Annotated in this window: 41 protein-coding genes and 1 tRNA gene; 27 read left to right on the forward strand and 15 right to left on the reverse strand. The window is 53.6% G+C overall.

Going from position 1 to position 42,922, the window contains the following annotated elements:
* Positions 1 to 666, forward strand: a 666-nt coding sequence (locus BP727_RS05680) for an amino acid--tRNA ligase-related protein (RefSeq protein WP_286857812.1), incomplete at its 5' end; no start/stop codon positions are given.
* A gap of 190 nt (positions 667 to 856) precedes the next feature.
* Here BP727_RS05680 and BP727_RS05685 read toward each other — a convergent pair.
* A complete protein-coding gene (locus BP727_RS05685; RefSeq protein ID WP_013719334.1) occupies positions 857 to 1,123 on the reverse strand; it encodes a non-histone chromosomal MC1 family protein in 267 nt (88 codons plus the stop codon).
* A gap of 218 nt (positions 1,124 to 1,341) precedes the next feature.
* Complete coding sequence (locus tag BP727_RS05690) at positions 1,342 to 2,754, reverse strand: sodium:solute symporter family protein (RefSeq protein ID WP_273271807.1); 1,413 nt, start codon at positions 2,752 to 2,754, stop codon at positions 1,342 to 1,344.
* Positions 2,755 to 3,063: 309 nt separating this feature from the next.
* Between BP727_RS05690 and BP727_RS05695 the strand changes: the two genes are divergently transcribed.
* From BP727_RS05695 to BP727_RS05715, 5 genes are all read left to right on the forward strand, one after another.
* On the forward strand, positions 3,064 to 3,297 hold the full coding sequence (locus BP727_RS05695; protein ID WP_048132087.1) for a hypothetical protein: 234 nt from the start codon (positions 3,064 to 3,066) through the stop codon (positions 3,295 to 3,297).
* A gap of 378 nt (positions 3,298 to 3,675) precedes the next feature.
* Positions 3,676 to 4,446 carry an MFS transporter gene (locus BP727_RS05700; RefSeq protein WP_273271809.1) on the forward strand — a complete coding sequence of 257 codons (771 nt, stop codon included), beginning with the start codon at positions 3,676 to 3,678 and terminating at the stop codon, positions 4,444 to 4,446.
* A gap of 2 nt (positions 4,447 to 4,448) precedes the next feature.
* Entirely contained in the window at positions 4,449 to 6,119 is a 1,671-nt protein-coding gene (locus tag BP727_RS05705; RefSeq protein WP_286857816.1) for a hydantoinase/oxoprolinase family protein, read from the forward strand.
* On the forward strand, positions 6,120 to 7,484 hold the full coding sequence (locus BP727_RS05710; protein ID WP_273271811.1) for a histone deacetylase family protein: 1,365 nt from the start codon (positions 6,120 to 6,122) through the stop codon (positions 7,482 to 7,484).
* Between the two features lie 105 nt (positions 7,485 to 7,589).
* Positions 7,590 to 8,201: a hypothetical protein gene (locus tag BP727_RS05715; protein ID WP_286857818.1), complete on the forward strand. Its 612-nt coding sequence runs from the start codon at positions 7,590 to 7,592 to the stop codon at positions 8,199 to 8,201.
* Between the two features lie 34 nt (positions 8,202 to 8,235).
* Here BP727_RS05715 and BP727_RS05720 read toward each other — a convergent pair whose 3' ends face one another.
* Positions 8,236 to 9,330, reverse strand: coding sequence for a glycosyltransferase (locus BP727_RS05720; RefSeq protein ID WP_286857819.1), 1,095 nt, complete (start codon positions 9,328 to 9,330; stop codon positions 8,236 to 8,238).
* 77 nt (positions 9,331 to 9,407) lie between these two features.
* On the opposite strand from BP727_RS05720, the gene BP727_RS05725 reads away from it, so the two are divergent.
* Positions 9,408 to 9,662, forward strand: coding sequence for a hypothetical protein (locus tag BP727_RS05725; protein ID WP_013719327.1), 255 nt, complete (start codon positions 9,408 to 9,410; stop codon positions 9,660 to 9,662).
* Between the two features lie 53 nt (positions 9,663 to 9,715).
* Positions 9,716 to 10,384, forward strand: a complete 669-nt coding sequence (locus BP727_RS05730; RefSeq protein WP_286857822.1) for a site-2 protease family protein — start codon at positions 9,716 to 9,718, stop codon at positions 10,382 to 10,384.
* Positions 10,385 to 10,484: 100 nt separating this feature from the next.
* Here the strand turns inward: BP727_RS05730 and BP727_RS05735 are convergent, their stop codons facing one another.
* Entirely contained in the window at positions 10,485 to 10,658 is a 174-nt protein-coding gene (locus BP727_RS05735) for a hypothetical protein (protein ID WP_276838272.1), read from the reverse strand.
* Positions 10,659 to 10,971: 313 nt separating this feature from the next.
* On the opposite strand from BP727_RS05735, the gene BP727_RS05740 reads away from it, so the two are divergent.
* The 6 genes from BP727_RS05740 to BP727_RS05765 all read left to right on the forward strand — a co-directional run bounded on the left by BP727_RS05740 (position 10,972) and on the right by BP727_RS05765 (position 14,315).
* Positions 10,972 to 11,199: an AbrB/MazE/SpoVT family DNA-binding domain-containing protein gene (locus BP727_RS05740; protein ID WP_273271816.1), complete on the forward strand. Its 228-nt coding sequence runs from the start codon at positions 10,972 to 10,974 to the stop codon at positions 11,197 to 11,199.
* Positions 11,196 to 11,933, forward strand: coding sequence for an ABC transporter ATP-binding protein (locus BP727_RS05745; protein ID WP_273313347.1), 738 nt, complete (start codon positions 11,196 to 11,198; stop codon positions 11,931 to 11,933). The genes BP727_RS05740 and BP727_RS05745 overlap by 4 nt, the downstream gene beginning before the upstream one ends.
* Positions 11,930 to 12,667, forward strand: a complete 738-nt coding sequence (locus BP727_RS05750; protein WP_273271818.1) for an ABC transporter permease — start codon at positions 11,930 to 11,932, stop codon at positions 12,665 to 12,667. Before BP727_RS05745 ends, BP727_RS05750 begins: the two co-directional genes overlap by 4 nt.
* A 28-nt stretch (positions 12,668 to 12,695) precedes the next feature.
* Positions 12,696 to 13,067 carry a hypothetical protein gene (locus BP727_RS05755; RefSeq protein WP_286857826.1) on the forward strand — a complete coding sequence of 124 codons (372 nt, stop codon included), beginning with the start codon at positions 12,696 to 12,698 and terminating at the stop codon, positions 13,065 to 13,067.
* Positions 13,068 to 13,157: 90 nt separating this feature from the next.
* A complete protein-coding gene (locus BP727_RS05760) occupies positions 13,158 to 13,388 on the forward strand; it encodes a hypothetical protein (RefSeq protein ID WP_273278097.1) in 231 nt (76 codons plus the stop codon).
* 216 nt (positions 13,389 to 13,604) lie between these two features.
* The gene (locus BP727_RS05765; protein WP_286857829.1) at positions 13,605 to 14,315 is read left to right on the forward strand and encodes a DNA alkylation repair protein; all 711 of its coding nucleotides are present in this window, start codon (positions 13,605 to 13,607) and stop codon (positions 14,313 to 14,315) included.
* 12 nt (positions 14,316 to 14,327) lie between these two features.
* Here the strand turns inward: BP727_RS05765 and BP727_RS05770 are convergent, their stop codons facing one another.
* Complete coding sequence (locus BP727_RS05770) at positions 14,328 to 16,358, reverse strand: adenosylcobalamin-dependent ribonucleoside-diphosphate reductase (protein WP_286857831.1); 2,031 nt, start codon at positions 16,356 to 16,358, stop codon at positions 14,328 to 14,330.
* Between the two features lie 168 nt (positions 16,359 to 16,526).
* Here BP727_RS05770 and BP727_RS05775 point away from each other — a divergent pair, with 168 nt between their 5' ends.
* On the forward strand, positions 16,527 to 17,303 hold the full coding sequence (locus BP727_RS05775; protein ID WP_013719322.1) for an AAA family ATPase: 777 nt from the start codon (positions 16,527 to 16,529) through the stop codon (positions 17,301 to 17,303).
* 27 nt (positions 17,304 to 17,330) lie between these two features.
* On the opposite strand, the gene purM is transcribed toward BP727_RS05775, so the two are convergent.
* A complete protein-coding gene (gene purM, locus BP727_RS05780) occupies positions 17,331 to 18,326 on the reverse strand; it encodes a phosphoribosylformylglycinamidine cyclo-ligase (RefSeq protein WP_276619193.1) in 996 nt (331 codons plus the stop codon).
* Complete coding sequence (locus tag BP727_RS05785; protein ID WP_048132081.1) at positions 18,323 to 19,717, reverse strand: aspartate kinase; 1,395 nt, start codon at positions 19,715 to 19,717, stop codon at positions 18,323 to 18,325. Before BP727_RS05785 ends, purM begins: the two co-directional genes overlap by 4 nt.
* A gap of 207 nt (positions 19,718 to 19,924) precedes the next feature.
* Here BP727_RS05785 and BP727_RS05790 point away from each other — a divergent pair, with 207 nt between their 5' ends.
* The 4 genes from BP727_RS05790 (at position 19,925) to BP727_RS05805 (ending at position 24,003) form a co-directional block, all read left to right on the forward strand.
* Entirely contained in the window at positions 19,925 to 22,120 is a 2,196-nt protein-coding gene (locus BP727_RS05790) for an elongation factor EF-2 (protein WP_273270969.1), read from the forward strand.
* A 72-nt stretch (positions 22,121 to 22,192) separates the two neighbouring features.
* Entirely contained in the window at positions 22,193 to 23,467 is a 1,275-nt protein-coding gene (gene tuf, locus BP727_RS05795; RefSeq protein ID WP_013719318.1) for a translation elongation factor EF-1 subunit alpha, read from the forward strand.
* Positions 23,468 to 23,489: 22 nt separating this feature from the next.
* Positions 23,490 to 23,798, forward strand: coding sequence for a 30S ribosomal protein S10 (gene rpsJ, locus BP727_RS05800; protein ID WP_013719317.1), 309 nt, complete (start codon positions 23,490 to 23,492; stop codon positions 23,796 to 23,798).
* Between the two features lie 131 nt (positions 23,799 to 23,929).
* A tRNA-Arg gene (locus BP727_RS05805) sits at positions 23,930 to 24,003 on the forward strand.
* A 165-nt stretch (positions 24,004 to 24,168) separates the two neighbouring features.
* Here BP727_RS05805 and BP727_RS05810 read toward each other — a convergent pair.
* Both BP727_RS05810 and BP727_RS05815 read right to left on the reverse strand, forming a co-directional pair.
* On the reverse strand, positions 24,169 to 24,378 hold the full coding sequence (locus tag BP727_RS05810) for an AbrB/MazE/SpoVT family DNA-binding domain-containing protein (protein WP_013719316.1): 210 nt from the start codon (positions 24,376 to 24,378) through the stop codon (positions 24,169 to 24,171).
* A 214-nt stretch (positions 24,379 to 24,592) separates the two neighbouring features.
* Positions 24,593 to 25,288 carry a hypothetical protein gene (locus BP727_RS05815; protein ID WP_232844359.1) on the reverse strand — a complete coding sequence of 232 codons (696 nt, stop codon included), beginning with the start codon at positions 25,286 to 25,288 and terminating at the stop codon, positions 24,593 to 24,595.
* A gap of 133 nt (positions 25,289 to 25,421) precedes the next feature.
* On the opposite strand from BP727_RS05815, the gene BP727_RS05820 reads away from it, so the two are divergent.
* Both BP727_RS05820 and BP727_RS05825 read left to right on the forward strand, forming a co-directional pair.
* Positions 25,422 to 26,285, forward strand: coding sequence for an HAD family hydrolase (locus BP727_RS05820; protein ID WP_013719314.1), 864 nt, complete (start codon positions 25,422 to 25,424; stop codon positions 26,283 to 26,285).
* Between the two features lie 79 nt (positions 26,286 to 26,364).
* Positions 26,365 to 26,919: a hypothetical protein gene (locus BP727_RS05825; protein ID WP_273270973.1), complete on the forward strand. Its 555-nt coding sequence runs from the start codon at positions 26,365 to 26,367 to the stop codon at positions 26,917 to 26,919.
* Positions 26,920 to 27,219: 300 nt separating this feature from the next.
* Here BP727_RS05825 and BP727_RS05830 read toward each other — a convergent pair whose 3' ends face one another.
* A complete protein-coding gene (locus BP727_RS05830; protein ID WP_273278093.1) occupies positions 27,220 to 29,598 on the reverse strand; it encodes an efflux RND transporter permease subunit in 2,379 nt (792 codons plus the stop codon).
* 100 nt (positions 29,599 to 29,698) lie between these two features.
* On the opposite strand from BP727_RS05830, the gene BP727_RS05835 reads away from it, so the two are divergent.
* Positions 29,699 to 30,205 carry a GbsR/MarR family transcriptional regulator gene (locus BP727_RS05835; RefSeq protein WP_048132077.1) on the forward strand — a complete coding sequence of 169 codons (507 nt, stop codon included), beginning with the start codon at positions 29,699 to 29,701 and terminating at the stop codon, positions 30,203 to 30,205.
* Positions 30,206 to 30,425: 220 nt separating this feature from the next.
* Complete coding sequence (locus BP727_RS05840) at positions 30,426 to 33,986, forward strand: ATP-binding protein (protein WP_273279052.1); 3,561 nt, start codon at positions 30,426 to 30,428, stop codon at positions 33,984 to 33,986.
* A 16-nt stretch (positions 33,987 to 34,002) separates the two neighbouring features.
* Here BP727_RS05840 and BP727_RS05845 read toward each other — a convergent pair whose 3' ends face one another.
* Genes BP727_RS05845 through BP727_RS05855 form a run of 3 tightly spaced genes read right to left on the reverse strand, consistent with a single transcriptional unit; the run spans position 34,003 to position 36,025 of the window.
* Positions 34,003 to 35,016 (reverse strand): pentapeptide repeat-containing protein, encoded by a 1,014-nt coding sequence (locus tag BP727_RS05845; RefSeq protein WP_013719309.1) that lies wholly within the window; start codon positions 35,014 to 35,016, stop codon positions 34,003 to 34,005.
* 50 nt (positions 35,017 to 35,066) lie between these two features.
* Entirely contained in the window at positions 35,067 to 35,804 is a 738-nt protein-coding gene (locus BP727_RS05850) for a thymidylate synthase (protein ID WP_013719308.1), read from the reverse strand.
* Positions 35,798 to 36,025 (reverse strand): hypothetical protein, encoded by a 228-nt coding sequence (locus BP727_RS05855; RefSeq protein ID WP_048132075.1) that lies wholly within the window; start codon positions 36,023 to 36,025, stop codon positions 35,798 to 35,800. The genes BP727_RS05850 and BP727_RS05855 overlap by 7 nt, the downstream gene beginning before the upstream one ends.
* A gap of 129 nt (positions 36,026 to 36,154) precedes the next feature.
* On the opposite strand from BP727_RS05855, the gene BP727_RS05860 reads away from it, so the two are divergent.
* From BP727_RS05860 to BP727_RS05875, 4 genes are all read left to right on the forward strand, one after another.
* Complete coding sequence (locus BP727_RS05860; RefSeq protein WP_273278092.1) at positions 36,155 to 36,709, forward strand: hypothetical protein; 555 nt, start codon at positions 36,155 to 36,157, stop codon at positions 36,707 to 36,709.
* 129 nt (positions 36,710 to 36,838) lie between these two features.
* Positions 36,839 to 37,336 carry a rubrerythrin family protein gene (locus tag BP727_RS05865; RefSeq protein ID WP_013719306.1) on the forward strand — a complete coding sequence of 166 codons (498 nt, stop codon included), beginning with the start codon at positions 36,839 to 36,841 and terminating at the stop codon, positions 37,334 to 37,336.
* Between the two features lie 39 nt (positions 37,337 to 37,375).
* Positions 37,376 to 38,395 carry a DUF6612 family protein gene (locus BP727_RS05870; RefSeq protein ID WP_273278090.1) on the forward strand — a complete coding sequence of 340 codons (1,020 nt, stop codon included), beginning with the start codon at positions 37,376 to 37,378 and terminating at the stop codon, positions 38,393 to 38,395.
* Between the two features lie 206 nt (positions 38,396 to 38,601).
* The gene (locus BP727_RS05875) at positions 38,602 to 40,572 is read left to right on the forward strand and encodes a PAS domain-containing hybrid sensor histidine kinase/response regulator (RefSeq protein ID WP_286857839.1); all 1,971 of its coding nucleotides are present in this window, start codon (positions 38,602 to 38,604) and stop codon (positions 40,570 to 40,572) included.
* Between the two features lie 250 nt (positions 40,573 to 40,822).
* Here the strand turns inward: BP727_RS05875 and ribC are convergent, their stop codons facing one another.
* Positions 40,823 to 41,311 (reverse strand): riboflavin synthase, encoded by a 489-nt coding sequence (ribC, locus tag BP727_RS05880; protein WP_013719303.1) that lies wholly within the window; start codon positions 41,309 to 41,311, stop codon positions 40,823 to 40,825.
* 606 nt (positions 41,312 to 41,917) lie between these two features.
* On the reverse strand, positions 41,918 to 42,922 hold a 1,005-nt coding region (locus tag BP727_RS05885; RefSeq protein WP_286857840.1), incomplete at its 5' end, for an ABC transporter substrate-binding protein.

The following is a 42,922-nucleotide window of genomic DNA, read 5'->3' on the forward strand; positions in this document are numbered from 1 at the left end:
TTCCGGGCGGAGGAGCATGATACCAGGCGCCATCTGAATGAGGCCATCTCTATAGATCTGGAGGTGAGCTTTGCCGATGACAAGGATGTAATGGAGATCCTGGAGGAGGCGGTGGCCGGGGCATATAGCTATGTGGCTGATAACTGCCGCCGCCAGCTGGAGGTCTTGAATATGGAGCTGGAGGTGCCCCGGCTCCCCTTCAAGAGGATCACCTACACCCGTGCTCTGGAGCTGGCGGAAGAGAAGGCTGGGGCCAGGATGCAATGGGGCGACGACCTGGATACAGAGACGGAGAGATTCTTAGGAGAGAGCATTGGAGAGCATTACTTCCTGATCGATTGGCCATCATCCATCAAACCCTATTATACTCTGCCTTATGAGGACAAGCCTGAGATCTGCCGGGGATTCGATCTCATGCACCCGAGGATGGAGCTGGCCAGCGGGGCGCAGAGGGTGCACGACTACAGCCTGCTGGTGGAGAGGATAAAGGAGAAGGGGCTGGATCCAGATGGCTTTGAATTCTATCTTCGCGCTTTTCGCTATGGAATGCCCCCTCATGCCGGTTGGGGTCTGGGGCTGTCCCGTCTGGTGATGACCATGCTCAATTTAGAGAACATTCGCGATGCGGTGATCTTTCCCAGAGATCGAAGGCGCCTTGTGCCCTAGGATATGCCAGGAATGGAGAGGAAATATAGTAGCGTAAGCACAAATCATCTCCATTCTTATAAAATAATATTTAACATTAAATAGGCATATATTTGCATTTATGCCATTTTGGTTTTAGAGGCAAGGATGCGGCGCAGACCCGATAAGAGGGCTGCGCTCCTTTGCCTGAGGCTTCAGATATGGTTTAGACCTAATCCAGCTTCTCGATGCCCTCTTTCTTCACCTTTGGCTTCCATATTTTGTCTGGCATCCAGGCAGGCGCTCCAGCAGGCTTGTCTACCTGTACCCTCTCTCCTGAGAAGATGTGCACCTTCTTGGTGCCACGCTCACGCAGCTTAATCTCTGTGTAGCCGCGGTTGGCGGCTTTCAGTGCCGCTTGCCTGGGCGATTTTCCTGTGAAGACTCCAATCTCATTTCCCTGGGCGTCCCTCAGGGCAAAGTTTCTCATTTCAGCCAAATTTTTCCCTCCTGATGGTTATGATATGCCTCTCTGATTCGGTATATTAATTTAATCCAAAAGTATCTCCCCCTGTCTCCCAAATGAGGAGTGAGCAGCTGCCCGATCACTGCCAATTGATCCACCATTCTGTCCATAATTCAATGGTATTCGGCAAAAAATTTGGCAAAATAGGCGGAAGAACCGGGCTGTTCATCCTCCTATTAGCTGTTTTATCTCTAACCTATGGCATTCACCCCTTCCGGCCGGCTCGTCGCCAGGCTGCCGATGATATATGCTGCTGTACCGCAGGTCAACCCTACAAATACGGGGTGGATGAGGGGGTAGCCGTAGAAGTACCAGACCACCACCGAGAGGAAGGAGGCAAGCAGGCTGGCAATGAAGCCGGTCTCATTGCCTCTCTGCCAGAAGATGCCCAGGAACAGTGGCACCAGGACGCAGCAGGCGATGATACCCATGCTGACCGCCACCAGGGGCACGATCTGTTGTGGCACATTGATTGCCGAGACGGCGGCGATGATCAGTATTGCCACCCCAATCATGCGGGTGAGTAGGAGAACCTTCCGGTCGGCAATTCCTGGATTCAGATAGCGCAGGATGTCCGAGGTGAGGGAGGTTGCAGTGACCAGCACAATGGCGCTCATGGTGGACATGGCGGCAGATATGGCTGCCAGCAGGATGATCCCGTCAAAGCCCTTGGGCAGGATCAGTGTGGCGACGAATGGCACCAGGCCGTCGGGATTCTTGAGGAATGGAGCTATCTGCTCGGCGCTCAATGCTCCATAGGCCAGGATTCCCAGGGAGAAGATGCATACTGAATAGATGGCGATGGAGATGGGTCCGTAAATGCCCGCGAAGCGAACGACCCTCTTGTCCCGGGCGGAGAATATCATAATCAGCAGATCGGGAAGGGCGAGCAGTCCCAGGCTGATGGAGAAGGCCTGTCCAAATGTCTGCTGCCAGGGGATATTAAGGCCATTCATGCTGAGCACATCAAGGGGAATTCTCTCCCAGATATCCAGTCCGCCGCCAGCGGAGATCAGGCCGCCGTAGAGGAAGACGGCCCCTATCAGCATCAATACGCCCTGGATGAATCCCACCCAGATTATCGCCGGCAGCCCGCCGATGGCGTAGTAAATGGCCACTATGGCTACGGTGATCAATAGACCCTCCAGGTAGGATACGCCAATCATTCCCTGAAATAGGGTAGCGCATCCTTTGAAGATGGGGACCAGGTATACGGTATAGAGGATGAGCATGATGATAGCAAGTATGACCTTTCCCAGGGGAGAGTTGTATCTTCTCTCCAGCAGCTGGGGAACCGTCTTGGCATCGTACTGCTTTGCCATGGTCCAGATCCTCCCCGCCATGATCCAGGCGATGCAGGCGAATCCGACATGAAATAGGGAGCAGAAGATCACCCAGGGCATGCCGGCGGCAAGTCCGTAACCGCCTCCTCCCAGGAAGGAGGCTGCGCTGAAGTAGGCAGCAGTATAGGCAATGCCGATGACGGCAGGATAGGCGATGTTGCGGTTGGAGAGGACAAAGCCTGAGAATGTCCCCTGTCGCAGCTTAAGTGAGAGCAGGATTATCGCCAGGACGTAGGCCAACAGCAGCAATTGATTAATCATGGTATTTCCTCATTAATATAAATATAGTTGTGGATATCATAACTATAAGAGCGATCAGTAGCGCAATGTAGGGGGTGGGCATGCTCATTTTTTCTCACCCTGAAGTAGTCGATCACAGAGCAGGAGAAATGGCTGATCTGTGTCCCTCCATATCGAATTCATGTCTATGTCATTCTCCAATTTTGTACCTTAATGCACATTTTTGGACAGCGTATTGCTGCCTGGTTTAAAAAGCTTGTCTTCAGCCTCCGATCGGAAGATAGAAGTAGTAGCAAGATACAAATATAACAATAAATGAGGTGAAACTCTATGGAGCCTCGAATTCTTAAGGTCGGCGAGAAGGTCACAGGCAGATATAGCGGCATGGAGCTGGGCGAGAGCAGGAAGTTCTTCCGGGTGAAGCTCGGGGAAGAGGAGTTTTATCTGCCAAAGGACGTGGGGAACTCCCTTCTTAAGAGCCATCAGATGGGCAATCAGCTGTTTACCATTCAAAGGCAGCTGGATGTCTATGAGATAAAGCCGCTCATTGGTGCGCTGGATTAGATGGGACTGAAGCCTTTTGGACTATCCCTCGCTCCCGGCAAAATGGCCATATATGAATCGCATGACTCTGATGGCATGATGAAATAGATCGGCATATTCCACTTAGCTATGCTTAGCAATATTTATATAAGATTTCATGCTCAAAAACATTGATGATTCAGAATATGGATATCTATCGTCTGAATTTTAAGTCCATATTGATATAACATCCTTCTATTCTAGCTCTGCCAAGAGCTTCCTTGGTCTGATTATCGCGTAGGATGTCGATAGGAGGGCGGAGAATATTTCGTTAGTGCAATGGCCGGATGATGCTATTGTATTTTTATCTTGTTTAATAATTAATAAATGATTGAAATTACGGATCGGAGGTGATTCGTTATGATGAACCGCACCATGAAACTGCTTATGCTGTCGGATATATTCGTCCTCACCGGATTTGGACTGATTCAGCCCATAATTGCCATTTATATTAATGGTGGCGGTGTAGCTGGAGGCAGCATGCTTTCCGCGGGACTTGCCAGTGCTCTCTTCCTATTCACCAAGTCCCTGGTGCAACTCCCCTTTGGCCATTATGTGGACAGGCAGTCTGATAAGACGAAGTGGCTGTTCGTGGGGACGATTCTCATGGCTGGTGTCCCCCTCATCTATGTCTCTGCCAGCAGCATATATCATATTTATATCGCAGAGGTTATTTATGGATTGGGAAGCGGACTCGCCTATCCAACCTGGCTTGGTTTGTGGTCTGCAAATCTCGATAAGGGACAGGAGAGCTTTCAGTGGTCAGTATACTCAACTGCTACCGGCCTGGGCACGGCAGCAACCGGGGCGTTGGGTGCAGCCGTGGCCAGCTTTGTTGGCTTTTCTGCTACTTTCATCCTGGCGGGAGTTCTATGCCTGTTGGGTTGCATAGCCCTGTTTTACCTGGATTATAAGAATGGCTGGAGGAGGATAATGGCAATGCTCGTGCCCTCTATTTGCTGGGGCGGCGGCAACTCCCTCCGAAAGCTTTCAGACCTCCTCCACGGGAAGGGTCGGCACAATTTCGGCCTATGCCTCTATGGTTTAGCAAAGCCCTCTTTCATATATCCTCCAAAAGACCACAAAGCCGATATATATCCTGATCCAGAGCGCCTATCGAAAGGCGAATGAAAATGCTTATTGGAATAGATGTCGGCGGAACCACCACTGATGCTGTTTTGGTGGATGGCAGCCGGGTGGAGAAGACGGCCTATGTGCCTACGGATCATAATGATCTGCTGGGATGCTTGCTGGGGGCTCTGGATGAGCTGGTCAGAGGAGTGGACGTCAGCAAGATCGAGAGGGTGGTTTTAAGCACCACTCTGATCACAAATATGATTGCCGAGAAGAAGACGGATCCTGTAGCCTTGGTCTTGATCCCGGGTCCGGGGACCAATCCTCGGGACTACAACCTGGGCCCGTCCATCATTCTTGATGGGGCCATAGACTTCCGGGGCAAGGAGATCGACTGGTTGAACGAATCCCAGATAAAAGAGGCAGCCGCCAGGATAAAGGAGAGTGGAGTCTCGAGGGTGGCAGTGGTGGGAAAGTTCAGCCAGAGAAATCCGGCTCACGAGGAGAAGGTATCCCAGATCATGTCCCAAATCCTGCCCGGATCCAAGATCGAGCTGGGCCATCGGGTATCTGGTCACCTCAACTTCCCCCGGAGGGCGGCCACCACAAAGCTCACCCTGGCCACCAAAGAGAGCTATGCGAGGTTCGCTCTTGCCATATCCAGGGCTCTGGAGGAGAGGCGGATCACCGCTCCCGTTTATATCCTGAAGGCAGACGGCGGAACCCTGCCTTTGGAGGGATCGCTCCAGATGCCAGTGGAGACCATCTTCTCCGGGCCTGCGGCCAGCATCATGGGGGTCATGGCCCTGACTCCTCCCGGCCAGACCTCCGTAGTGGTGGACATCGGCGGCACGACGACAGACCTGGCTCTCATCCTCTCCGGCAGTCCGCTGCTCTCCTCTAAAGGGGCGCGAGTGGATTCTATGCTGACTCATGTGCGCGCTTTTGCCGTAAGGTCCGTGGCCATTGGCGGGGACAGTGCAGTGGACGTCGCCGAGGACTGCCTGACAGTGGGCCCGCAGAGAAACGGCTCGCCCTTCTGTTTGGGGGGTACGGGCCCCACTCCCACCGATGCTCTGCGCGTCTTGGGTCGGTCGAGCGTCGGCGACCTGGAGCGAGCAAAAGAGGCGATGGCAGGGGTGGCAAGCAGGATGAACTGCACTGCAGAAAAGGCAGCAGAGATGGTGTTAGATTCTGTGGTGGAGAAGATCGCCTCACAGGTCAATGAGATGTTTCGGGAGTGGGAGCAAGAGCCTGCTTATCGCATCTGGGAGATCATGAAAAAGGAGAAGCTCGAGGCGCAGAATGTGGTTGGGGTGGGGGGAGCTGCCCCCGCTCTGGTGCCCCTCATCGCCTCCCGGCTGAAGGTGGCCTCGATTGTGCCTGAGCATGCTGCGGTTGCCAATGCCATTGGTGCTGCCGTTGCCCGGCCTACCATCACCCTTAACCTTCATATCGATACCGAGAGGGGTGAGTATGTGACTGCAGAGGATGGGATCATGGGCAAAGTGAATGAGAAGCAGATGTCTCTGGCTCAGGCTGAGCAGCTGGCCCGGAGGCTTCTCGTGGAGAGAGCAGGCCGCCTGGGGATTGAGGAGTATGCCGCTGAAGCTCTGGTCACTTCAAGCGAGATCTTCAATATGATTCGGGGATGGTCGACGGTAGGAAAGCTCCTGGACGTCCGAATGGAGATTCCTGCTGGCCTGCTATCCTCATGGAGGTGCACGTAAATGGCTTCTAATGCAGGAGCGGGAAAGACCGGCCTGATATTCTTCCCCGCCTTCGACTGGGCCATCTCGCCCACCCATCCAGAGAGAGAGGAGAGGCTGCTTTATACCCGGGACCAGATCTTTGAGGAGGGGCTGATGGACCTCCCTCAGATCGAGGAGTACAAGCCCCGATTGGCAGAGAACAAGGACATCGCTCGCACCCATTTCTGCGTTCCAGATGTGGAGAGCCAGGTGACCGAGGCCCATCTCATTGCCGCCGGAAGCACCCTCACCCTGGCCGATGCCCTGGAGAAAGGGGAGATCAGAAATGGCTTTGCCCTGGTGCGCCCGCCAGGCCACCACAGCATGCGGGTGGTGCACGGCAACCGGGGATTTTGCAATATCAATAACATGGCCATACTGGTGGAGTACCTGAGGACCAAATACGGCCATAAGAGGCTCGCGGTGATCGATACGGATGTGCATCACGGCGACGGCACCCAGGAGATCTTCTGGCATGATCCCGAAGTCCTGTGCATATCCTTCCACCAGGACGGGCATACCCTCTATCCTGGATCCGGTTTCGTCAATGAGATCGGCGGGCCGCAGGCACTGGCGCGCACCCTGAACGTTCCCCTGCCTCCGGGCACCACTGACGAGGGGATCCATTATGTCTTGGACAACCTCATCCTGCCCATACTGGAGGAGTTCAAACCCGATCTGGTCCTGAACTCCGCCGGCCAGGACAACCACTACACCGATCCTCTAGCCAATATGCGCTTCTCTGCCAATGGCTATGCCCGGCTCAATGAGAAGCTTGCTCCAGATATCTGCGTCCTGGAGGGAGGCTATGCAGTGGAAACCGCGCTTCCCTATGTGAACACCGGCATCATCCAGGCCATGGCCGGCCTTGACTACTCCCATGTACGCGAGCCGGATTATGTTCCGGGAGCCTTTGTGCAGACCGATGCCATGTGGCGGGAGATCAAAAAGACGGTGGACCAGGTGAATGAGGCCTGGGCGAAGAGGGAGGAGATGGTCCAGATGGCCCTGGAGAGTCTGGGCGACTTCTACCGCCGGAAGAAGAGGGTCTTTTACGATACGGACATGATCAATGAGAGCCAAGAGGAGTCGGTCAGGCTCTGTCCGGACTGCCCGGGATACATGACCATCACCAGCTCTGCCCAGAGGGGATATGGCACTTTGAACAATGCCTTCTGCGTCTCCATCCCTCGTGGCGCCTGCTCGTCCTGCCGGGAGGATGCAAAAGAGGAGTATGAGGAGCATCTGGAGGACCGGAGGATTGGGTATGTCTATCTGCAGGACAAGGACCGGGACAAGTTCAAGTTCTGCAACAATATGACCCATACCCAGAAGGGGTACTGAGGGCCAGGCATATTGAAAGTTGGGCCATACTGGCCTATACTTGCCTTTTTATCCTTTCTTTTATTCTCTATTTTCCGGTTGTTTCTCCTGGAGTCTGCGAGCTGTATGAGCGATAGAGCAAAGGAACTGGAGGAGGCGGCGGCATCGATCGACGCAGCCTCCCTTGATACGGCCAGGAAGGGGATCGTCACCGGCTGCCAGGAGCTGATCTACTGGCTGGAACTCTTATCCCGCCGCCTGGAAAAGGTCCCGCCCGAAAAGGAGCATAAGTTCGCCCGCGCTTTCTCTCTTATAATGCTCGGCCACTTGCCCACCCGGCCCGGGACCTGCCCTTTTTGCGTCCAGTATGGCCAGAGCCGAAGCTGCCGGGGTTGCGGCTATGCTGCCACTCACGGGCGCTGCGATTCAGATCAGTCGTCTTTCAGCCTGTTCATCGAGGCCTTCAGTGAGTTGGGAAGGGTGATTTATCAGGATACAGGAGGCCTGAACTGCCATCCGGATGATGCCCGACTGAGGCTTGAGCATTGCATTCGCTCCTCTCGCCTACTGGCAGCGGATATGATGGAGGATATTGATTCCTCCTCCGCCGAGCGGCTGATGGAGAGGAAGGCCAGGTACCTTGGGCAGATGATCGATCTTTTGCCGAAAGAGCTCTTCGGCCCGGAGATAATGGAGAGTTGGCGTCGGGTGCGTGAGATGCTTCGCAATTACTGGTAGTACTCAGTCTGCTGTAAAATAGTCAAATCACATCTCAGCTCAGATGCTGCACGAAGAGCTCCTCATAGAGCCTCTTGACGTTTTCTGCAGTCTTAGTCATCTCCGGGAAGCCCTGGTAGTTCATCGCCTCCTGCACGTCCTGGGGAAGGCGGAGCTTGTACTGGCTGCGGGAGAGGAACCAGCCTTGCTGGGCATAGTAGCGGGAGAGATACTCCTGCTCCGTCTGGCCGGGGGTGGGGATGAACAGCCCATGCTTTTTGTCCAGCTCCACCATCTCCATCATGGTGGTATAGCCGGACCTGGTGATCAGAAAGCGGGCCCGGTTCATCAGCTCCACTTTATCCTCCGTTGATAGGTAAGAGTGAACTGTGGTATGCTCATCCAGCTTCTCGTGCCTCTCCTTCTGAGGGCTTCCCAGGAGCACCACCTTCTCCCCGGGGAGCTTTTGCACCTGCTTCATGATGATCTCCTCCAGCTTCGTCCTCTGGGGCTCGGGTCCTGAGACGATGATCAGATAATCCAGGTCTTCATCCAGATTCATCTTCCTGGTGCTGGTGAAGATTCCGGCGAAATAGGCTCTTTTGTTGGTGGCATCCAGGCGTGATCGGCTGAGCTTGCCGCTCAGGTTCGGCTGGCCCGCCCAGGGATAAATATCCGGCACAATGACTCCGTCGAACTTGACATGAACGAAGCTGTTCACGGGAATGGTGAGCATCTCAAAGGGGTAGAGGTACTGGGGCAGGCTGAAGCGGAGCTGATGGGAGATGAAGTAGCTGGGAATGTCGTGGCTGTAGACCCCCATGCGGTTGTCGCTTATTATCAGATCAAACTTATTCACAGAGAGGATCTCGTCCAGCTTCTTTCTCTCCCTGGCCAGAGCGCGGAGGAGGATGGGAATGCTGGCAGCGAACTTGGGCAGGAAGAACCGGGTGGAGCTGTAGGGGGCAGGATAGTCCTTGAATGTTATGAAATCGCATTCCGGGAATTCCCTCTTCAGAAGGGTCAGGGCATTGCCGCTGGTGCCAATGGTGACCTCGTGGCCCCTTCGTATTAGCTCCTCAATGATGGGAATGTCCCTGGTGGAGTGGCCCAAACCCCAGTTCAGAGGGCTCACGAATACTTTTCCCATGAGGCGGGAGATCAAGCTCTAGGTATAAATCGTTTTCTTGATAAGAGCTAAATATCAACCTGTTCCACCAATAGCCCGTGTACGAGCAGATAGTTCAAGCCGTCGACAAGATGAAGAAGGGAAGCCCTGGCTATGAAGGGATCAGCGCCATCCTGAATAGATATGCCAGGGGCGAGATCGATCTGGATGAGGCCTACTACGACCTCTTGGAGGCGGAGCTGATTGCTATGCCCAAGAGGTGCGGCATGTCCGCAAAGCGCCCGGTGACTGCAGAGGACGAACTGCGCCTGAAAGAGAAGATCCATGAGAAGATCAAAGAAGATCTCCATTAGACGGCCAACAGAGATGCAAAGCAAAAGCGGCAAGGGTAACAGGTCAAGAGCATATGTTGGGAATAAGCGTTACTGAATTGAGGGACCTGGTCGTATCATTGATCGCCCTGGTAATAGCCTTCTCGGTGCTTTTTGGAGGGGCGATGCTTGATATGAATATGATCATCGTCTCCACTCTGGGTGTTGCCAGCGGATTTCTCCTCCATGAACTGGCTCATAAGTTCACTGCCCAGCATTTTGGATATCTGGCCGAATACAGGGCCAATCTCTGGGGCCTTGGTCTGGCGGTGGCTTCAGCCTTCGCCGGCCTTCTCATTGCCGCTCCGGGAGCGGTGATGATCAGCCGGTCCCGGCCCCCTGTCCAGACATATATTCAAGACAGCATGTATGGCTCTACCGTCTCTGATCCGTTTCATCGGGAGGAGCTGGCCAGCCAGCTGAAAAGAGAGATGCTCTTAATATCTCTGGCCGGGCCGATGACCAACATCGTGCTGGCGGCTTTCTTCTTCATTCTGGGGATGAGCGGTCTGGCAGATGGCGAAGTCTGGGCGCAGGCGATTACATTTGCCCTCTTCATCAACCTGATCCTGGCGGCCTTCAATATGCTGCCCTTCGGACCCCTGGATGGAAAGAAGATCTTCGACGGCGACCGGCGGGTCTGGGCTTTGATCGGCCTGCCTGTGATACTGATCGCTCTGCCGATCTATCTTGGAATTATATAAAAATCGGCTCCTCGCTATTTTGCATGGGTGAACTCGAATCGCAAATTCTCTGTGTCTCTGTGTCTCTTTCCATGAAAACACGCCTAAAATCCGGGGGATATCAGCCACCACTCCTCGGTTTACCTTCTCCAATGCGAACCACATTATTGGCCACCAGATCCAGCCAGGTAAGCTGTGAGGTAGAGGATTTTCTATCGAAATCGAAGTCCAATCTCTTCTTCTTGAATCCTTCTTCTTCCCACATCTCGCGATTGACAAGAAGATGGTGTATCATGCTGAGAATTTTCCTGGAGAGGGCAGTAATGGCCTTCGGCTTACCTTTCCTGCGCAACAATCGGAGATATACCTTTTTGAGTCGCGATTTATTTGTCTTTGATGCTCCATGAGCCACCTGATTTAAGATCCATCTAAGGCCTTTTGGACCATGTTTTGTAATCTTTCAAATAATATTATTCTCATTCTACTCCCGTGCAAGCAAAATCAATCCAAGTATAAAAACTTTAAATTTTAAGATCACGTGTATTACTTCTCTAAGAAAACTATTTATCCATTCAAGTTATACATTTCCTACTTGTGGGAGAAATGACATGGCAGGGCTGAAAGGAAAACACATCTTTGGCTTAGTAACGGTTGGGGAGAAAGGTCAGATCGTCATCCCAAGCGAAGCCCGGAAGATCTTCGATATCAAGCCGGGTGACCGCCTGTTGATGCTCGGAGATGAGGAGCAGGGAATCGCGATTGTAAAGAGCGAACTGTTCATGCAGTTCGCGAAGGAAATTTTCAATGCAAAGGAATGCAGGGAGGAAGACAATTGACCGAAATCCGGATAGCCGGCCTGACAAAAAGGTACGGGGAAAGGACCGCGGTCAATAATCTTAACCTTACTATACGAAAGGGCGAACTGTTCGCGCTGCTCGGAATGAACGGCGCCGGCAAGACCACAACCATCAAGATGCTCTCGTGCCTCACTGTGCCCACTGCCGGGGATGCCATCCTGCTGGGTGACAGTATCGTAACCGGTCGCTCTGCAGTAAAGAAGAAGGTCAATGTCTCGCCGCAGGAGACTGCAGTCGCCCCGAACCTGACTGTTATGGAGAACCTCGAGCTGATAGCCGGGATATATGGCAGCGACAGGAAGACCGCAGGGACGAAAGCAGCCAGGATGCTGTCGGTATTCGGTCTCGATGAAGTTGCCGGCAGTAAGGCAAAGACACTGTCGGGCGGGATGCAGCGACGGCTCAGTATCGCAATGGGGCTGATCTCGGAACCGGAGATCCTGTTTCTGGACGAGCCGACACTCGGGCTCGACGTACTTGCACGGCGTGAACTTTGGGACACGATCAGGAAACTGAAAGGTGAGGTCACCATCATCCTCACGACACACTACATGGAGGAGGCGGAGGGGCTCTCGGACAGGCTGGGGATAATGGCAAAGGGCGAGCTGAAAGCGGTAGGGACAGTATCCGAGCTCGTATCCCTCGCAGGAGGAGCCCGGACGTTCGAGGACGCCTTCGTGGCGCTCGCAACGAGGCAGGGAGCGGGGGCATGAGGTTCCTTGTCTTCGCCTCGCGCAACTGCAAGGAGATCGTCAGGGATCCACTAAACCTTGCATTCGGCTTCGGCTTTCCGATTGTCCTGCTCCTCATGCTCACCGCCATACAGGCAAACATACCGGTAAGCCTGTTTAGGATCGAAGAACTTGCCCCGGGAATGGCTGTATTCGGCCTTGCGTCCATCTCCCTCTTCTGCGGGATGCTGATTGCAAAGGATAGAAGCACGTCGTTCTTGATGCGGCTGTTCACATCGCCGCTTTCCGCATCTGATTTCATTCTCGGCTACACTTCCCCGATGCTGCCGATTGCAGTCATGCAGTGCGCCATCTGTTTTGCCGTCTCCATCTTCCTCGGGCTGGCAATGAATGTCAACGTGCTGGTCGCGATTGCAGTCCTCATCCCGGCAGTCGTCCTCTTCATCGGCATCGGGCTGATGGCAGGGACGGTCTTAACCGACAGGCAGGTGGGCGTCATGGTCGGGGCAGGGCTCACGAACGCCTGTGCATGGCTGAGCGGGATATGGTTCGCCCCCGGCCTTGTAGGGGGCTGGTTCGAATCGGTTGCCTATGTGCTCCCGTTTGTCTATGCTGTAAATACAGCACGTGCTGCCATAGTTGGCGACTATGCTGCAATCTTCCCGCAATTATGGTGGGTGATCGGGTATGCAGTCGTGATCATGACCACCGCGATCTTTATATTCCGGAAAAAGATGGACAACGACGACATGTGACTGGCTCACAAGTTCACCGCCCAGCATTTTGGATATCTGGCCGAATACAGGGCCAATCTCTGGGGCCTCGGTCTGGCGGTGGCTTCAGCCTTTCGCCGGTCTTCTCATTGCCGCTCCGGGAGCAGTGATGATCAGCCGGTCCCGCCCCCCTGTCCAGACATATATTCAAGACAGCATGTATGGCTCTACCGTCCCTGATCCGTTTCATCAGCAGGAGCTGGCCAGCCAGCTGAAAAGAGAGATGCTCCTCATATCTCTGGCCGGGCTGATGACCAACATCGTGCTGGCAGCGACCTTCTTCATTCTGGGGATGAGCGGCCTGGCAGATGGCGGGGTCTGGGCGCGGGCGATTACATTTGGGATCCTGATCGCTCTGCCGGTTTATTTGGGGATTATATAAACGAAGGCTGGTTTAACTCTGCAATTGTGCTGCTATCGAGGGTCAGTTATTTTAATACTCCATGCAGGACGGGAAGTAGGTGTTGAATGAATGACTCAAATTGAGGTTCTGCAGGAGATCTCCGATACCCTCATTTCAATCAATGATTGCCTGGAAGGGATTGGTGAAGAGCTTGAGGAAATCAGCATGGCCAGCAAGATGATGATATTCTTCAAGCTGATCGAATTGAAGCCGGAGATGAAGGACAAGCTCGGGCCTTTGATCAATGAACTGGCAGAATCTATGGACTTCGAGATGGATGAGGCAGCAGGTGAGGAATAGCGAAAAAGCTCTCACTGAAAGGGCCGCCTGAGAGATTCAGGGAGGAGGTGGGCCCCGAATCTCTCGCGCATCTCTTGATTTGGTTTACTTAACAAAAACATCACAGATGTTTATTATATTTAGCCCTTTCCATTTAAGAATGCCGGCCCTCCCATTTTTCTTGAGCCCTCCTTTCAGCGAAGATCTTTTGATCTAAGCGATTCTGCAGTTGAGGATATGGATGAGCATGTCCTGACCAGGTTACGTCAAGAGCTGATTGAGGGAATCGACGAGAAGACCAGAGACGGAGCATCGCGTTTTTTCAAGGAGGAGGTCAAGTTTTACGGTGTCAAATCCAGCCTGGTCAGGAAGATCGCGACCAAATACTTCCGGGAGATAAAAGGGAGGGACAAAGGGAAGATCTTCACCCTGTGCGAAGAGCTCCTCCGCTCGGACTATGGGGAGGAGGCGTTCATCGCATTTGAATGGGCCTATTCCCAGCGCAGCCAATATGAGCCCTCCGACTTCACAATCTTCGAGGGCTGGCTTGAGCGGTATGTGAACAACTGGGCCAAGTGCGATACCCTATGCAACCATACACTGGGAAGCTTCATTGAATTGTATCCTCAATACATGGAGAAGCTCTTTGGCTGGGCCCGGTCAGACAACCGATGGGTGCGGCGGGCCTCAGCTGTGACCCTCATCCTACCAGCTCGCAGGGGCGACTTTCTGCCGGAGGCATTCATGATCGCTGACATCCTCCTTCTGGATAAGGACGACATGGTGCAGAAGGGATATGGCTGGCTTTTAAAAGAGGCGAGCCGGGCTCATCAGGACCAGGTCTTCGACTATGTGATGAAAAACAAGGTCGTCATGCCCAGAACGTCTCTGCGCTATGCCATAGAGAAGATGCCCGCGGAATTGAGAAGAAAAGCGATGGAGAGATGATATCCTCTGGAACTATCCGCAGTACTTGCACCCAGGAACTGTCTCCCCATTTCCTAGATAGAGCACCTGGCTTCGGCTGCCATATCTGAAGACTGTCACCCCCTTGCATCCCATTTCGTAGGCCAGGTGATAAACATCTAGCACGTCGCTTGTCGTCGTCTCTGCGGGCAGGTTTACCGTCTTGGAGACGGCATTGTCCGTATATTTTTGGAAGGCGGCCTGAATGCGCACATGCTGCTGGGGGGAGATGTCAAGGGCGGTGCGGAACAGCTCCTTCAAATCCTGGGGCAGGCCAGCGATATCCTGTACGCTGCCCCTCCGGGCCAGCTCCGCTTTGAGATCAGGGGTATAAATCCCCCTTTCCATCGCCATCTTCTCAAAGAGCGGTGAGACCTCCAGCAGCCGCGCCCCCTCCAGCACCCGGCGCACGAATGCCAATGCAAAGAGCGGCTCAATGCCGCTGCTCGTGCCGGCGATGATGCTGATGGTACCGGTGGGGGCAATGGTGGTCACAGTGGCGTTTCTCATGCTGCTATAGCCCCTTAGGCGTGACTTTTCGAAGAGTGGAAAGGAGCCCCGGACCTCCCCGAGGCGGGCCGACTCGGCCCGAGCATGCTCGGTGATGAATTTCATCAACTTCTCCGCCAGGGCCACAGCCTGGGGCGAGGCGTAGGAGATGTTCATCATAATGAGCATATCGGCAAAGCCCATCACACCCAGGCCGATCTTGCGGCGGCTCAGTGTGGCCTCTTCTATTTGCGGCAGGGGGAAGCGGTTCATCTCGATTACATCGTCCAGAAACCTCACCCCCAATCTGACCAGATCGGCCAGGTGATCCCAGTCCAGCTCTCCTTTTCTCACCAGCCGGGAGAGGTTGATCGAGCCCAGGTTGCAGGACTCATACGGCAGCAAGGGCTGCTCCCCGCAGGGGTTTGTGGCTTCGATCTCCCCAGGGAGTGGGTGGGCGGCATTGATGCGATCGATGAAGATGATCCCCGGGTCGCCACCCCTCCAGGCGGAGGTGGCGATAAGGCCCAAAAGATCCGCCGCCTTCAGCTGGCCCGCCGCCAGGCCCGTGCGCGGATTGATCAGGTCGATTTTCCCCTCACCCCGCGATTTTTCCATAAATTCGTTCGTCGCCGCCACAGAGAGGTTGAAGTTCTCCAGGAATCCCGGCTGCTCCTTGGCCTCGATGAACTCCATGATATCGGGATGGTCGACCCTCAATATCCCCATGTTCGCTCCCCGGCGGCGCCCGCCTTGCTTGATCACATCGGTCGCCGTATCGAAGATGCGCATGAAGGAGACCGGTCCGCTGGCCACTCCGCCTGTAGCCCGGACGACATCGTCCTTGGGCCGCAGTCGAGAGAAGGAGAATCCCGTGCCTCCGCCGCTCTGGTGGATGAGGGCCATGCTCTTCAGAGCATCAAAGATACTGGGCAGCGAATCTTCTACAGGAAGGACAAAGCAGGCGGACAGCTGGCCTAAAGGCAAGCCTGCATTCATTAGCGTGGGGGAGTTGGGCAGAAACTTCAGGTTCCTCATCATCTGCAGGAAAAGAGATCGATAGCTCTCAACATCACCGCCATATTTTGACTCGGCCTTGGAGATATGATCGGCCACCCGTCCAAACATCTCTCCCGGGGTCTCCACCCCATCTCCCCGCTCGTCCCTTAAGAGATACCTCTTCTTCAACACCTCCGCAGCATTGACCGAGAGCTTCAGGTCATCTGCCACTCCTAGATATCGTTTGGCTTCTCTGATCTCCGTTCTTTTTTGGCGGTAGAGGATATAGGCCTTGGCCACATCGGCGTAGCCAGCGGATATGAGCGCTCTTTCCACCAGGTCCTGGATCTCCTCCACTCCGGGAATGGTGCGGGAGAATCGTTCTTCTGCCTCTTTAGCCACCTCCTCTGCCAGCCTGAAAGGAGCATCTTCCTCCTCTCTGCCCACGGCTCGAAAGGCTTTGGATATGGCCAGGGCAATCTTCTCGGTCTGGAACTCGACCACCCTTCCGTCCCGTTTTCTGATGCGCTCGATCATCCCTGTTCATCCTGCGGATTCGAAATCCATCCGCTCTATTAGATCCGGATTATCCCGCATCCTATACCTATCATGCATAATCGATATAAACCTGCATCTCTCTTGCCCGAGCCGTTAAATTTCTATGGCTTGACCGCAGACTTACTACAATTACAGAGGTTAAATGAAATGAAAATTGCCATCTCAGGAAAAGGAGGCGTGGGCAAGACCACCCTCGCCGGAACCCTGGCCCGTTTATTTGCGCGCGACGGCTATAACGTCCTGGCGATCGACGCCGACCCGAGCATGAACCTGGGCTCGGCTCTGGGCATTCCTGATCTGCCCAAGCCGGTCACTGAACACAAGGACCTGGTTGAGGAGCGAGCGGGCATGCCCATGGGCATGTTCAAGATGAACCCCAAGGTCGACGATGTTGTAGGCATGTGCGGCTGCACCGGGCCGGACAACGTCAAGCTGGTGGTCATGGGCACCATCGACTCCGGAGGATCGGGCTGCATGTGTCCTGCCAATGCCTTCGTCAAAGCCCTCCTTCGACATGTGATAACCCGGGAGAAGGATCTGGTGATCCTGGATATGGAAGCGGGCATAGAGCATCTGGGCCGGGCTACTGCCAGAGGCGTAGACGCCATGATCGCAGTGGTGGAGCCGGGGATGAGGTCCATTGAGACCGTGGAGAGGATAATGCAGCTGGGCAAAGAGATAGGCATCTCCAGGTACTTTGCTGTCATTAACAAGGCGGACGACCCCGGTCCTGTGGCGGACAAGCTCTCGGCAATGGGAATTCCAGTCCTCGGAACCATACCCTTCGATCGCTGCCTGGTGGAGGCGGACCTGGCAGGCACCCCTCCTATAGATGCCGACTGCCCTTCGGTCCAGTCCATCAAGAGGATAAAAGAGAAGCTTGAAGAGATGTTCGGCGAGAATAAAATAGAGAAGAATGAATAGATCGAGAAATAGATGAAACAGGCAGGCCTAGAAGGCCAGATGGCCTGCTCTTAATCCCTCTCCTACCACCGACCCTATGACCCGAGAGCCAGGTCCCATGATCCGGCAGGCTTCCTGGGCCTCTTCCTCCGCCAGCACCACTAAAAAGCCCATTCCCATGTTGAACGTCTGGTACATCTCCAGATCCTCCACCCTGCCCTGCTCTTGCAGGAAATGGAATATGGGCTGGGGTTCCAGCGGATCGGTGATCTCGAATCCGAGATTGCTGATCCGGCGCAGCTTTAGTAGTCCCGAGCCGGTGATGTGCGCGAGGCCGTGGACATCGCACCTTCCCACCAGCTCTACCACTTCATGATATATTCTGGTGGGAACTAAAAGCTCCTCTCCTATGCTTTTTTCCCCTCCGGGCAGGCGATCGAAGTAAGTGTATCCGGATTGGGCCACTATGGCCCTGGCCAGAGTGTAGCCGTTGCTGTGCAGGCCGCTGCTGGGGACCCCAACCAGCACATCCCCCTTCTTGATCTTCTCCCCGGTCACCACCTTATCCTTGTCCACGATGCCGATAGCGGTTCCGGCCAGGTCGAATCCCCGGATGATCTCCGGCAGGGAGGCGGTCTCTCCTCCCACGATGGTCATATTGGAGAGTTCAGCACCCCGGGCGAGACCTATGGCTATCTGCTCAGCGCGTTCGGGATCGACCTTCTCCACCGCCAGGTAGTCGACAAAGGCTATGGGCTCCGCGCCGATGGCATACAGGTCGTTCACATTCATGGCTATGCAGTCTATTCCCACGGTATCCCACTTGGAGATGGCATTGGCGATCAGAACCTTTGATCCCACCCCGTCAGTGGTCATGGCCAGGGCAAAGCTTCCCATATCCAGGAGGCCTGCATAATGGCCTATATCGGTCAATGGCGCCCCGAACCCTTTGCGCCTGGTGGTGAGAACGGACTTCATGGCCTCGATGGACCTATTCTCCAGGCTGATGTCCACTCCTGCCTGGGCATAGGTGAGCTTCTTCATGCTTCACCACCCAGACCGAACTCGCGATGAAGCTCCCGGACTGCTCTTTCCCCATCCGCCGATGCCACCACAAAGGAGATGTTATGCTGGCCAGATGCCTGGCTGATCATGACCACATTGATCTTAGCCTGACCCATGGCCTTGAACACACGGGCGGCTACCCCAGGAGTCCCGGCCATTCCCGAGCCTGTCACCGCTACTGTGCAGACATCATGGTCATGGGAGATCTCCTTGACCACATCTCTGGGGAACTCGGATCGCAGAGCCTCATCCGCTCGATCTGCCTGTCCCTCCTCTATGACCATTGATATGTTGGCCTCAGAGGAGCCCTGGCTGATCATCACGATATTGATCCCCGCTTCGGCCAGAGCGGTGAAGGCGCGAGCAGCAACGCCCAGTGTCCCTATCATCCCCGCGCCGGAGATGTTCAGAAGCTCGACTTTCTGATGCAGTGTGACCGCCTTGATCACATCCTCTTTGGGAACATCGTCCCTCACGATCTGAGTTCCTGGGTCCTCGGGATCGAAGGTGCACTTAACCCTCACAGGGATACCCTTTTTTATGGCTGGCTCGATGGCTCTGGGATGGAGGACCTTAGCCCCGAAGTAGGAGAGCTCCATCGCCTCCCGGTAGGAGATGGTGGGTATCGTCTTGGCCTCTGGCACTATCTTGGGATCAGTGGTCATGATGCCGGAGGTCTCCTTCCAGAACCAGATCTCATCCGCATTGATCGCCGCACCGATCAGTGATGCGGAAAGGTCGGAGCCACCACGGCCAAGGGTGGTGTTCGTCCCCTTCTCGTCCTGGGCTATGAATCCGGTGACCACTGGGACGCCCTTCAACGGCAGTAGCTTCTGGGGGATGAGGCCATAGGTCTTCTCCAGGGGTCTGGCATCCCCGTAATTGCTGTCGGTGATGATTCCTGCCTCTCTTCCGGTATAATGCTGGGATTCGATTCCCATATCCCGCAGCACCCCGGATAGAATGGGTGCAGCCAGCTGCTCGCCATAGCCGGAGATATAGTCGAGCGAGCGTCTGGTTAGCTCTCCCAGATAGCAGATGCCGATGTAGGCCTTCTCGAGCAATGAGAGCTTCTCAGATATTATACCCTGTACCTCTTTGGCGATTGCAGGATTCTGGATTGCATCTGCTATCGCTTGGTTGTGTCTATCTGTGATCCTCTCCATGAAGTCCATCACATCTGAGACATTGCCTTCGCTGGCCGCCCTTCTGGCACAGGCCAGAAGCTCATCCGTTACCCCTTGAAGGGCAGAGGTGACGAGGACTATCTCATTGTCGCGATGGAAATGCGCGACAAGATCGCCCACATGCCTCAGCCGGTTTCCGTCAGCAACGGAAACACCACCAAACTTCATTACCAAGCGCGCCATCTTAAAAACCGAACCACAGCTATCTTCGCATCGATTTAAGCTTTGTCCAGCGATGGTTCAAGAGGGCGGTCTGCCAATATGAAGGATCGTATATTTCCCTTTACAAATCGCCCGAAGAAGGGGCCGAAGGCTTAAATACATTGAGCCCGAGGAGTCTCAGTCCTAGTCAGGATTATAAGATTTATCTCAAACTTCGCGAGGCGTATTATGGGCAAGAGGAAGAAGATAGCAGAACGTGTAATGACTCTGATGGATAAACCCCAGTTTATCAGGAACATCGGAATCGTAGCACATATCGATCACGGCAAGACAACCCTTTCTGATAACCTGTTGGGCGGGGCAGGCATGATCTCCATGGATCTGGCAGGAAAGCAGCTATTCATGGATTTCGATCCCCTGGAGCAGGCCCGAGGAATCACCATCGATGCCGCCAATGTCTCCATGGTCCATGAGGTGGACGGCAAAGAGTATCTGATCAATATGATTGACACTCCCGGCCACGTGGACTTCGGGGGCGACGTCACAAGAGCCATGCGCGCTGTGGACGGTGCTGTGGTGGTCGTGGACGCGGTAGAGGGCGCCATGCCCCAGACGGAGACCGTGCTCAGACAGGCTCTGAAGGAGGGCGTTCGGCCGGTCCTTTTCGTCAATAAAGTGGACCGGATGATCAACGAGCTCAAGGTGGAGAAGAAGGACATGGCCGCTCGCCTGGGCAAGGTCATTGACAATGTCAACAAGCTCATCTTAGGAATGGATGAGGAGAAATATAAAGCCGGCTGGAAGCTGGATGCCGCCAAGGGAAATATCGCCTTCGGGTCAGCCCTCTATAATTGGGCAATAAGCGTTCCCCAGATGAAGAAGACGGGGATCGGCTTTGATCAGGTGGTAGACTACTGCCATGAAGGAAAGATGAAGGAGCTGGCAGAGAAGGTTCCCCTGTACATTGCGGTCAACGATATGGTGGTCAAGTTCCTGCCCAGTCCCATCGAGGCCCAGAAGGAGCGGGTCGGGGTCATCTGGCACGGCGATTGGGACAGCCCGGTGGGGAAGGCCATGGCTTCATGCGATCCGAATGGGCCGGTGGCTTTCATGATCAACAAGGTCAAGGTCGACCCTCATGCTGGCGAGGTGGCCACAGGAAGGCTCTTCTCCGGGACACTCAGGCGGGGCATGGAGCTTTATGTATCTGGCTTCGGTGGAACCAACCGCATTCAGCAGACCGGCGTGGTAATGGGTGCGGAGAGGGTAGAGGTAGAGGAGATCCCGGCAGGGAACATCGCAGCGGTTACCGGCCTTAGGGATGCGATCGTCGGATCCACTATATCCTCAGAGGAGAATATGACCCCCTTCGAGCAGATCAAGCATGTCTCCGAACCGGTCATGACCGTGGCGGTCGAGGCCAAGAACACCCGCGACCTGCCCAAGGTGGTCGAGGTATTGAGGCAGATCGCCAAGGAGGACCCGACATTGCAGGTCACCATCAATGAGGAGACCGGAGAGCATCTCATGGCAGGCATGGGTGAGCTGCATTTGGATGTCACCGTCACCAGGCTCCAGCGCGATCGCGGTGTAGAGCTGAAGACCTCTCCGCCCATTGTGGTATACCGGGAGTCCATAGCCGGCCATGCGGGGCCAGTAGAAGGAAAGTCGCCCAACCATCATAACCGCTTCTATATCGAGTTTGAGCCTCTGGAAGAAGGAGTGATCCAGTCCCTGAAAGAGGGCAAGATCAGCATGAAGATGGAGGAGATTGAGCGCAGAAAGCTGCTCATCGAAAATGGCATGGACAAGGATGAGGCCCGGAACATATCCGGCTACTACGGGACCAATATCCTTCTTAATATGACCAAAGGCATTCAGTACCTGAGAGAGACCATGGAGCTCATACTGGAAGGCTTCGAGGAGGCCTTGAAGAACGGCCCCATCTGCAGGGAACCGGTCCAGGGGATAAAGGCCAAGATCATGGATGTGAAGCTGCACGAGGATGCAGTGCACCGCGGCCCGGCTCAGGTCATTCCCGCAGTCAGGCAGGCAGTGCAGGCAGGGATCCTAATGGCAGATCCCGTGCTGCTCGAGCCCTTCCAGAACGTCTATATACAGGTGCCTCAGGATCAAATGGGTGGAGCCATGTCTGAGATCCAGGGGAGAAGAGGCGTCATCCTAAACATGGACAGCCAGGGCGATATGGTGATCCTTAAATCCAAGATGCCTGTGGCTCAGATGTTCGGTTTCTCCGGGGCGATAAGATCGGCCACCGAAGGGAGAGCCCTCTGGTCGACGGAGTTCGCAGGATTCGAGCCCCTGCCCGCAAACCTGCTCTTAGAGACTGTCAAGCAGATCAGGACCAGAAAGGGCTTGAAGCCGGAGATGCCCAAACCCAGTGATTACCTGAAGGTTGTATAAGCGAACCCTTCGAAAGGATTAAAAGCAGAAATACCGAAAAATATGGATAGTGCCAGTTGGAGGAGATAAGTTATGGCAGATACTAAGCCGCATCTCAATCTAGCATTCATTGGACACGTCGACCACGGAAAGTCGACAACCGTAGGCAGATTGATGTTCGAGACAGGGGCTGTAGACCCCCACGTCATTGATGAGTATAAAAAAGAAGCAGCAAGCAAAGGTAAGGCAACCTTCGAGTTCGCCTGGGTCATGGACAGCCTGAAGGAAGAGCGCGAGAGGGGCGTTACCATCGACATCGCCCATCATCGCTTCGATACCGCCAAGTACTACTTTACCGTGGTGGACTGCCCTGGCCACAGGGACTTCGTGAAGAACATGATCACCGGGGCCAGCCAGGCAGATGCTGCCGTATTGATCGTGGCCGTCCCGGACGGAGTCATGGCTCAGACCAAGGAGCACGTCTTCCTGTCCAGGACCCTGGGAGTCAACCAGCTGGTTGTGGCTATGAACAAGATCGATGCCACCACCCCACCCTACGACGAGAAGAGGTACAACGAGGTCAAGGAAGAGGTAGGCAAGCTCCTCAAGATGGTTGGATACAAGGTAGATGATATACCATTCATACCCCTCTCCGGTCTGATGGGAGATAACCTGGCCAAAGCCAGCACCAATACGCCCTGGTACAAGGGCCCAACCCTACTCGAGGCCTTAAACAACCTCAAGGTCCCGGATAAGCCCACCAACCTGCCTCTGCGCGTACCGGTGCAGGACGTCTATACCATCTCAGGTGTCGGCACTGTGCCCGTGGGCAGAGTAGAGACCGGTGTCATGAGAAAGAACGATAAGATAGTCTTCCAGCCCGCAAATGTGACCGGCGAGGTCAAGTCCATTGAGATGCATCATGAGGAGGTGCCTGAGGCATTCCCCGGAGATAACATCGGATGGAATGTGCGTGGCGTCTCCAAGAAGGACATTCGCCGGGGAGATGTCTGCGGATCGGTGGAGAAGCCCCCGACCGTTGCCAAGGAGTTCAAGGCCCAGATAGTGGTGCTGCAGCATCCAAGCGCCATATCCGCTGGATATACTCCAGTATTCCACTGCCATACAGCTCAGATCGCCTGCACCCTGACAGCCATTCTGGCCAAGCTGGACCCGAGGTCCGGTGCAGTTAAGGAAGAGAATCCCGCCTTCATCAAGGCTGGAGATGCGGCCATCATCATGGTCACTCCCTCCAAGCCCATGGTCATTGAGCCGGTGAAGGAGATTCCCCAGCTGGGCAGGTTCGCCATTAGAGACATGGGCACGACCGTCGCAGCCGGCATGTGCATGAGCGTGGTACCACGCTGAACCAACTTTTTTTGGTGTAAACATGCAAAAGGCTAGAATTCGGCTCTCTGGCACCAATCCCTTGATGCTGGACGATATCTGCAATCAGGTCAAAGGGATTGCCCAGAGGACGGGCGTCCATATGGCGGGCCCCATCCCTCTTCCCACTAAGAGAATGGTTGTACCATGCAGAAAGAGCCCTGATGGAGAGGGAACAGCGACCTGGGACCACTGGGAGATGAGGGTGCACAAGAGGCTTATCGATCTAGATGCCGATGAGCGCGCTCTTCGGCAGCTCATGAGGATTCAGGTTCCTAAAAACGTGAATATAGAAATCGTTCTGGAAAGCTGAGATCAGTAGGTAGGGGTGCTTCCCGGGAAGAGAGCCCGCTGCCTATATCATTCTAAATTTTCAGAGGAATGTTCCAGTATCATAGGATTATTTGCATAAGATGCTGGATTGAATGAGATTAAAGGGGATGTGGACTCGTAGTATAGTCTGGATAGAATAGAGGCCTCCGGAGCCTCGGGCCCGGGTTCGAATCCCGGCGGGTCCGTAACATTTTTGCAGTTGATTCTAAATTTTGGGCTTTCTGGGATTTACTGAGTCTCGCTAAAGATTTCCAGAAGTGACCGCTGTGGCAGTACACTCTCCGGAAATTTCTTAAGTTAATTAAGCAGGATCGCCGATCGGTAGATTCCGGTTGATCTTCTCTCCGCTATCAGCTGCTGGATGCCTTTTCTGCCCTGGCATTTGACCTGTCTGCTCCTTTTAGAGTAACCCCATCATCGATCTTTTTGAGAATGATGGTCCCATCGCCCAAATGGTCTATGGCAATCCTGTCTCCAGTGCATAGGTCAAGGCCATATCTGATAGCTAGGGGAAGCTGAACCCTGCCGTTAGCATCGATATTGGTAATCAATCCACTCACCTAGGCCATCCATCCCTCTTGTTTATAAAAGGCTTATTCTGAGATGAGGTTCATATGAAGGCAATGCGATAAGATGTCTGATCTAGAAGATGGCAAAACCGTGAATTTCTTGTCGATCCATCGGGGAAGCAGGCTGCCGGCAAGGAGGCGGTCGCAAGAGCTGCCCTGCTCGCTGGCATGGCCGTAGAGCATGACTTTTCATCGAATGAACTCTCTAGCAGTCTATGCCCTCGCATCCCGCCTCTCGCTTCTCCTTAGCGGGATCGTCCCGGAAGACCAGCCTCTTTTCCACATCGAACGTGCCGGTAAAGGACTCGTGCACCTTGACATCCTTGGAGAACATCTTGTGCAGATGGGCATCGGTCTGCCAGGTTCCATTAAACGAGTTCCTGGTCGATATGCCTACCGAGTCAACCGGGCTGGTGCTGAGGAGCCGTGCGATCTCATTCGGGTCAGCGGTATAAGAGGAAGGATTTGTGGAGGCGAAGAATGTGCTTCCTTCCCTCTCCATCTCGGTGACGGAGAAGGACTCCTGAACCTCAGCTCCTATTCCTCCCCAGAAGGATTTGGAGTTGATGTACTTGGTTCCCACCATTGGGGTGGTGCCGGAGTAGGTGATCCGAGTGTTCTCCCAGAGGTTCAGGGGAATAGTTGAGTCATTGCTCATGCCCGGCATCCGCCCAGCTCTCTGGGATTCAACGGTTCCCGTATCCATCTCCAGGTCGCCGTCACCGGTCATGAAGCTGTTATACTCCAAAGCCAGGTTTCTGTCCTTTACTGAGACGCCAACCTCGAAATAGCCCGTTCCTGCCACCTTCAGGCCGTTGGTGAACTCCCCCTCCTGGACCTGCCCGGATAGAGCAGATGCTATGCCAGTTTGCTCCAGGGTGAAGAGGAATATCAGCAACAAAGCCAACGCTACTCCCCTCGTAATCCTACCCCATTTTTCTTACTGGAGATCTATTTGGATCTTCTAGATAAAAAAGTTATTGCACTGGGGGGGCGATAGTTTGATCTCATTCCTTTGCCCAAACTCATGGCTGATGTCAGGGGATCTCGCTGTGGTCATGGATGTAGCAGGGACCATTATGAGGATGTATCGCGTGGCCAAGGACATACCAGGAGATATTATCCTGGAGAAGGTCGTCACCTGGGAGCTTATCATGGAGAAGAGTGGCCGGGCACTGGTAGTGCCTCAGATCGATCCGGATATGATAATATCCTGCAATCCCGACCATCCCATCAGAGTGCTGGTCTTGGGTCGCGAGGATTGCATCAAGATCAGCTGCTCATCCTCTCAGATCTCCCCAGATGAGGTCTTGAGGATTCTGAAGAGCTCTCCGGTCAAGATGCGCGAGCTGCAGGAGGCCTGTGCAATAGTGAAAGCGAAATGCCCGGGGAACTATCGCACTGCAGGATTCATCGTTGACCATGATCATGGAGAGATCGCCTATGCAATCAGCACTGGTGGCATTCCATTTCCTGGATTGGAGAGGGTACTGCTTGATTTAAAGGCTATGGGCGCAGATGTTTATCTAGCCTCAGGAGATAGCAGAAGGAGCCTGAACAGCCTGGACGATCTGGGCATAGATCCATCGCGAATGAATCCAGTAGCCAACCCCTGGCGGAAGAAGGAGATTGTAGCAGAGCTCAAGGAAAGGTATGGCCATGTGGTCATGGTTGGCGATGGCTTGAATGATATCTATGCCTTGAAGGCGGCAGACCTGGGAGTTTTGACGGTGGAGCAGCACACTCGCCCCTCTCCCAGGTTGCTGGATTCCGCTAGTGTCATCATCAAGAGCATCCGTGACCTTCCCCGAGTCATTAAAGAATCTGGATCTATCGGCCAGAACGAATCTACTCCTTCCCGACAAGGCGAACTACAAGAAAAGTATTATATACCTTGACAGTTGACCCTCTGTCCGGCAACCTTTTAATTCGCTTCGAAATGAGATTGAACTAGAAGATACTAGGAGTAGCCAATAAATGTTCGAAGAGCTTTTAGAGCTATACAAAACAAAGGCCGAAGAGATTGAAAGAGATCGTCGAGAAGCACAGGCTATGATAATGCTCGTCTCCGCTATCGACAAGATGTCCCAGGACATGGAGTCTAAGAAGAGCGATGTCGAGCTTTTGGGCAGGCTGATCGATCAGGTTGACCGCTTATCCAAAGAGGTATCCGACCTGAAGAGCCAGTTTCGCACCAGGCAGGCCCGGCCTTCTGCTGCAGTGGAGTCAGGCGCAGGCGATGGTAAGGCCCTGGATAATCATGCCCGATCTCTGATCGATATCATGGCGGAGAAGCCGGGCAGATACACCACCAGCGAGCTGGTGGACATGCTCGGTCTGAATAAGACAACGGTCATAAGCGTGATGAAGCGCGCTTTGGAGCTTGATCCCAAGCACGTCAAGATGAGCCAGGGCAAGAGGCGTAAGCTCTATTTGTCCTATGTCTCCGATGAGGATACGCAAAAGGTAGAATCCTCATCTGGGACTGGTGAATCTGACCGGATGAAGCTTGAGCTCATGGCCATGACCTGAGGGTGAAGCTCATATAAGCTGCAAAATTTGATACGATCGAGGCCGAACAGCCGGAAAACATCCGGCAGCCTTTCGCTTTGCGGGTTGCCCTTATGCCGGACTTTCAGAGATGTTTTCTCCCCAAATCGCCCTAATCTATTTAGTCATTTAATGTCGACCTGCATATTAACAGTGGATCTTGGGTATCTTGCTACTTATATATAGCAATCTTGACTTATTATGATATTCGGTTATGACATCCGCAGCAGATGATTATGATCCTGACCGGCAATATAGAATCTCGAAATGATGGGAATCATTTCAGCTCTCCTCTGGACGGATGAGCCGGAAGGCTTTGAATATTCCGGCAATTGCATTCTTCACTAGCTCTCTTCTCAATTCCATGCGGTAGATCAGCACCACAAATACGGTGAAGGTGGTGGCCAGGGCGAAGACTATGGCCAGAACGGTCACCATGCCGAAGTTATTGGTGATCAGAAATGGGGATGATATCAAGGCGGCAAATCCGAATATGGTGGTAAGCCCTGAGGCGATCAATGCCGAGCCTATGGCCCTGGTGGCTGTGGAGAGGGCCTTTCTAGGTTCGCCGATCTTCTCCAGCTCTTCATAGAACCGCTCCATCATCAGGATGGCGTACTCTGATCCTACTCCCAGGATCAGGGCTCCCAGGCACGCAGTAAGAGGGGTGTATTTCATGCCTGATATGTACATCACACCACCCATCCAGCCTATCACCACCAGCATGGGAAGCACAGGAAGCAAGGCCTTTATCAGATCCCGGTAAATCGCCAAGAGCACAATGAATATCAGCAAGAGTCCGAAGAGAGTCATCTCCGTCCTTCCTTTGGTCAGGGCAGTTATGACGGTGGTCATAACCACTGCGTCTCCCGTCATTCTCACCGAGACCCCTGCTGGAGGAGGATTCCAGGCGATGTCTTTATCGATCTCTTTCATCAGCCGGTCTGAGCCCTCGGTGCCCAGGTTGGTTATGGTCTGGCCTACATTAAGGTCGATTATGGCGGTGTTGTGTCCATCCAGGTATATATCCCGCCAATTGGCAGGAAGGGCATCGATTAGCATTCGGATAATTGTCCTATCCGTGGGGAGAGTTCCCTGGTTTGCCTCTTTTGTCAGGCTGGCAATGCTCGTATATCCCAATATCTGATCTCTGGAGCCTTTCAGATAGATGGAGAACTCATCCATCCACTCCAGCACCCGCGGATCGGTGACATCATCGGCCTGCACCAGCAGCTGGATGCTGTCAGTGCCCCCGAAGGTCTCGCTCATATGCCAGTAATCTATCAGTGGGGGCAGATCCTGGGGCACATAGTTCTTGAAGTCTGTGTCCACAGGGACCTGGGTATCTGAATATATGCCGGCCAGGGAAAGGAGTAGGGCTATAGCCAAAACGAGCTGCCACCTCTCAATGCAAAAGCCTGAGATTCCATCCAGCATCCTCTCAAAGATCGTCTCCTCTTCCCTCCGGCTGCCTTCTCCCCGGTCGCCTGCATTCGTATCTTGGGTCGAATGCTTATCTATTGGCTGGTGGTTCAAGCGCTTTCCCACGGCAATGTAGAGGATGGTCACCCCCACGAAGAGGGCAGAGAGGAAGCAGAGGATCAGTCCGATCAAGCAGAGCAATCCGAAGTCCCTGATCATGGGGATGGAGGATGTGAGCAGAGAGATAAAGCCAATGGAGGTTATGATCAGGGCGATGATCACCGGTTTGGTGACGTGTTTGACCGTTTCTACCACCGCTTTTTGCGGCTGGCCGGTGCGAGTGAACTCCTCATTTATCCGGTTTTGGAACTGGATGGCATAGTCGATGCCTATGCCTATCAGGACTGGAAATGCGGACATCGACACCATGGTGAATGGTATATGCAAGAGGCCCATGGCACCGAAGGTCCAGCCAACCCCCAGGAAGACGATTGGTATAGGAAGTAGGGACCACTTCACCTGGTTGAAGGTGATCAGCAATGCTACGATCATCAGAAAAGCTGCCAGGAGAAGAATGGGACCGTTGCTCTCGGCCATCTCTGCAGTTATCGAATTCATCAGGGCAGGATCGCCGGTGACCGTCAGCCTGGTGTCAGCAGGAAAGCTGGCCAACAGCAGCTGGCCTTTTGTCTCCTGGTACAGCTCCCCTTGCTCGCTTTCCGTGAGGGAGACCGGCAGCTCTATGGAGAGCATGGTATGGCTGCGATCGGGCAATATAGCCGCCAATATGAGATCGTCCGCGGACAGGATCTCATCTATCCTCTCCTGATCGGGAATGGCTCTTATTCCGCTGCTCTCTTTCTCTGTATCGGCCACTATATCGGCTATGCTGGTGACGGAGAGGACATCCGGAGCCTCTTTCATCTTATCGGAGAAGGTGAGCATCGACCGGAGGACCTCTGGCTTTGCCACATCATCCGCCTCGATCAATACGGCGATGGATGCGGTTCCAAAGTTCTGCACATAGAGATGGTCATAGACCTGATAAAGGGCGGAGTCCTTGCCCACCATGCTTTCGGTGGTCAGCCCTTGCATCTCGATCTGTTGGGCATAGTGGACGGCGCTGAGGGTGATGAGCAGTGTGGCAAAGATGATAATAATGGGATTGTCTGAGATCCACCGGCCGAGCTGTTCTGAGCCGTTCATTGCATATGCCTCGTTTCCTCTTTGAACTGCCATAGCCCGGGATCTTCCCGAGCCAGCATGGCAAAAGTTCGGATATTATCGACCAATCGAAACATGCGAAAGATAGATAAAAGTTGTGGTCTTCTCTATATTGATGGAGCAAGAGGCAAGAGCCGTCTTGAAGAGGCATATGATAGATGCCTGTGTCAAAGGGGCCAATAACCGCGGCTGCTGTGATGCAGTTGGGGTTTTGCAGGGCACACTCTTTCTGACGGGTGTTCCCCTGTCCATGGACCAGCTGGTGGAGGAGACTGGCTACAGCAAGTCCACGGTTAGCACCAATATGGGCATCTTAGAGAGGATAGGCCTGGTCAAGAGGGTGGTCATACCGGGCGATAAGAGATATCACTATATTCCAGTCACAGATGCCGATTCGTTGAGGGGAGATATGATAGCCAACATCCGCCAGAATCTGCAATGCATACTGAATGCACTTGACCGAACGGAGGCAGATCTGAGGGCCTGGGAGAGTCCAGACCCATCGGTCATGCAGAGGATTGAGGAAATTAGGCATTTTTATCGGCAGAACGATAAGTTGTTGGATCTGATATCAAGGCACAATACCGAGGATTTGATCCAGCTGCTAGAGACGTCCTTCTGAGGGTATGAATTTTTTTAAATGGAATGAAATAAACATTTTTCTACTATGATTAGCTCGAAGCTTAGACCAGAGGGCTTCATCGATTTTGAATACGTTATAAGGTGCATTCAATACATTGATTAAGGAGTTGATATGTTAATGAACTGAAGAGCTGAAATATAATGGATTTTAATTGGAGAGGAGCTTTAGGCATTGGGATCTTGAAGAGATGATCGGTCAGATGCAGTGGCGCATAGATAGTTGCACGAATGGCGAGGGTGATGATCAGTCGCGGATCGCCCTCTTTAAGAGCGATCTGGATAGGATCTCTGCCCGTTTATGTGAGCCAAATAGCAGTAATCTTGGCAATACCCTCCTAGATGATCTGATTTCAGATAATCCTTGCTGCCTCTTTTTGCAGGATCGAGGTCTTCGCTACACCTGGCTTTCATTTGAGAGGCCTCCTGGAATGGATGGCTTGCTGGCCCTGGGAAAGACGGATGAGGATATTTTTTCGCCAGCGGAGGCAGATCGGCAAAGGAGGATCAAAGAGAGGGTGATAGAGACTGGGAATCCCGCCCGGGGCGAGGTCCATATCTCGAAGGATGGGATGGAGCAATATCTTGATTACGTCTACTATCCCTGGCAAGACGAAGACGGAAGGACTCTGGGTGTGGCAGGCTGCATCAAGGATGTAACCGAGCGAAGGATAGCCCAGATCCAGCTGCAAAGAATGGTGCAGTCGGTGGAAAGCTCTCCAACAGCGATCGTTTTATTTGATTTCGAGGGCAGGATCGAGTATGTAAATCCCCTCCTCCTTCAAAGCTGTGGATATGATGATGCCTCTCCTGTGATGGGCTGGTCAATATTCGATTTCACCAATGAGGATGGCAAAAGCAAGCTGCGAGAGGTGATCATTCCTGTCCTTCTATCCCAAGGGAATTGGCAGGGAGAGCTGCCCATACAGGGGACTGACGGACAATATTATACTGCAGAGATGATCTGCACCAGGATCGCGGCGTACTCTGGAGGTTCAGTCTATTTCCTGGCCAACTTCTGCCATTTATCCGATAGCATGAGGGCTGAAGAGGCACTGCTTTTAGATGAGTCGGGGCTGGGGGCATTGCTCCAGCTTAATCCGATGGATGAAGCCTTCCTCAAGGAGCTTGCCGACTATGCTATTCAAGCGGGTGCAAAGCTCACTGGCTCGAGATTTGGCTATCTCACCTTTATGGATGAAAGCGAGGGCATCATTTTCATGAGCCACTGGTCCAAAGATCCCCTGCCTGAGGATGGCGCGGATCGGAGCAAGATGGCATATCATCTGGGTGAGCCCTGCCTCTGGGGCGAGTCCCTGAAAAGGCGTCGAGCGGTGATCGTCAATGACAATTCCATTTATTGCGGCAAATCTCACCTCTCGCCGGATGAGGCTTGGGTCCTGCGATATATCAGCGTTCCCATCATGGATAAGGGAAAGATCGCCATCGTAGCTGCAGTCGGCAATAAGGAGGAGGAATATAATGATGCCGATGTGCGCCAGCTCACATTGCTCATGAGCGGCATGCACAAGCTCATTCAGAAGCGCAGGACCGAGGAGGAGCTGCGCCAGCGGGACCTGCTGCTCAGGAGGGTGGCCACCGCCACCACAAATCATCTTCTTGCCACCGATCCTGATGCTATCAAGAAAGCTCTGGGAATTCTGGGGATTTCAATAGGCTCTGATCGGATTACGATCCTGGAGAGCGCTGAATGGACGGGCACCGAGTCCGTATTTGAGGAGTCGATCCAGTGGCTTAGGGAGCCTGCAGAGCCATTCCGGGGAAGGATCTCCTGGGACCAATTCATCGGATGGCAGGATGCTCTCTCCCGCGGCAATCCCATTCAGGGCATAACATCCAAGGTCATCGATCCGGGACGGAAGCTCCTGGAGGATAACGGTATCATCTCCTTTCTCCTTCTGCCTGTATTCATCGAGAGGCGTTTTTGCGCCGTCATCTCCATTGATGACTGCCATTTTGAGCGGCGGTGGACGGAGAACGAGGTAGCAATTCTACAGGCGGCAGCGGAAAGCATAGGAAATGCTTTGCTGCGCCGGCGGACTGAGGTGGCCCTGAGGGAGAGCAAGAGAATGCTCACCACCCTTATGAGCAATCTGCCTGGGATGGCTTATCGCTGCAGGAACGATCGCCAAAGGACCATGGAGTTTGTAAGCGATGGATGCCTGGAGCTGACCGGCCGCCCATCACCCGAGCTTCTTCATAATAGCGCAATTTCGTATGCCGATCTGATCCATCCTGATGACCGGGATCGCGTCTGGAGTGAAATCCAGCAGGAAACGGAAAAGGGAACTCCGTTCCGTCTCACCTACCGGATTAATGCAGGCTCAGAAACGAAATGGGTCTGGGAACATGGTCAGGGGATCTTTGACGCCTCTGGAAAGCTTCTCGCCCTTGAGGGCTTCATCCATGATATCACTGAGAGGAAGCTGGCAGAGGATGTGCGGAAAAGGACCCAGGAAGAGCTGGAGATGAGGGTATCAGAGAGGACTGCCTGGCTTTTGAGGATCAACAGGGCCCTCAACGAGGAGATGTTAGAGCATAAGGAGACGGAAAAGAAGCTTCTTCAGGCTCAGCAGGCAGCGGATGCAGCATCCCGCTCGATGGGGGATTTTTTGGCCTACATGAGCCATGAGATACGCACTCCCATGAACTCTGTTATCGGTCTTGCCGGCTTGCTGCTTGAAACCAATCTGTCGCCTGAGCAGCGCGATTACGTGCAGACCATTCACAGCAGCGGCGATGCCTTGCTGAGCATCATCAATGATATCCTCGACTTCTCCAAGATCAACGAGGGAAAGATGAAGCTGGAGCTCGAGCCCTTCTCCCTGCGCAAGTGCATTGATAGATCTATCAACATGGTGGCGGCAAAGGCGGCTGAGAAGGGTCTGGAGATGGGGTTCTATCTGGATGATCTCGTCCCTCAGACCGTAGTTGGAGACTCAGTCCGGCTGCAGCAGATCCTGGTCAATCTCCTGGGCAATGCGGTCAAGTTCACAGAAAGGGGCATGGTATCCCTTGAGGTGAAGATGGGTGACGAACCAGGAATGCTACACTTCTCAGTGACCGATACCGGCATCGGCATCTCCAAAAGCGACATGAAAAAGCTGTTTCACTCCTTCAGCCAGGTAGATGCCTCCACCAGCAGAAAATACGGTGGCACTGGCCTGGGCCTGGCCATCAGTCGCATGCTGGTGGAGCAGATGGGGGGAAGGATATGGGTGGAGAGCGAGATGGGGAGCGGCTCCACATTCCATTTCCAAATAAAGGTTGAGGAATCATCCGGGGATGATGCATCCAATCGAATCCTGGCGGGCAAGAGGATAAGCGCGATAAAACCCGGCTATCAGGAGGTTGATCACCGGGATTTGAAAATTCTGCTGGCTGAGGATAATCCGGTCAACATGAAAGTTGCTCTCCTCATGCTCAATAAGCTGGGATACAAGGCAGATGTGGTCTCCAACGGGGAAGAGGCGGTTCAGGCTCTGAGCCATAAGCATTATGATGTGGTTTTAATGGATGTGCAGATGCCTAAGATGGATGGCCTGGAGGCGACAAGGGCTATATTGGATATGAATCTGGCTGCACGCCCACGAATCCTGGCAATGACCGCTTATGCTCTGGAGGGGGATCGGAAGAGATGTCTGGACGCCGGCATGGATGGCTATATCTCCAAGCCAGTGCAGATCGATGAACTCCGGGCCGCCCTTCAGGCATTAAATATCGGCCGCCAGAGGGCGGATTGAGCGGGGGAGGATCCCCTCACCGGAGCATCACCTTGCTCATGGTCACCAGGAAGAGGGCCATTAGCAGCCATCCGGCCAGGGTCTCAAAAACGGTCAGGAACTCGAAGCCCTCAATGATGCTGATGTTCTGGGGGGCCCGGCCAAGAAACCACATGCTGCTGAAGTAGAAGGCATCGTTTATCGATATGCTGCTACCGGGGCTTGCAGAAGCAGAAGGTTGCAGGGCGTGTGCTCCCCAGAAGATCGCTGTGAAGAGGATGATCAGAGACAGGCTGAGGATCACGGTGTGGGATGGACGGACTCCATAGCCGCAGGAGAGCCAGGCCAGGCGGTCGATGATTCTGGGAAATGCCTTCGTGGTCCGGGCATGCTTCTCCTTTCGATACTGATAGTAACAGTCGTCCTCGTCCTCGAACTGCTCCAAGTTTCTGAAGTTCTTTATCAGGGTGAGATAGACTGAGCCGTTGTAGGGCAGATGTTCGCGGATGGTGTTCCAGCGGACCACAATGCGGTTGTAGTTCAGGTCCTTTAGGTGGATGCTGGCGTCCTCTTCGAAGATGGCGTCGGAGAGCCGCAGGGTGTACACCCTGGCATTGGAGAGGTGAAAGCTGCGATGGAATTTCGCCCGGCCGAAGTCACCATCGTTGAACCTGGCTCGGGAGAAGTTGGCCTCGGTAGTGAAATGAGCGCGGGAGAAGTTGGCTTCCCCGTGAAACTGGGCCTGGGAGAAACCGGCGTCTTCCTGGAAGAAGGAGTCAGAGAAGTTGGCCGCCTGAGAGAATACGGTGCCGTCAAAATCCACCAGCCCCTGAAAGGCGGAGTGGTCGAAGAACACATTTCCCTTGATCACAGAGTACTCTATCTTGATTATCGATTCTACGATCTTCCGCTTGTTTCTGTTCAAAGGTAGGTCCAGATTGTGCAGGTCCAGGTCACCGTAGATGATGACATTCTCATACTCAACCGGCTTGCCCTCTTCTATCCTTTTGTGGATCTCCTCTGCCTTGATCATCAGAAGGCTATCGACCATAAGCGTAATGAGTATTCGATAAATGCAGATATGCCTTTCGCTCGACCGGTCTATGCCTCGCCTCTTCCCAGGAGCATCTCCTCGATCCAGTCCCAGTCGTGCTCATAGATGTGGGCAGAGGAGCTGGTGGTGGAGATGGAGCCCGGCTGGGCACCCACTTCTCGTGCTGCATATTCCAGCAGCCTGGCCAGACCGTAGAGGTTGGCGGGATAGGCCCCGGCGAAGTCATGGCTGCGAAAGAAGATGGCCAGGTGCAGCCTGCCGCCGCGTAATTTGAAATCATCAACGATCATGCAGGGGACTTCATTCCTCTCCCCATCCACCGGGGGGATCCAGGTCACTGACGTGGCCCGGCGGGTGGCAGGAGATTCCTTCAGCCGTTGAATGGCCATATCGATCTGATCCAGGGGTGGGGTGCCTGGCAGGCGCCAGGCGCGCAGCCTCTCGCCATAAGTATACTCAAATCCGGGATTGTCGCCGCAGAGCAGTTGATGGGCATACTCCTCCAGCCGCTCCTCATTCCAGGAGTACTCCTCCGGAATCATCTCTTGATATGGATTCTCCACCACTACCTGCAAGGATAGAAGCTCTCGTATCTTGGTCCCTCTCTCATCCGAGATCTCTTCACCCTGTCTCCAGATGAGGTTCAGACCTCGATGCCAGGCATCGGAGATGGAGCGGGCGCGTATAAACCTGCCCAGCCCATTGCTCTTCAGCTCTGATGATGCCGTATGCGGCAAGATCTGTCCACCCCTCCGTCCATGTGTTGTTAATCCACTTTTCAACATATCAAGATAACCCTCTTCGCCAGATGACTGGTGAGATGGTGGATCGCCAAGCCCAGTTCGCTGTAGCTGAACTCTATCTCGATCAATCCTGAGTATGCCATTAACAATATGATTATCAATATTAACTCAATAAATATTAGCAAAGCTATGAGAAATAAGCCGAATCCCGGCGTGCGAATGACCTCAAATGCAAAGTCCCACAGAGTCCTTCCCACAACCATATGAATCCTCACAGAGAGCAACAGGAAGTGTTACTGTCCAAAGGCTATAAAGTGTAGCAATGAGGGAAGGGCGAAAGTGAGTTACACGGGAAAAGATACTTTAATAAGGGCTTTGAAATATCTTTGCTGATGGGTGACTTTGAGTGGGCAATGGTCAATTCTCTAAACTCCTTCTTCGAGAGGGAAGGCATTAAAGCCATAGCCTACCGGCTCCGACAGTCGCGGTTTGCCACCCAGCTGGCCGATATCCTGGTGGACTCTAAAATTGCCGAGTACTACCTGGCAATCGAATGCAAAAGCCTTGATGCCCGCAAGACCCGGTCGCTTTATTTCAAACAGCACTTCAGCGAGGCCTCCGGCGGCCATCAGATAGAGAGGGAGACGGATTTCATCACCCGTTCTGGCCGTCAGGGCATACTGGCGGTGGAGCTGCGTTATGGGGTGGGGAAGAGCAGAACTGCCCATCTCGTCCCCTGGGGGCAGATATTCGACCGCTACAATGAGGGTGAGGCGGGGATAACATTGCAGGAGGTCCAGGTCAATCCTCCACTGGAGAGAAGGGGTGGAGCTTATGAGATATCCCGTCTGGACATACTCAGGATCACCGGATACTATGATCTGGCAGGTAACGGTCTCTTGCATGAGGCCGATCTTTACCCCGAGGACCTCAGTTTGGAGGAGTAAGCGGTGCGGGACAGATCTGAAGGCCCGGAAATCAGTGGCTGGATTCCAAGCCAGCAATTTTCAAAAGCTTTATCTCACTAAAAAAACCGAATCAAATATCGACAGAATCATGCACAGGAGTGAAAGGATATGACCCGAACAGAGGATTTCTTGAGGGAGGCGTTTGCCGGCGAATCTGGAGCGAACAGGAAGTACAGCATATTTGCCGCTCAGGCGGATAAGGAGGGCTACGCTCAGGCCGCCAGGCTCTTTCGGGCCGCTGCCGAGGCGGAAGCGGTGCACGCAGCCAACCACCTGCGCGCCCTAAAGGCCATCAAGACCACCAAAGAGAATTTGCGTGAGGCGATCGCCGGAGAGACGCATGAGTTCAAGGATATGTATCCAGAGATGATAGCTATAGCAAAGGAGGAGGGCGCCCGGGATGCTGAGAGGTCGTTTAACTATGCCAATGCGGTGGAAGAGCATCATGCCTGGCTATATCATGATATGCTCGAGGGGCTGGATATCCAGAAGGAGCCATTCCCCTATTACGTCTGCCCGGTATGCGGCATGACTGTGGATCACAAGGCTCCCGACAAGTGTCCGGTCTGCGGGGTCAAAGGAAGCATGTTCAAGAAGATCGAATAGAGCAAAACGGATTTATCCTGCACCCCCATAATCATCCATATGAGATATCTAATGATTCTGGCAATGGCCCTGCTGCTTTCAAGCTCTTGCGCTTTATGCCAGTCAACTGACCGCTCCCAGGATGATCCGGTATCAACCATTTTGAGGGAGCTGGTGGTCGCATCATCGGACGACCTGAAATCCTACACCTTCTCCATGGAGATGGAGCAGGATAAGACGCTTGAGAACCTCTCTTCTGGCCAGTCTCAGCAGGTTCAAACCCGGTCCATCGGCTTTGGCCTGGTAAATGTGACCGATCAGGCCCTAAAGCTCGTCATGGCCACTCTGACTTTTATTCCCGGTGATGAAGGCAACTCCACGGCATCAGCCCTGGAAGAGTATCTGCAAAACGACACCATTTATATGAAGATGGATGGCAACTGGACCGCTATGGAGCTATCCGGATTGGGTGATGCATGGTCCCAACAGAATTCCCTGGACCAGCAGATCGATATGCTCAATCAGTCCCGGCTCACTTTAGTCGGCTCGGAGATGGTGGGGGACGAGGACTGCTATAAGGTGCGAGCAGAGATTGACATTGCCTCTTATGCTGATCCCCTTTCCCAGGAGGTGGCTTCCATTGTGCCATTCATCCCCCTGAATTTCTCCGATATCCTGCGTAATATGACCATGGAGGTCCATTACTGGATATCCAAAGAGAGTCAGCTCTTAAAGAGGGCGGATGTGTTTGAGACCCTTTATATGACTCCCCAGTCACTGGGATTGCAGCCATCAGAGGAGGAGAACATGGCGGTTCGCATGAGCTCCACCACTTCCGTGGTCTTCGATGGATTCAATGAGAGCGTAAATATCGTTCTGCCGCCCGAGGCCAGCGCTGCTCAGCTCTTCAATATGTCATCTTATCCTGAGAGCGAGGCGGTTGCAGTCTCTTTATTGGATCAGGACGGACTGAACGAGACTGCGGTCATCGAGGCGCTCCCCGCAACGGTGTCCGATGATGCTCTGCCCCAGGATGAGGCAAGCGTTGTTCTGCCGGAAAACCAGTCCCTCTCGGCCTGAGGGCTCACAATAGGACGATTGCGCCATCCGAATCGAGCCTTCACCTGTTCGATCAGCGCAGCTGATCATCCTGGGTGGGCTCAACCATACCTTTTCCGAGAAAAAACTCACAAGCTGCAGAGCCCTTGCAGCTCTATCGAATAGTTATTATATGCCATACTCCTTATCGACCTTTCAACGCTCAGCAAGCACTGATGGTGCGACAGATGGCAACCTTGGACAGAGATAAAGTATCAACGGCCGGCGATAACTGTGACCAGCAAACAGATCCTGAAATAGACAAGGACTTTGCCCACCAGGTCATGGCAACTGTAGGGCAGGGAATTGTGGTAAGCAGTGAAGGATGGCGCTTTGAATACGTAAATCCTGCCTTTGCCCGCATGGTAGGCAGGATGCCAAAAGAGCTTATTGGCAGATCCATGGATGAGTTAATCCACCTCCAGGACCTCCCTATCCTATTCAAGGCAAGGTCAAGGCGGCAGGCGGGAGAGACATCTTCCTACGAGGCCAGACTGATACGGTCCGATGGATGTGTGTTCCCCGTTCAGGTAACCGGCACGCCGCGCTGGCAGGATGGCAAATTTTTTGGATCCATTGTCGCAGTCACAGACTTAACAGAGCGCAAAAGGTTTGAGGACGAACTCAAGAAAAGAGAAGCCGAGAACAGGTTGCTCCTCGATTCAATTCCCGATTCCATCTTTCTCCTCGACAAAGAGGGCAACTTCCTTGATTATAGAACCCCCAATTCTTCAATCCTTTACGCCCCTGCGGAGCTGTTCATGGGGAAGAATATACACAGTATAATGCCGCAGGATCTGGTAGAGTTAACGATGAATAATCTCGAGATGGCAAGGCAAAGCGGAAAAATGCAGGTCTTCGAATATCAGCTGCCGGCAAATGGTGAGATAAAACATTTTGAAGCGCGCATTAACCTCTGCGAAGGGGGGGATTTCCTGGCACTGGTACGGGACGTGACAGAGCGCAAAAGGTCTGATGAGATGCTCTGGAAGGCCAAAGAAGAGGCTGAGGCTGCTGCCAAAGCCAAAAGCGAGTTTTTGGCCAACATGAGCCATGAGATAAGAACCCCTTTAAACGCCGTCATAGGCCTGACAGGGCTTCTCCTTGATACCGATCTGACTCCTGAACAAAGGAATTACTTGGAGATCGTCAGGAACAGCAGTGATTCATTGCTCAGCGTCATAAACGACATACTGGACTTCTCCAAGATCGACGGAGGCATGATGGAGCTTGAGCATAGCCCCTTCGATCTGCGCAGATGCATAGAGTCTACAATGGACCTGATGGTGACAAGAGTGGCGGAAAAGGGGCTGGTGCTAAAAGTTGTCCTGGACGACCAATTGCCGACGATGCTGGTGGGCGATGCCAGCCGGCTCCGCCAAGTGCTAGCAAACCTATTGAGCAATGCCGTCAAGTTCACAGATAAAGGATTTGTAGAGGTCTCAGTTAGAGGAAATGCCATTCCGGAAGGATTTGAGCTTCGCTTCGATGTGTTGGATACTGGCATTGGCATGCCCCAGGATAAGCTGGACCGCCTGTTCATGCCGTTCAGTCAGATCGATTCATCAATAACTCGAAGATATGGTGGCACGGGCCTGGGACTTGCCATCTCAAAGCGCCTTGTGGGGATGATGGGGGGAAGGATCTGGGCTAAAAGCAATCCAGGAGTGGGCAGCACATTCACATTTACAATAAAAGTCAAACTGCCATGCATGCAGCCGGTGCAACATGAGGTCAAGGACTTAAAACCTGATATAAAGCCTCCAATCGAGGGACATTTTCAACAGGCCCTACCTTTGAGCATACTTCTTGCCGAGGATAACGCCGTCAACCAGATGGTTTTGCTGCAGATGTTGCGCAAGATCGGCTACCAGGCAGATCTTGCTTCCAATGGTTTCGACGTCCTGGCGGCCCTGGATAGGCAGGCCTACGACGTTGTTCTGATGGATATACAGATGCCCGACATGGACGGCTTTGAGGCAACCAGGAGGATTTTGGCGCGTTTCCCCAAGATGAAGCGCCCCAGGATCATCGCACTCACTGCTCATGCTTTAAATGGAGATAGGGAGAGATGTCTGGAAGCAGGCATGGACGGCTATCTCAGCAAGCCTGTAAAGATAGAGGATCTGCAGTCAGCGCTGCGGCCCACAGGGCATTGAAACAAGTCTTTCCCCAATCAGGCTTGCCTATGATCCGCCTGGTTTTTCATCTTTTGGGCATGATCCCTGCCTGAGGATCATGTTTTTTTTGGCTTTTCGCTGAATTAAGTGGGTGGGCCCAGCAGAGATTATAGCCTCTGTTTCTCTGTGTCTCTGCGGTTGGGTCAGAGCATAGCGTTTCACCACGAAGGCGAAAAGATACAGAGAATTTCCAATTCAAGTTCACCCATGCCAAGTGGCGAGGGGCCGCTCAATGTCCCGGGTAGCCAGCCGAGCCGCCCTCGATGGGGCCCGCGTCCTCGTAGCCCTGCCGCTGTCCAGTTCCTGCCAGGCGAGTGAGTGTCTGGGGATGAAACACCAGACTGAGAGCGTTCAAGGCGTGCTCTGCCGTCCTCTTCTCCGCCAACCAGGCGAGCGTCTTCTCGTCCTTGGCCTCATCCTCATGCACGAATACCTCCAGGATATGCTTGTTGGTCATGAGCTGGGCCATGATCAGGCCGCTGGATGCCTCATGGGCGCACATCTTGTCCTTATCTGCGGGGCCGGGCATCCCTAAAGCGATGACGATATCGCAATCATCTTCCTCCAGCAGCCTTTTGGCTGCCACAGGCAGGTCTTTGATTCCGGGGACGGTGTAGCGGACGATCTGGACTGATGCCTCCTTCTTGATGGTGCTCACTGCCGCCCGGGCCATATCGACCCGGGCGAAGGTGGTGTCGGCAATGCCGATGCGTTTCATAAAAGTACAGTTGGATGAATTGGCTTTTAGGTTTATCGGCATCATCTGGACCGCAGAGCACTCTTGAGTGCCTGCTGGCTGCTAGATGAGAGGCGGCAGCATAAGCGTGAACTGAGCGAAAGAATTAATTAGTATTAATATCTTCGCTACAGTTCCGTGGCCAGGGGCGGCTTTTCCTAACAATCTTCCTCCTTTACCTTTCGCCGCTCTCGGCCCTCTTCTCATTATTTTCATTGTCAGGATGACTGGATTTGCGGTCATGTGGCTATTATGGATAGATTATGGATGTGGACCAAAAGATTGAAGCATATTTGTGGTTGGGTGAGCTTTGGCGCGTCAAATATCAGCCCGATTTTTTAGTGCCGCACTGAAATTTGTTGGATGAACGCTCCCCGGGCAGAGGGCGGGAGGCAAAAGGGCTGCTAATTCTCCCGCCCCCTGAGCGTTCTTCCGGCCCGAAATTGACTCTCTCCAGGCGTCCAGACATATAGGGCCGATGAGATCGTTCATCCTGCTCTCTCTGCAGATCTGCAGACAAGATTGCGGTCATATCTCTGGCCGCAAAGTCGAACAGTGCTCTTTCTGAGCTTTTGCTTCCCTATCATCTCATTCTGGATAGACGAAGGCTCCATTTTCAGTCGGATCGTAGTCCAGTTTCATCAGATCGCTGAGGAACTCTCTATGGACCTGGACCGGATCGACATCCTGGAACTGCTCCGGGTAGAGCCACTTGGCCACGGTCAATGCACCCACCACCAGCTGGGGGCCGATGGAGAAGTCTCCGGAGATGATATGGACCCGTCCATCCCTCACTGCGGATATATTTCCGAATCCCTCGGTTTTCATGATCTCATCGTAGTAGGCCTTCATCGATTCGGGGTCGCTTGACTTGTAGCCGCCCTTATAGGAGAGGCCGATGATGACCTGAGGATCCTTATCGATGACGAACTCCGTCTCCAGATCTTTGTTGCCTTCCATATAGCCGCTGGCGATGTTTATGCCGCCTGCCAAATCCACCAGATCGGTAAAGCCGGTGCCGCTGGCATAGGCCCAGCGGGCAGTGGGACCGGTGTCGGCGCTTCTTTCCCTCTCCATGAGGACCCTCACCCTGTCTTCGTCCTCTATTCTTGCTGCCTTATCCTGGATCTCTCCGATGTAGCGATCATACCAATCCAGATATCTTTGGGTTGAATCGGGATCGTCCAGCAGGAATCCCAGCACTGCCATCTCCTCTCTTAAGCTGGATGATCGGGATAGGTCGAATCTGAGCACCGCCATTCCCTCTGGCAGCTTGTCCTCAAGCGCATCGGTCGATGGAGCATTGGTAAAGGTGACCACCAGATCGGGCTGCAATGAGATTATGCTCTCGATATCCGGCTCGCTTGTGGTGCCCACAGCGGGAAGCTGGCTCAGCCTGGGAAAGAGCTCCACTCTCTCTCCTACGGTATTGTCCACTCCTACCGCCTTCTCCTCCCCGCCCAGCACGGCCAATGCAATGGCATGGCGCATGTTAAGGGTCAGGATACGCTCCAGGGGCAGCTTCAGAGTCAGGTTCTGCTGGTTGCCATCGATCAGGCTGATCCTCTCCGCTCTGTCTTCTATGAGCTCCTC

Source organism: Methanosaeta sp. UBA356 (assembly GCF_002496465.1).
Lineage (GTDB): Archaea > Halobacteriota > Methanosarcinia > Methanotrichales > Methanotrichaceae > Methanothrix > Methanothrix soehngenii.

Bases quoted from the DNA above. Each gene is read 5' to 3' on its own strand.
- BP727_RS05690 (WP_273271807.1), bottom strand. From the start codon at position 2,754: ATGATTAATCAATTGCTGCTGTTGGCCTACGTCCTGGCGATAATCCTG.
- BP727_RS05695 (WP_048132087.1), top strand. From the start codon at position 3,064: ATGGAGCCTCGAATTCTTAAGGTCGGCGAGAAGGTCACAGGCAGATAT.
- BP727_RS05700 (WP_273271809.1), top strand. From the start codon at position 3,676: ATGATGAACCGCACCATGAAACTGCTTATGCTGTCGGATATATTCGTC.
- BP727_RS05705 (WP_286857816.1), top strand. From the start codon at position 4,449: ATGCTTATTGGAATAGATGTCGGCGGAACCACCACTGATGCTGTTTTG.
- BP727_RS05710 (WP_273271811.1), top strand. From the start codon at position 6,120: ATGGCTTCTAATGCAGGAGCGGGAAAGACCGGCCTGATATTCTTCCCC.
- BP727_RS05715 (WP_286857818.1), top strand. From the start codon at position 7,590: ATGAGCGATAGAGCAAAGGAACTGGAGGAGGCGGCGGCATCGATCGAC.
- BP727_RS05720 (WP_286857819.1), bottom strand. From the start codon at position 9,330: ATGGGAAAAGTATTCGTGAGCCCTCTGAACTGGGGTTTGGGCCACTCC.
- BP727_RS05730 (WP_286857822.1), top strand. From the start codon at position 9,716: ATGTTGGGAATAAGCGTTACTGAATTGAGGGACCTGGTCGTATCATTG.
- BP727_RS05735 (WP_276838272.1), bottom strand. From the start codon at position 10,658: ATGATACACCATCTTCTTGTCAATCGCGAGATGTGGGAAGAAGAAGGA.
- BP727_RS05740 (WP_273271816.1), top strand. From the start codon at position 10,972: ATGGCAGGGCTGAAAGGAAAACACATCTTTGGCTTAGTAACGGTTGGG.
- BP727_RS05750 (WP_273271818.1), top strand. From the start codon at position 11,930: ATGAGGTTCCTTGTCTTCGCCTCGCGCAACTGCAAGGAGATCGTCAGG.
- BP727_RS05760 (WP_273278097.1), top strand. From the start codon at position 13,158: ATGACTCAAATTGAGGTTCTGCAGGAGATCTCCGATACCCTCATTTCA.
- BP727_RS05765 (WP_286857829.1), top strand. From the start codon at position 13,605: ATGGATGAGCATGTCCTGACCAGGTTACGTCAAGAGCTGATTGAGGGA.
- BP727_RS05770 (WP_286857831.1), bottom strand. From the start codon at position 16,358: ATGATCGAGCGCATCAGAAAACGGGACGGAAGGGTGGTCGAGTTCCAG.
- BP727_RS05775 (WP_013719322.1), top strand. From the start codon at position 16,527: ATGAAAATTGCCATCTCAGGAAAAGGAGGCGTGGGCAAGACCACCCTC.
- purM (WP_276619193.1), bottom strand. From the start codon at position 18,326: ATGAAGAAGCTCACCTATGCCCAGGCAGGAGTGGACATCAGCCTGGAG.
- BP727_RS05785 (WP_048132081.1), bottom strand. From the start codon at position 19,717: ATGGCGCGCTTGGTAATGAAGTTTGGTGGTGTTTCCGTTGCTGACGGA.
- BP727_RS05790 (WP_273270969.1), top strand. From the start codon at position 19,925: ATGGGCAAGAGGAAGAAGATAGCAGAACGTGTAATGACTCTGATGGAT.
- tuf (WP_013719318.1), top strand. From the start codon at position 22,193: ATGGCAGATACTAAGCCGCATCTCAATCTAGCATTCATTGGACACGTC.
- rpsJ (WP_013719317.1), top strand. From the start codon at position 23,490: ATGCAAAAGGCTAGAATTCGGCTCTCTGGCACCAATCCCTTGATGCTG.
- BP727_RS05820 (WP_013719314.1), top strand. From the start codon at position 25,422: ATGTCAGGGGATCTCGCTGTGGTCATGGATGTAGCAGGGACCATTATG.
- BP727_RS05825 (WP_273270973.1), top strand. From the start codon at position 26,365: ATGTTCGAAGAGCTTTTAGAGCTATACAAAACAAAGGCCGAAGAGATT.
- BP727_RS05830 (WP_273278093.1), bottom strand. From the start codon at position 29,598: ATGGCAGTTCAAAGAGGAAACGAGGCATATGCAATGAACGGCTCAGAA.
- BP727_RS05835 (WP_048132077.1), top strand. From the start codon at position 29,699: ATGGAGCAAGAGGCAAGAGCCGTCTTGAAGAGGCATATGATAGATGCC.
- BP727_RS05840 (WP_273279052.1), top strand. From the start codon at position 30,426: ATGCAGTGGCGCATAGATAGTTGCACGAATGGCGAGGGTGATGATCAG.
- BP727_RS05845 (WP_013719309.1), bottom strand. From the start codon at position 35,016: ATGGTCGATAGCCTTCTGATGATCAAGGCAGAGGAGATCCACAAAAGG.
- BP727_RS05850 (WP_013719308.1), bottom strand. From the start codon at position 35,804: ATGTTGAAAAGTGGATTAACAACACATGGACGGAGGGGTGGACAGATC.
- BP727_RS05855 (WP_048132075.1), bottom strand. From the start codon at position 36,025: ATGGTTGTGGGAAGGACTCTGTGGGACTTTGCATTTGAGGTCATTCGC.
- BP727_RS05860 (WP_273278092.1), top strand. From the start codon at position 36,155: ATGGGTGACTTTGAGTGGGCAATGGTCAATTCTCTAAACTCCTTCTTC.
- BP727_RS05865 (WP_013719306.1), top strand. From the start codon at position 36,839: ATGACCCGAACAGAGGATTTCTTGAGGGAGGCGTTTGCCGGCGAATCT.
- BP727_RS05870 (WP_273278090.1), top strand. From the start codon at position 37,376: ATGAGATATCTAATGATTCTGGCAATGGCCCTGCTGCTTTCAAGCTCT.
- BP727_RS05875 (WP_286857839.1), top strand. From the start codon at position 38,602: ATGGCAACCTTGGACAGAGATAAAGTATCAACGGCCGGCGATAACTGT.
- ribC (WP_013719303.1), bottom strand. From the start codon at position 41,311: ATGAAACGCATCGGCATTGCCGACACCACCTTCGCCCGGGTCGATATG.